Below are 57671 nucleotides of genomic sequence, written 5' to 3'. Positions count from 1 at the left end.
ATCGCCCGTTTTCCTTCCTTTCTCCTCTTCAACCCGCCGATGCTCGCCCCTCAGGTTGACTCTTTCCTTCGCCGTTGTCGCCCCTTCGGGGCTTCCAATTCGGCTCTTTCAGTCGTCAATTCCCTCCGGGGCTTCGCACTTCGGCTTAAATATTACAAAAAAGCTGCGTTTTTCACTCTTTTTCGTCGTTTTGCCCCCCTTTTCTCCTCTAATTTCGTCCCATGTTTGGTCTTAATTTTTATATAACTTGAACTGCTACGCAGTCCAAAAAGCCCTCTGGGCTTAATAAAAAAAAAATAATAATGATTTAAGCGTTTTTTCCTTTTCTTTTTTTGTCTGTGCTTTTTTGTATCCAAAGCACAGGTTTTAAGTATTAAATAGGGAAAATCCTTTAATTTTCCTTATTAAATGGGGCGAAAAGGTGATAAAATGAGGAAATTTTTTTTGCTACTTTTTTTTAAATGAGACAATAGACGGACAAATATTAAAAATATCTATATGAAAAACAATCATGATAATTTTTTAGTGAGTAGTGATTTTAATTCAAAAGAGATAAATAAATCTCCTTTAAAAAGAGTAAAAAGACCACTTTCTTTTTAGCAACCTGGCATTTAATTTCGAGAGAAAAAACCGATAAGCATGCGAACTTTAAAATTCGAACAACTTCTCCTACCCTAGATAGAGAGTAAAAACAAATATATATGACTGGACGACAAGTAAACATTTATCTCCAAGAAGAGATCTATTTAGCAGTAAGGCATTTAGTCGGTCCTCGAAAAATTAGCCGCTATATTAACGAAGCAATTGAAGCCCGATTAAGCCAAGAACAAAGCCAAAAGCAAACTGAACTGGAACGAAAACTAATCCGTGGTTATCAAGCCATGGCAAAAAACAAAAAACTTAAAACTGAATTAGCAGTCTGGGAAGAAACTTTAAAAGATGGTTGAAAATAAAGAAATCCCACAACAAGGCGAAATTTGGTTAATCGAATTTCCCAAAACCAAAGAAAGCCGCAAACCCGTCCGTCCTTGTCTAGTAATTAGCAATAATCTCCAAAATAAGCATGATGAAGAAATAATTGTGGCGGCTATCACCACCCAAGAAGTAATTCCCGGAGAAGTCCAATTTTTCGAGATCCCAATCATCGCTAATCAAGAAACCGGACTAAATGAAACTAGCCGGATATTGCTTAATCGAATTCACACCGTTGATAAAAAGTTGCGTTTACTCAAAAGACTAGGCAAAGTAAAGCCAGAAATTTGAGAAAGTGTGCTCAAATCTTTTTGGTTAGCTCTTACTAATAAGCAAGCTTAGTATGAAAAAAGTAGTAAAATTTACTAAATATCCTACTTGTCAGTGATGCAACTCACCAGAAATTAGATTGGTGCCAGTGAGTTCGTTGGTGAACTTGAAAGTGGAGCAAAGAGAACGCTATCAGAAACTTTGGCGAGAAAATGGTTGACCGACTAAACTGGAACTTTGCCGACTGTGTAAGAAGAATTGTGAGTTAGTTCACCAAGGAGTTAATGCTTGGTTGTGTCCGAGATGTCATAAATGTCTTGTTTACACCTTGGATAATAAACCGGGAAAAGAGACTTACGAACAATTGCCTGCTAATTGCTTTAAATGTGGGTGAAAGAAAAAACACTTAACTAAAAAACAGCAAAAGAAAATCACCGAACAAGTAATTAAAAGTGGGCTGAGTTATCAGCAAAGCAACAAAACTGCTGCTAAAAACTACTTTGCTTGGTGTAGTTTTTGTGCAAGAGTGATAGTTGGTAAACAAAAAGATAAAGGAGTTAAAAACCGCAACCAACTACGCTTTTGAACCGACAAGACTGGTGAGGAAAGGCTAATTTGTAATAAATGCTTGTGGGAAAATGGGGAATTTCAGAAGTTATTGTTAGGAAAGTATAGGGGGAGGTGAAGAAAGTATAAGAGCAGGAGACAGATTTAAAGTAAAAACTCTATAAATGATAGAAAAACAATATCTTTACGGCAAAGTTGACTACACCGCACTAATTAAAGCTCGCAACTTCCTTGCGGACATTATTCAAAATGCTCGTAATGATTACGAGAAAACAGGAACCATCAAAGCTTTTGAATTCTGCTATGAACTAGCTTGGAGAGTGATGAAAAAAGTATTAACTTTTCACGGCATAGATACTGACAATGTGCGAGATACTTTTCGGGAAACGGCTAAATTAAAACTTATTACTAGTGCCGAAGTTTGGTTTTCTTATTTAGATAAGAGAAATATCACTGTTCACACTTACCGCAAAGAAATCTTGGATAGTTTGTTTTTCTCCATCACCCAAGAATTCTTAAAAGATTTAGACTACTTATTAGCAAAGTTAGAAAAGGAGGCACCCAAATATGCTCCAAATGGAAACTAGACACCAAGAAATTATTCGTTCAATCTTGGCTAAATATCCTTATAAGTTTTACGCTTACGGTTCCCGAGTGAAAAATCAAGCCAAAAAATACTCTGATTTAGATGTTTGCTATTATGAAGAAATGCCTTGAAACACTTTTAGTCATCTCAAAGAGGATTTAGAAAAGTCTTATTTACCTTTTAAAGTAGATTTAGTGTATTGAGAATGGATGACTCCGGAATTTCAAAAGATGATTAAAGGAAATTTAGTTCCGATTAGTCAATAGGAAAAAATTAATATGGCCAAACTAGAAATCAGAAAAAACTGAGAAAAACAAGCCCAAAATAAGCATGATTACGCAGAACTAATTAAACTTTATAACCGTTTGGATAACAGTCAAAAATAGAATTTCAGCAAAAATTAACTAGTTTGTTGGAAAAGCCAATTTTAACTCCGCAAATTGAAGAACACTTGTTCTCTTTAAGCCAAGAACACTACGAGCGAATGTTTGCTTATACGCAACTGCTTTTAATTTGTTAATTTAATTATGACACAAGCAAAATTTCCCCCGTTCTCGCCCTGGCAAAACAGTATGGAGAAAGTTTTTTGAACCATTGAATTTAAGTGTGGAAGAATCTGCTAATGCTTTAAAAATTCCTCCTTATCAATTCCAAGATTTAGTGGATGGCAAAAGCAAAATTGATTTAGAAATGGCTTATCGCTTGGGACGCTATTTTCAAATTGAGCCGGAAATGTTTTTAAATTTACAGCAAAGATATGACTTGGAAGTTTGGAAAGATAGACAAGAAAGTTTGGTTAAAAGACAAGTTAAACCACGCTCAGAAATAGGAAAAAGGCAAATTCAGCCTTAATTTATTTATTCTTTATTTTCCCTTAGGCTTTTATTCAGGCTTGAAAAAAGAAATCGGCTTGCTCTTGAACAATCCTTTTAGTTTCGTTCTTTTCTTTAAGAGAGACATAACCTTCAATTTGCTTGATTTTCACTGTGTATTTAGACTTTTCAGCACCTTTTTCAATTCAAAAACCAACACCACCACGAGAAGTTTCGGCGTGGATATGAATACCTTTGTGTTCTTCTAAAACTTCGCCAATTTTGAAGTAAAACCAATAGCTTTTGATTTTCCAAGTCGGCATATTATTCGCACGGAGCGGCAAAACCGTTCAGAAACTTCTCAATGCCTAATACTTCGTCAAGGTCAGGAAAATAAATGTTTTTGCCTCGTCAAATTTCGTAATTTTTTAACTTATCAGCCGTGGCATTTTCTACTCCTCATTTAGCAAATCAATCAAGGGGGATGCTTAATTCTCGTCCGTCGTTTAGTTTAGCAATTAATTTCTGGGCTTGAACTTCACAAGCAAGAATTTGCGGTGGCGTTAGTTTTTTGGCTATTGCTTTGGGCGGTCTTTTAGATGGTGAGACTTCTTGGAGATGTTTCATATAGAGATTTTTATTTATTCCTTGCTTGGTATCATTTATTTTCTAGTGCTTTTTCGGCTTCGCTGTGGGGAATTGTCATCAAGCACAGCAACAACAAAAAAAAGTGGGCTGTGACTGATAAGCAATTAAATAAAGTGGATTGTTTTCTACGCCGCAAAAGGCACATTTTCCTTTGCTGACAGAAAGCAGGTTTTTTAGGTTTTGACAATAAAAGCAAGTTAAGGTTTTTTTCATGGCGGAGGGTGAATTATCTTTGCCTCCATTTTGGTTTGTTGTTCTAATTGCTGGTAATAATTAATCTTTTGTCATTGCTGTAATTGTTGAGCGGCTTTTTTGATTTCAGTGAAGAGGTGATTTAATTGCTTTTGGATTAACTCTTTAACTTTCAGTGCGATTTGATAAGCATTTTGGAGATTGGTGAGGTTTTGTTCGTTGATCTGATTTTTTTGCGTTAAGTTAGTGTTAGTTTCTTGGAGAGATTGGTTGATTTGCTTTTCGTGGGCTAAATTGTTTTGAGTGGTAATTAAATTTTGTTCTAGTTGGCTAATGGTTTCCTTAGCAGTAGTTAATTCTTGGTGTAATTGCTTTTTCTCAGTGGTTTCTTGGGCTTTTTGTTGGCTTAAATTGCTTAAATCTTGCTGTAAATCAGTGTTCTTTTCCTTTTCTTGGGCTAATTCTGATTTTAGGCTATTGTTTTTGCTTTGGATTTGGCTTAATTGGTTTTCTAGTTGGTTGATTTTGCTTAAATGCTCTGCTGGTGCTGGTCTGAATGTCGGTAAACTTGGCGTAAATAGAATAGGTGGTTGGTCTAAATTCACTTTAATAGGTTCCTCGGGTTCAGGTTGCGACGGTTTGGATTTTTCTAATCATTGTTTTCCTGCTAGAATGCTTCCAGTGCCGTCATTGTCGTCTTCGGCATAAATATTCATTCAATATAAAGCGGTAGTTCTAATGCTTTTATGTCCTAAAAGTTTTTGGAGTAATGGTAAAGGTAAACCATTTTCAGCATGGTGGGTGGCAAAACTTCGGCGTAAAGTATGGGGAGTTAGTTCAGTATTAGCGGGGATTTCTAAACCTTTTTTAATGCTTTTTAGGAAATGGTAAAAGTTGAAGCGATTAGTTTGCTGGGGTTTTCATTCACATTTTTTAAGTTCACTGATTACTCTTTTAGGAACATAGACATAACGTTTTTTCTTGCCTTTGGTTTTGATATGGTAAAGACCTTTTTTTGTTCTTTGATTTAGATTGAAATTTACTGCCTCTGATACTCGCAAGCCTGCTTTATAACATAACAAAAATAGTCCGTGGTGCTCTTTACGCTTAAATTCTCCGTGTTGATTTGGGATAGTTTGAATTCTTTGGCGAATTTGCTTTAAAAGTGTCAAATTAGGAAGCATATATTTAAAAATAAAAATATACTTTCCCAGTATTTATTTAATCATTTTTCTCCTTATTAGTTAATTCTCGTAAACTCTTAACTAACTCTTTTTTAACCCTTTAACTTGGAAGCAGGGCGTAGCCCTTACAGAATGGTTTTTTGGTTAAAAGATTATACTAATATTTTACTCAGTAAAAGAGTTTTTTGCGGCATTTTTTCTTTTTCCTAGCCAGTAGCCAATTCCTAAAACAGCCAAGCCAAAAATAATTAAACCACCAACTAATAGATAAATGCTATTATTAGAAGTTTGGTTATTGCTTTGGCTGTTTTTGGTTGATGCTTCTGTTTTGATTTCTGTTTTTTGTGGCTGACTAACTATTTTTTGTAGGTAAGCCATATGGGCTTGGGTTTGCTGATTAGCATTGCCCCTAGAAACTAATTCTTTGGCATGAACCAATAAATCCATTAGCACAGTGCCTTTTAAGCAGTTAAGTTGGATTTTTTTCTCTTTTATGCCTTCAATGATTTTACTAAACTGTTCGCTGGTTAGGTTATTAAGGTTTTTCGCACTAGCCGGATTTTTGCTGATATTAATGCGTTTTAGGTTAGGAAAATCAGTAAATAACTTGGCAAAATCTATTTCTTTAATTTGGTTGCCAAAAAGGTTAATACTTTGTAATTTCTCTTTATTTGGCAAACTATTTAAGAAATCCAGGTTTTCAAACTGATTATTAGCGGCATTAAAGTTTTGGAGAGTAGTAAAATCGCTTAAATCTGCGTTGCCTGCTAGGTCTCTATTGCTGATATCTAGGTAATAAATTCTTCCTTTGCGGGTGATTTGGTTTATATGTTGTTGAGCGTCATTATTCATATAAATAATTTTATTTAAAGTCGCCAATTTTTAGTTTCAAAAGTTTAAATAAAATTTGGTTAATCTTTTCCAATTGCTCCTCATTTAAGCGTTTAATTGCTCGTCCAAGCAGTCTTGTTTTATCAATACCTTTTATTTGATCGACCATAATTTTTCCATTTCTCTCATTATTGGCTAAATTTTCCACAAAAACTTCAAAAGGATAAATAGGCTTTAAAGTAGTAGAGCAAGGCATAACAATCACTCTATTTCCCTCCTCATTATATCAATTATCAGAGATAATTACGCCTGGATGGTCGCCTTTTAATTCGGTTCCTACTGTTTCCTCATCAAATTTCACTCAATAAATTTCTCCGTAGCGATATAGTTTTTCGGTCATTACTTATCTTTAACTTTGCTGGCAATTTTATCCCAAGCGGCAATTTCTTTATTTCTTTGCTCGTCTTGACTAGCAGCACGGACAGCTTGGCGTCAATATTCTTCTTCGTTTTCGCCTTGGTGATAAGTCTGATAATTTATTTGTTCCTGTTCGAGAAAAGTCCTAACTTTTTGGCTGTTTTCAACTTCAATAATTATTATTTCTTTCATAATAGTTATTTTTGTTTATTTTTAGTATGTTTGATGGGTTTTTTAGCCTTTTTCTTATATTTACCAGTGCTTTTTTGCCAACTTCTATTTTTCAAGCGACTAGGAGAAAAGTTTTTGGTAATTATATACCACTTTAAACTACTTTTTTCCTTTTCTTATTTTCCTAGGTGGAGAGTTTAACAAGGCTTTTATTGCTCTGTCAAATTCCTCATGGCTTACTGGTATATTATCTTGTTCTTTATGAGACATTTTATTTATTTTTTTTGTCATATAAGCAATTTTAGCAATTACGGATAATTTTGCTTATATAGAAAGTTATATAGTTTAAATTATCAGTAAAAATATAAGTATATGTTAATCAATATTTTTGTTGGCTGTTTGAAACAGCAGAGAGAGAGAGAGAGAGAGAGAGAGTAAAAATCCTCTGAAAGGAGGAAGTAAGTAATGAACCAAGATTACTACCTTAACCAAAAACTATCTGACTTAAAATCTCAATTGAGAATAAAAGAATATGAGCGAGGTAAAATATGAGGCGGTGCTTGGTGATTGTCAATAATCATCATTCCACTTTTTGCTATTCTTGTTATAGTTAAATTTAGTAAAGCCAGAAGTTTAGATAAAGATATTGAAAATTTACATAATCAAATAAGAGATATTGAAAGAGAAATGAGAAATAAAAATAGTTAAAGTGTGGAAAATGGCTCAATTACTAGCAAAGATATTATTGGTTGAATAGTTGCCATAGTAATTAGTTTGGTTCCCTCGTTAATCAAAATAAAACAGGTAGAAAATATGTTATACAAAGAAATAATAGCTCGCAAAGATTTAGAAATCAAAATGTTAAAGCGAGAAAACAAAGAATTAAAGAAAAAATTAGAGGAAAAAGAGGAAAGAAAAAGCTAGGAGGAAATTAATCGCTCATAACCTAAATTTTTACCTACCATTGAGGAAATAACCAAATTAAATCTGTCCTGTTCGCTGTCCTTTCTTGTGTTAAACCTTAAAACAAATTCATCTATATATTTCTGTGTGTGCTTTTTGCTTATTCAATGATAAGTGTTATTGATACCCTTTTTAAGATGAGACCAAAAGCCCTCAATAGAGTTAGTAGAAGCATTTTTGTTTACATATTGCTTAATGCTATGATTAACTATTTCATGGTTATATCATTGGCATAAGTCTTTGTAAGCATGTCATTCATCAGTATAAACATTAGAATTTTGCTTGATATTAGCCTTAATTATTGGCTCAATTGTTTCCTGCCTAGTATTCTGAACCACTTGGGCGATTAGGTTGCCATTTCTTTCAATCATGCCTAACACTGGCACTTTATCTTTTCAACTGCGACCCTGTGAATTAGGAACTTTTTTATTTCAATGGCGGTTCTTATTCTTGCCACCAATAAAAGTCTCATCAATTTCAACAAGACCTTTTAGCATGTCTTTAATAAAGTTAGTTTGTTTAAGATTCTCGCGTAAATCATCTAATAAGTTTCAGGCTGATTTTTGTGTAATATTAAGGTCTCTTTTTAATTGGCATGATGAAACACCTTTTTTATGAGAAGTAAAAAGATAAGTGGCTATGAACCACTTTCTTAATGGTAGTTTAGTATTAGCAAAAGCAGTCCCAGTTTTTACATTAAAGAATTTGCCCGTGTTTTTACATTTATATCGGTTAATACTAGGACAAAAATAAACTTTTGAGGTTGGGTCATAGGGAGAAACTACTTTTCCATTCCACCTATGCTTTTCTAAAAAGTTAATGATGGTTTGTTCATTGGGAAAGAATGTTAATAAATCTGATATACTTTTAAACTCTGGCATATGTAGATTTTTGCTTTTTAGTTTAAAATTGTATATAATTACCAAGTTTTTAATATGGGCTAGGGTCTTTTTTACTCATTCTTGCTTTTGTTTTTGTTGCTGGATTTGCTTTTTACCAAAGAATTTTCAATAAATAACTCACCCAAGCAAAAACGCCAGCAAAAATAGTAAAAGTAAAATAATTAGGAGAAATCTAGTGTTTGACATGAAAAAAACACCAACTATTTCTTTTGCCCCACTGTTTCTTTAAATAACTCTTGAGAAATTTCTAAGCAATATTTTTTGTTTTTGTCGTTTTTAACATAATCAGCCTTATTGACAATAGTATCCAAGGCATAAGCCACTCTAACTGCTAAACGAAAAACTTCTTCGGGGTCTTTGCTTTCTCAGGCTCTTTGAGAACAACGAATAATTTGTTTTAGAGTTTTTGATTGAGGATTGGTTTCTAAGCAAGCAATGATTTTAGGCATTTCAATTTTAGTTAGAATTTGTTTAATTTGGGAAGATTTATCCATAAAAAAATTTTTTACTTTCACCACCAAAAACACTTAGCGTTCCACTTCAAAATACCCTCTCCAAGTCTCGCATTTTACGAGACCCACGAAGTCTTGTTAATTAATGCGACACGATAGGTATATAAGTAAAAAGCAGTATTAAGAGCCTTCAACAAGCCTAGAAAGAAGAAAATGACTGACTGATAAATTATAAATGTAGTGATAATGCTTAAGTATATAAGCAAGCATTAAAAATATGTATTATGTCCGGACACAATGTTAATATTTATTTTTCTGAAAAAACTTATCAGAAAATCAAACCTTTAATTGAAAAAAGAAAAGTTAGTGAATTTGTTAATAAAATAGTTGAAAAAGAGTTAGAAAAGGAACAAAAGCAAGAAAAAGAACAATTAAGAAAACAACTAATCGCAGCTCATAAAAGAATAGCCAAAAACCAGAAATTAAAGAAAGAACTGGCTCTTTGAGACGAAACAGTTGACGACTACATTAATAATGAAAAAAACTAAAAAAATACCCAAAAAAGGCGAAATTTGGTTGGTAAAATTCAAAAGAGCCAAGGAAACCCCAAAAACCTTTCGCCCTTGTCTAGTAATTAGCAACGACACTCAGAATGAGTTTAATGACTTAATAGTGGTAGCACCAATCACTACTGAGAACATTGAGAATATTGAACCCTTTGAAGTTTATATTGAAAATACCCCTGAAACTGGCTTAGACCATCCCAGTAAAGTTCTATTTATTTTTCCCATGACCATTGATAAGGAATTGCGTTTAGTTGGTCAACAAAGGCTCGGGTTAGCCAACAAAAAAGTCATGCAAAAAACCAAAATAGCATGAAAAATTGCTTTTGAATGAGAATAAAACCTTAAAATTTATTTTATAAACAAATATTATGACAAAAACAAATTCTGAATAGAAGAAATAAGATATCACATAGAGGATTTAAAATTTGGAAATGATTCTTTACCAGACCAATGACAATTAGATTTTGAAGACAAAACTAACGAACAAACAAAATCCCAAGCAATATTTTTTTTAAATAAAATGTGAAATGATTGCCATAATAACCAAACTTTTTTTACCCTTAAAAGAAATAAGAAAAGACCTAGTGATTTTACCAATAGGAGAAAAAAAGAATACTATTCTGCTATTGAAACCGAACTGTTTAAGGAAGAGAGAGAGAGAGAGAGAGAGAGAGAGAGAGAACACAACCAATTCCATCTAAACCAACTGAACCCAAAAAATTAGATAATACAAACAAAGAAAATCAAACCCAATCTTTAACTAATTGAGGATGAAATAAGGCTCAACAATTAGGAGAAATTGCTGATAATGGTTTTCGGGTCTTCAAAAAAGCAGTCAGACACCCGCTTGAAGCCACTATGATAGTGCTAGGACTAACTGGGGCAGGATATACGGCTGGCTACCGGGACGGACAAAATTCCAATAATTCTTTGGCTCTTTATCAAGGTTCATCAGTTCCAGACTGTCCAGTTAATTTTAATCCCCAAGAATTCCACCAACTCCAAACTAATTTTAACCAAGCCCAAGCTGAAAATCAAAGGCTGTCCCAAGCAATTAACGCTCTCTACCAAGCCAATTTTAATAAAGACCATAAAGACATAGAATTAGTGGCTCAAATTAAACAAATAGAGAATGAATTAGCCACTGTTAAGAGACAAAAAGAAGAAACCGAGGAAAATAACCAAAATGATTTAGTAATAGAGGATTTGGAAGATAAATTAAACCAAACCCAGCAAAAAGTAGTCAATTTAGAAGAGCAATTAACCAACCAAGAAGAAACTCACCAGCAAAAAATTAAAGATTTGAAAGACCAACTGGCAACTAGTCAAAATAATGCTAACCAAACTTTCCAAGATACCGAAAAGAAATTAAGCAAGCAAATCCAAGATAAAGAACAGATTATTAGTCAACTTCAAAGTAATCTTACTCAAAGCAAAAACAATTTAAACCAAGTCAAAACTGATAAAGAACGCTTACTTAAAGGAGTTAATGAACTTAATACAGAAAGACAAAAGAATTATGACAAAATCAAAAAACTCAATAATAAAATCTCCGACTATGAAAAGGCAGAAGCCCAGCAAGAGCAAAGTATCAAAAATTTAACAACCGAGTTAAATACCGCCAAAATAAAAGCCCAAAAAGAGCAAGCAAACTTAGCTACACAATTAAACATTTGAAAAGAAAAAGCCGAGACCAATCAACTTGCTTTTCAAAAAAAAACTGATGAATTAACTAATACTTTAAAATCCCTTGCTGATTTACAGCAAGAAAACCGTAACCTCAATCAATCTGTTACTGACTATCAAAACCAAGTAAAAGATAAAGAGAAAGACTTTGCTAATTTAAATGCTAAACTAGAAACCAGCCAAAAAGAAAATCAAGAGCAATTTAACCAACTAAAAAAACACCAGCAAGCCAAAACTCAACTGGAGGACCAACTAACAGATTTAGGAAAAGATAATCAACAATTAAACCAAACTATTAGCGAACTACAAGGCAAAATTACTCTAACCGCCCTAGAAAACAACCGAAAAGCTAAAGATTTAGAAACCAAATTAGCCAATCAAGCCTCAGATTATAAGGATAAAAAACAAAAATTAGCAAATAAAATTATCAACTTAAAAGCCGACTATGAAAAAGCAAATCGTCAGCAAGAAGATAAGATTATTGATTTAGAAACTTCCTTGGAAGAAAATAAATGAGAAAAGGAAAACCTTAATTCCGCCATAGTTAACTTACAAAAAGATTTAAAAAACCGTGAGCAAAAACTTACGAAAACTTACCAAGAATTAAATGAAAAGCAAAGAATATTAGAAGAAACTGATAACAAACTCCAAAACCAAACTGCCATTAACCAGCAAAAAGAGCAAGCTATTCAGCAATTAGAAACTAGTCTCACTGACACGAAAAATACTTTGGATAATACCCAAGCACAATTAACTCAAAGCCAAGAACAAAATACTCAACTAACTGAACTTAAAACCGAACAGGAAAAAAATATTGCTGATTTAGAGGAAAAGCTGGGAGACTTACAATTTGATAAAGAAGAATTAGAAATGACTATTGGATTTTTACAGCAAGAAGCAAAAGACCAAAAACAAACTTTAACTTCTCAAATAAAGATATTAGATAATAAATACCGCCAAACTAGAAATAATTATCAGAATAGCCAGTTAGAGTTAGCAAAAAAAAGCCAGTTAATTAAAGATAATGCTGAAACTATTGAAAAATTAGAAAAAGAAAATAGCGACCTTCATCAATTTGCTACTAAAAAAAGAGAACAAGCGACCCAAAACAAAGCAAAAATACATCAATTGGCTAATAAACTAAAAACCCAAAAACCAAAAGGGCAAGATTGACAAGACACTAAGGCTAGTTTATTAAGATTAGCCTTTGAAATAGGAGGGATAGGATTACAGTATCTAGCCAACAAAGGCACTACTAAAATTTTAGAGGAAAAATTACAAGATGAACAAAATCACAGCAATAACTTACAAACTCAAATTAATAATCATGTTTGTCTTGTTGGAAATGCCCCTGATTGTCCTTATCCTCATGATGATTATAGCCAAATTATAGAACAAAGAGATAAGGCTTACCAAGAAAAGGAAAGTCTTAGCCAAGAATTAAACCAACTTAAAGCCGAAAAAGACCAAGCAATTAAAGATAAAGAAAGCCAAATCATTAATCAACTTAATCAAGACTTAAAATTAGGCTTAAAAGAACCAACTTTAAAAGAAACTATTAGCAAAATTCAAGAGTTAATTAATAAGCCTCCAACTTATTGAGCAGACGATAGCAAAACAGAAGAATTAGAAAAAAGTTTAGAGCAAAGTCAAGCAACTATTACTAAACTAGAAAGAGAATTAGCCAGCCAAGAATTTAAAGATACTCCTTTTGAAGAAAGTTTAGATATTACTAAAAATGACACTGTTAAAAATATTGAGTTAGCAAGTTTAGAAAAACAACTAGGTATTAGTTTAAGTAAAGAAATAAGAGAGCAAATTCAACAAGCCACTAGTTATCAGCAAATGGTTAAGTTAAGAAATAATGCTATACAAAAGCATTTGGAGAAAAATATTAATCTTAATCAAAGCGTTAATAAAGAAACAACTGAATTGGCTCCACCACCAACAACAACAGCAAATAAAGAAAGAATTATTTTGATTAGTTTATTAGTAGTGAGTTTAGTAAGTATTGGGGGATTGCTGACAAAAATCGCTAAAAGTAAAAGCAAAAATACTTAAAAAGACTAATTTAATCTCTCAATAACTTTAATTCTTTCCTCAATATCTTTCAGCAAATAATAGAGGTCAATTTTAGCTAAATCAACATAAATATTCTTTAAATGATTAAGAGCAGGATTACTATCTAAAACTACTTGATTTTTAGCAAAATTGCTGATTAAAAATCTTAAATGCGGCTTTTTCGAGCATTCTAGATAAATAGAAAAAGGTTGAGAATCAATGCGAAAGGTTCAATTCTTTCCAGTCTCTTTTGCAAGCAAGCTAGTAAGTATTTGCACTTTTTCCGGAAGTTCTTTTTTTAACTTTTCCTGATTTTGGATAGTTTCTTTTTTGTTTGCTTTGCCAGCAGTTTCTACTCACGAGGTAACTTCTTCATTGTTATCTAAAAATTCTATGGCTTGGCAAGAGAATCCAAAACTAGTCTTTTTACATTTTAAAAAGCAGATTTTATTTTCTGAGGAATAATCTCGCAAATATTTTTCCCCAAAAGAGCAGACAAACCTACCTTCTTTATTCTCTAAAGTGGCTTTGTATAATTTCATGAATTGAACTTCGTGGTAAATTGGTTTGCTGATGAAGCGAGCTATTGTTTTTCACATGGTTTATTTAAGTTTTTGTTATAGTTGATTTTATCCATTAAATTGGCTTAAACTTTAATAAATTCTCTAAATTGCTCCCTTTCACGTACAAAGCGGTAGTTCTCACATTAGCATGTCCTAAAACTTTTTGGAGTACTGGCAAAGGCATGCCACCAATGGCATTATAAGTAGCAAAACACCTCCTTAAAGTATGGGGGGCAAACTCTACATTTTTCGGAATATTTAAACTCTCTTTTGCTTCCCTTAAAAACTCAAAAAAATTAAATCTATTAGTCTGATTTGGTTTTCAATTATGACTCTTCAAAACCTTAATAATCTCTGGAGCCACGTAAACGTATCTTTCTTTACTTCCCTTGCCTCTCAATAAATATAAACCCTTATATTCCAGGGCAGGATGTTCTAAATTGTAGTCAAAACTCAAAGCTTCACTGACTCTTAATCCTGCCTTTCAGCATAAAAGAAACAAGCAATAATGGATTCATTTTTTGCTTTCATGTCTTTTGTTTTTGCGATTAACTAAATAATCATGAACTTGGTTAAGTAATTGTTGACTAGGGAGTTGTTTAAGGGGTTTTTTATTTTTCATAATTTTCTTCTAATTCACAAATAAGATGGAGTAATTTGCTTACCTCTTTCATTATTTCTGGTGAAACTGCTCCTAATTTGCCTCACTCTCATTTTACTCTTTTCTTACTAATTAAACGAATTTGTTCCGGTAAAATAGTTGATTGCTTACCGGCAAAGTTTACTTCTAAGTGAAAAGGAATGAAAGAAACCGGCTTAGAAGTCATGGGAACAATGATTATTCCACTGTGAAACGTATTTAGCCAATTATTAGTAATTGCAATNTTCACAGCACGGTTAGCCAAACTTTAGAGCCAGAAACCATTACTCACACTAGCACGGTCACTCCAGCACCAGTTCACAGCACGGTTAGCCAAACTTTAGAGCCAGAAACCATTACTCACACTAGCACGGTCAATCCAGCACCAGTTCACAGCACGGTTAGCCGAACTTTAGAGCCAGAAACCATTACTCACACTAGCACGGTCACTCCAGCACCAGTTCACAGCACGGTTAGCCAAACTTTAGAGCCAGAAACCATTACTCACATTAGCACGGTCACTCCAGCACCAGTTCACAGCACGGTTAGCCAAACTTTAGAGCCAGAAACCATTACTCACACTAGCACGGTCACTCCAGCACCAGTTCACAGCACGGTTAGCCAAACTTTAGAGCCAGAAACCATTACTCACACTAGCACGGTCACTCCAGCACCAGTTCACAGCACGGTTAGCCAAACTTTAGAGCCAGAAACCATTACTCACACTAGCACGGTCACTCCAGCACCAGTTCACAGCACGGTTAGCCAAACTTTAGAGCCAGAAACCATTACTCACACTAGCACGGTCACTCCAGCACCAGTTCACAACACGGTTAGCCAAACTTTAGAGCCAGAAACCATTACTCACACTAGCACGGTCACTCCAGCACCAGTTCACAGCACGGTTAGCCAAACTTTAGAGCCAGAAAACAGCAATACAAATAAAATCAAACAATTAGAAAATATTCTTAAAACTGAACAAAAAACTAACCGTGATTATCAGATATTTAATTGAATAAGAACTGCCGGAGAAATTGGAGCAGCATGATATTTAATTAAACTGGGTGATAAAAAAGAAAAATTAGGAAAAATTGATACTATTGATGAAATTGAAGAACAATTAAAAAACGAACAACAAACCCATCAGCAAACTAAACAAGAACGAAATAATTACCGAGACCAAGCCGAACAAGCAAAAACTCAATTAAATAATCATACTTGTCCTATTTCTGTTTGTCTCCACCATGATTACCAAGAAATTAAACAAAAAAATCAAGAACTAAAAATAATTGTTTCTTCCTTGGAAAAAGATATTCACAATAAAGAGCAGCAAATTATTCAAAAGTTAATTACTGATTTAGAATTAATTAATTTAGATGAAAATGCTAACGTAGAGCAAGTAATTGAAACTATTCGACATTTAATTAATAAACCACCACTTACTAATATTGAGTATAAAGGAAATTGAGAAAATGAATTAGAAATAGCCAATCAAACCATCACTAAATTAGAAAAAGAATTAAAAGAAGAGCAAACTCCTTTTGGAGAAGACTTACAAGTTATTAAAAACCTTGAATTAACCAGTTTAACAGAGTTATTTGTTCAAGTAAATAATTACTATCAAGAGCAAATTCAACAAGCCGCTAATTACCAACAAGTAGTAAATGCCCGACAAGCCTTTATTCAAGAGCAATTAAGCCAAAAACAAAATACTTTATCAGTAGTTAATCAGCCTAAGCAAGAATTAATTCAATCACCAAAAAATGAAGACATAATTTTAAAAGTTGCTTTAATTGGAAGTTTAATAACTATTGGAGGATTAATTGTTAGAATGCAAAATGTAAAAAGAAACAAACAAATAAAAAACTAAGGAAACCGAAAGAAGCGATTTTGTTTAGAGCGAAGCAACTAGCAGACGAGCAGAGAAAAGAGAAAAAATTTAAAACTTACTCCGTCATTTCCCACTAACGGGGTCTTTTATTCATTCATCACTTTCCGAGAAAGAAAAGTTAAGCAAAGTGTCAGTGTTCTCTGTTCGCAATAAACGCCGATAGAAAGTTATTTGCCCGTCTCTAACGCATTTATAAAAGGCTTCTCGGGTATTAAGGCGATATTTATCTTGGCGAAAAGAAATCCAGTGATTAGTTAAATGATTAACTTGGAATCAAGTGCCATTAACTTCGCCATTGCGTTCCGTAGCACCTTTTATGGTAAGTTCACGGATAGATTTTCCTTGTCAAACAAAGCACATATCTCCTTTGGTATCCATAGATAAAGGTGATATCAACAAGATTATTCATGCTTTACCTCCTTAACACAGTTAACGCAATAATAATCACTAGCAATTTTTTTCATGGTGATAGTTAAATGTTTTTCATAACAATTTTGACAAGTTTCCGTTTCGGGACATTCTTGATGTTCTACGGATTTTAATCAAAAGGACAGGCTATAACGAGTTAAATTCCTCTCCACTCTATCCGCCGAATTCAGACTTCTCTACTTCATTAGCGTAATCACTAACTCATAATTGATAATTCTTTTCAGTGATATCTTGCTCGGTGATGGGCTGTCTACATTGCGGACATTGGAAATCTTTTAAATAATGGTTTTTTTCAAAAGTTCCCGTGAATTTCAGCAATTCGGCTCTCATTTTAGTAGGAACCTCCTTTCAATTGGTTATTCTCACTCACCGAGTAGTTGACTTGACAATTCTGACACTGATACTCACCAAAACAACCAATACTCTTGCGATATTCACACTCCAAAAGCACTTTTCCTTGTCGTCTAGCTTCTAAACGAGCGAATTTTCTTTCTTCATATTGGAGTTGGCTTTGAATATGGTCTAATTCAAGTTGTAAAATTCGGTGTTGTCTTTCCACACTCTCGCTGACCAATTTAGCAAAGGTTTCAATTCCAATCGCAAATTTAAAAGCAAATTCAACTTTGTTTTTGAGAAGATACTCTAACCAATTATTATCGGGTTGCTTTTTGGCTTTTTCTCTTTCTGCCAAATCGGCTAAGAATTGTTTGCCAAATTTATCCGCTGTTTCTAAACAATTGGCTAAATTGTTCGCTTTTTTGGCTTTGATTTGACAAGTTTTTAACTGCTTTTGGGTTTGCTGTTCTTGCTGCTGTAACTCAGCAATTTGGATTTCCAATTGGGTTTTTTTCTCCTGAGGGAGAGAAGCCCCGTTATTTTGATTTTTTTTATCGTTCATATCTATTTTCATGAGTGAATTTCAGGCGTCGCCGTATGAGACTTGGCGTTGGCCCCAAGGGTGGGGCGAACTGGAAAAAATATGAACTTGCTGAGGATTTTTTTCACTTTTTTATTCATAAAAAACCAACAGGGGTTCGCAAAATTTTCTTATTAAAATTGATATGAAATTAGACGATAAAGAAAATCCTTGAAAAAGGGAAAATTACCCGTAGGGAATAATTTGGGGTATCGGGGAAACTGGCACACTGGGACAGTTTGGGCGATGGAGTTTAAAACTAACGCAATAAAACCAAAGAAAAGAAAGTAAAAACTTCTATTATGTTAGGAATTACCCAAATTAATAAAGAAGTAAACAAAAAAAGTAAAATCGGCAATGAGGATACTACGAAAAAAGTATTAACGGCTTTCTTAGAAACTATTCAGCAAAAGTTAGTTCAGGGTGAGAATATTAACTTTAAAGGTTATTTCACTTTAAAAAGAAACACAACCCAGCCCAAAGGTAATAAAAATTGTGATGAACACCAAAGAGAATTAGAGAAGTTTAAACAGGCTAATAAAGGAAAAGGAGTTGGATTTTACTCTAAATCAAACACTTTTCGTAATTTGGTAGCTAAAACAAGAAATTGTGCTAAATGTAAAGGGAAAAAGCAACAATTAATTAAAAGTGCTAAACCAACTAATAGAGTTAGTTTTAAGGTTAGCAAGGGGTTTTGAAAAGTAAGTAAAAAGAGATAAAACAACTTCTCATATCTAATATGGATGTTCTACCACTAACCTTGTTAATAATAATCATTGTTCTATTAATTATTGGTCTAGTATGGCTATTCTTCTTCCTGCTGCCTAAAAAACAGGAAAAACAATTCAAACTTTATCTTGATTCTCTTAACAAACAAAAAGAAACTAGCAAATTCGAAGAAAACAATGAAGAAACCAAAAAGACCATCTTTGAGTTAAAAGAAAAAATAGAACAACTTTCCCAAAAATTAGAAACTAGCAAGGAAGTAAATAAAACTTTATTGGAAAATGTTGACAAAAGCATTAAAGGAGAAATTGCCAATCAACAAAAGCTATTCCATGAAAAAAATAAAGAGTTAACAGAGAAAATTAATAAGGATTTAGAAACTCGCCTTAATAGTAATCAACAACTAATAAAAACCCATTTAGAAAATTTAAACAAGGGAATATCACAACCTTTGGAAAGACTTAATAATGTTCTTTTACAATCCGATGAACGAGGAAGATGAGGAAATACCCAATTAGACCAATTGCTATCTTTATATCTACAGAAAAATGACAGGATTTACCAAACAGAATTTAAATTAAAGAAAAAAAGAACCAACGGAGAAGGCTTAAGAGTAGATGCTATTGTATTTAGTGCAGATAATAGAAATAATATTGCTATTGATAGTAAATTCCCGCTCAAAAATTATCTCACTTCAACAGATAGCAATTTAACAGAAAAAGAACAAAAAGAATTTGAGAAGAAGTTTGAAAATGATGTAAAAGAACACATTAACAAAGTAGCTGAGTATGTTTCCGATGAAGATGGAACCAAATATGCTATTATGTTTGTTCCTTCAGAGGTCATTTTTAGCAAAATTAATGAACAAAGATATTATAATATTGTTGAAGTGGCTTTAAAAAAAAGAGTTTCCATCTGTTCTCCAGCAATTTTACTAGTTATCATTGACCAATTACAGTTATGAAATAAAATTTGGGAACAGTATAAAGATTTGGATAAAATTACTTCCGAAATTACCAAATTCTGAGATAATCTTAAACTTTTTAAGGAAAGATGAGACAAAATTGTTAAGGCAATTGAGACTAACAACGAAGCCATAAGAAAACTAAATATTAGTACCAGAAAATTAATTGAGGGCGGAGAAAGAATTAAAAATAGAGAAAGTGCTTCATTAGAATTAATAACTGATATTGCCACAGAAGAAACAAAAAAAACTTCTGAAGACTTACCAGAACCTGATTAATTTCTCGAATAAAGCTAAAAATTTAATAATGGTTAAAACTAAAAAACAAGTCAAAAAAACTACTTCAAAATCAACTTCTACCAAGTTAAACATTTATCGAAAACTAGGATTAATTCAAGCCAAAGTTAGTCAGATATTTAAGAATAAGTTTAATAAATTTCAAAACTATGAATATTTTACAGAATATCAAGCTCTAAGCATCTTAAAGCCTTTACTCGAAAACCAAAAACTAACCTTAACTTTTAGCGATGACCCAACCCAAATCACTACAGAAAAACTTGAAAAAGAATGAATAATTAAATACTTGAAAAAAGCTACTATCACTAACAGCGAAGAACCAGAAGAAAATCTCACTTTCCACTTGTGAGCCTTAGGACAAAATATAGATATCGCCAAAGCCAAAGGTTCCGCCGAAACTTATGCGATTAAGTATTTTTTGACTAAATTCTTTTTAATTCCAGTAGTTGATAATTTAGACCCTGATAACAGAAATATACTAACAAAAAATAAACAATTAAGTTAAATAAAAGATAAAATTTCATTATGCCTAAAAAAATTTCCTCTGAGCCCCAAGCTTGTGCTAAATGCCTTAAAAAATACGGTCCTAACCTGATTGATTGAGAACCTTGTAAAAATTGTTCCTGAGTAACCAAAGAGATCAAAACTGAAAACGATGAACTATTTCAGCAAAAAAAAACTAATGAAAAATGTTGTATAGAATGTCAGGAAACTCTTAATTTTCTGGAACTAGAGAAAGGGAAATACCTCTGTGGCAAAAATAAATGCTTACGAACCTACATTGAAAAGAAAAGCGAAAAAAAATAAAAATTTGGTTTTATTAATTACTAGACAATTCAAAATATTGACCTATAAACCATTTTTAGCTTTCTCATAACACTTTTTTACTTTTTCTTGAATTGACTTGATTTTTTTAAAGCTAGGTTTTACTCCTAATTTCATTCATCGCCAACTAGGGTAAATGTCAGGGTGAATACTTAATCATGGTTGCCTTATTTGTTTGCTTCGGTGGTGAGTAAATTTAGATAACAAACGCTCTTTACTTCTTGCTTTTTGTTTTAACTCATCAAAATACTCAAAGCAATGGCGAAAGTAAGGAGTTAAGTCTTGTTTTTGAAGATTTGCTATTTCTCTATCAATTGCTGATTTTAATTCTTCATAGGTTCAGGAACGAGATTTTTCAATATTGTTCCGAATATTGTTAAAGCACAATTCGACTGGGTTCAGTTGCGGAGTATAAGAGGGCAAATAAATTGACTCAATGTTCCCTTTTGTCAGGAAAAGAATAAAATTAAGCAAGTTGTTTTAGAAAAGTGGAAAGATTTTAATTCTTTTTACTAGAACTTGGAATACCAAAAGGTTCTTTGTGGAGAATTTGAGCATTTTGTATCTGTTCAAGAACCAGTTTATTTTCTCCTAGTAGTTTCTTGCCACTTAACAATTCTCCTCATAAATCATTATAAAAAGTTACTTGGTTATTTTCAGAAGTTAAGTTACCACCTTCAACTAAACTTATTTTTGCTGGCTCTCCTGATAATAAATTTTTGTTGTTAAGTTTTTCTTCTAATTCTAGTTCTCAATCAATTAACTTTTCACAATCACCCAAAACTATTTCTACTCTTTTCATTGGCTCTTCATCTCACTTTTCTTCTAGTTCTTCATAAAGTTGATTAAATTCTTTACGAAGTTTTCGCGTAGCAGGAAGATTTTGCTTTTTGGCTTTGCTAAATTCTAAATGAGTTTTGATTAATTCTTGTAGTAAGTCTTTTTCTGGGAAGAAGTTGAGAAAAGCGTCAATAATTTTCTCTTTTTGCATTTTAATTGAGTTGGTCAGTTCCTGAACTCTATTTTCTAAGTCTCTAATTTTTTGCTCTTGATTTTGTAACTGGATTTCTTGTTTTTTAGTAAATAACTTTTCTCTTGGCTCTTCATAATCAGAGAGAGAATTAGCAGCCAGAGCAATTAATTCAGCATTATCTTGCCTTCAACGTGGTCAGTCATAATTCATGAGAGGATTATTTTCAACTTTATAGTCTTTTAATTGCTCAGCCAGTTTTCCTGAACAGTAAAAAATTTTTTTAAAATAGCCTCCGGTCAAACCTAATCTAGAAGCAGTAATATTGACTTTAAAAAATTCTTCGGGTAAATATTCTAAGCCGTTCTCAACATTAGTGCCAACTATGCTTAATTCTTTTAATATTCCTTTTCCTCCTCAATCACTTCTTTACAATCAACACAATAAGTAGGATACTGGTTTAACTGGTCTAAATCAGGAGCAGGAGAATAAACTCTGTCTCTGATGAACTTTCTTTGACAGTTATCACAAATAAAGTTTACTTTTCAGAATTGATTCAGGAGTGGTTTTTTGGTTTCTCTTTTCTTACTTTCAGAAAGCAAAGTTTTTTTATATATTTCCATGGCTCTTTCCAAAATCTCAATCTGATAACAATTTTTTTCAAAGGCCAGTCTTCTTAATTCCTCCGCAAATTCCGGACGACAAGTAAAAGCAATGCGCTTATTTCTGCCCGTAAATCTTTTATCACTGGGGGCTAATTCTGGGGCTTGAATATTTTCACTGGCTTCGACTGGTGCTTCTCCTAATGATTTTAAATCTTTTTTTTTAATTTTATCTCACTTACTCATAATTACAACAATATAACAACATATAGTTATGTTTTAGCATTAATCTAAATAATCNCAGCCAGAGCAATTAATTCAGCATTATCTTGCCTTCAACGTGGTCAGTCATAATTCATGAGAGGATTATTTTCAACTTTATAGTCTTTTAATTGCTCAGCCAGTTTTCCTGAACAGTAAAAAATTTTTTTAAAATAGCCTCCGGTCAAACCTAATCTAGAAGCAGTAATATTGACTTTAAAAAATTCTTCGGGTAAATATTCTAAGCCGTTCTCAACATTAGTGCCAACTATGCTTAATTCTTTTAATATTCCTTTTCCTCCTCAATCACTTCTTTACAATCAACACAATAAGTAGGATACTGGTTTAACTGGTCTAAATCAGGAGCAGGAGAATAAACTCTGTCTCTGATGAACTTTCTTTGACAGTTATCACAAATAAAGTTTACTTTTCAGAATTGATTCAGGAGTGGTTTTTTGGTTTCTCTTTTCTTACTTTCAGAAAGCAAAGTTTTTTTATATATTTCCATGGCTCTTTCCAAAATCTCAATCTGATAACAATTTTTTTCAAAGGCCAGTCTTCTTAATTCCTCCGCAAATTCCGGACGACAAGTAAAAGCAATGCGCTTATTTCTGCCCGTAAATCTTTTATCACTGGGGGCTAATTCTGGGGCTTGAATATTTTCACTGGCTTCGACTGGTGCTTCTCCTAATGATTTTAAATCTTTTTTTTTAATTTTATCTCACTTACTCATAATTACAACAATATAACAACATATAGTTATGTTTTAGCATTAATCTAAATAATCCAACAAACTAGTAATTAGTTGCTTGGCTTGGTTGGTTAATCCAGGATATTTAGTTTCAGTAATACTTTTGCCTTCGTTTTGGGCTTGCTTGTAACTGGTTTTTTCCATAAGGTAAAAAGACGAATAATGATAACCAGCATTTTTTAAGTAGTTTTGGATTGCTTTGGCTTCAGCGGGGGTAGATAAGCGAGTTAAAACAAACAATAGTTTCTTCTTACTAACTTCGGCTTTAACCAAAGCATTAAATTCTTTTACTGCCGGTATTAAATCATCCCTACTGGCTCCGGTAGGTTGAATTACTAAATTTGCTTTTTGGGCTATTTCTAAGGTGGCATGGCTAGTTCTAGCAGGTCCATCAATAATAGTTAAATCATATTTGTTGGCTTCTCTTAATGCTTGTTGAGCAGTAGGAAAAATCTCTACTTTAAATTTACTTTTTTTTCGCAATTGTAATCACTGATAACTAGTGGCTTGTTGTTGGTCACAGTCAGCCAGCAAAACGCTTAATTTTTGCTTTTGGGCTTCGACAGCTAACGCTCGGGCAAGAGTGCTTTTTCCCACTCCTCCTTTTTGGCTGATAAAGGCAATGATAGTCATTATTCTTTTATCTCCTTATGTTCCTCATTGTTTTGTTCTTTTTCTTGCGTTTCATTTTCTTTTAATTCTGATTTGGTTTGCTTGGTTTTAAGTTTTTTTGCTTTCTCTTCTTGCTTGGCTTGATATTCTTCTAAAATATCTTCGGTAAGAATATCATCAATTAAGTTCCTAATACTTAACAATTGCCTTTTAATTACTTGGTTTTCTATTTTTAATTCAGTGTTTTCTTGGATTAGGGATTTTTTGCTGGTTTGGTATTTGTCTCGGTATTTTTTAATGGTCATAGTTATTTACTTTTCTTTCCATATATATAATTTTACACCTAACAAAAATACAGCAATATAAAAACATGTTGTTATATAGTTATATTATTCTACTAAAAAAGTTATGCTTTCAGCCAAACCGCAACAAAATACTTATAGCCCCTCCAATTTTTAAATTAGATAAGTATTTAGTAAGAAATAACTCTTTTTCTCTTGCTGATTTAAATAATTTAAGATAATGCTTTTTATCATTTTAGGCAATAATATAGAATTTTACACCAACAATTAAACTCAAACATTTTTCCTAAATTAAATAATTCTCGGTAGTCAATACATATGGCTAATATTCCGTTCTTTTTTAACATTTCTCTCATAATTATCAAACCAGGCAACATAAACTTCATTCACTTTTTATGCCTTGAAGGGTCATCAGCTTTCACATAATCTCCTAATCTAGGGTCATTGGGGTCTTGGTCTTATAACGAAAATCTTTGCCAGTGTTATATGGTGGGTCAGCAATAATTAAGTCAATTTTGCCGTGATCCTGCTCGAGGAATTATCTTTTTGGTCTCTTGGAGTTTTATTTTACCACTATGGAAAGAAAAATTTGATAACAGTTGAGACAATTATTAAGGACAGTACTACTCTGTGCATAATTAATTACCACTTTCATGGTTAGTTTTTACTAATTGGCTTAGTGTGGGTTGGGCTTGCCTCTGTCTTCTCACTCATGAGCATCAGCATATAAGAACTATGGAAAAAACTAACTCTCTAAAACTCCGCTCCAACATTTCTCGTCGGCTGATTTGGGTAAGAAATTCTTCTTGGGAAAAACTTTTTTTCTGTTGGGATACACAAAATTACGCATAAATTAGTCAATCAAATTTGTCCTAATGACAAATTAGACATAACTCTAATTCTACTCTATTTTGGGTTCACTCCCAACAAAGAAGATTTTAACAAAAAAATATTGGCAAATCGTCGAAAATGTTGACGGAATTTGGTTTGGTAGCAATTTTTAAATTCAGGGATTTTTTGAAAAAAAGTTGGTTTTTTTGAACAAAAGACTGTTTTTTGGGTTCGCATTTTTTATTAGCTGTTTTAAATTGTTATTTGGCATAATATTACCCTACAAAAAATTAATTTCCGCTTTATAACTCCATTTTTATTCCTAGAAATTCCTGCTAATACTGAATTAACCCCACATACTCTCCGCCGTTCATTTGCCATCCACCATGCCGAAGCAGGATTACCTTTACCATTACTCCAAAAAATTTTAGGTCACCAAAGCATTAGAACTACCGCTTTATATTGAATGAATATTTATAATGATGATGACGACACCACCGATATTCTAACTGGTAAACACTGACTAGAAAAGCCCAAACCGCCACAACCTGAACCCGAAATTAAAGTAAGTTTAGAAGAGTTTTCCGAGTTTCCAAACATCCCGCCAAATTTACCACCATTTAGTCCAATCCCAGCAGAGCATTTAACCAAAATTCACCAACTAGAAAACCAATTAAGCCAAATCCAAAAAGAAAATAACAATTTAAAGTCCGAAAACACCGATTTACAAAGTGATTTATCAGAATTGAGCGAGCAAAACACAAATTTACGCCAACAAAAAGCCCAAGAAACCACTGAGAAAAAGCAATTACATCAAGATTTAGTTGCTACTAAGGAAACCATTAGCCAACTAGAACAGGAATTAGCTGGTGAAAGGGAGAAAAGAACCACCGTCGAGAATAATTTACTCACTTAAAAACAAATCAACCAATCTCTCCAAAAAATCAACACTAATTTAACAGCCAAATTAAGCCACAGTGAACAAAACCTCACCAACCTCCAAAATGCTTATCAGCAAGCCCTAAAAGTTAAAGAAAACGCCCAAAAACAGTTAAATCATTTTATCCAGGACATAAAAACCTTTGCTAAAATGCTTAACCAATGACAAAAGATTAATTATTATCAGAAACTAGCCAAAGAACAAAACCAAACGCAAGCCAAGATAGTCCAGTTAGTTAAACCCCCACCCATTAAAATTTAAACAATGAACGAACCAAAAAATAAAGAAATAATAATCAGAGGCTTTGAAGAATTATATGATGTAATTTTCACTACCGATGACTTTAAACATATTAAACTAGAATGACGAGATTCCGATAAATATATAGAAGCCCCAATCGAAGCAATGGATTCTGATATCAACATGACTTTTAATGATGTAATAGAAACTAAATATTTTATGACCTCAAATCGAGAAATAAGAATTTGAGTACACACCCAAGAAAGCGTTAAAACCAATGAAACTTATGACCGAGTTTTTTTGTGATGTGGTTATGACCAAACAGCTTACAAAGGCTTTTTAAATAAAAAAAAAGATGGTAGTGGCTGGGTTTCTTATTTAAAAGTTAAACCGCAAATGAGTTCAAGTCAACAATAAACCCATCTCAAATTTTTCGTTAATAGCAGACAAATTAACAAGGATAACCACTTTGTAAAAATTAAATAAAATCTTAACATGCCTACTCTTTCAGAAAACCAATTAGTAAACATCTCTGAAAAGATTAGACTAGGTTGCTTTTACACTATCCAAAATATATTCAGTTATCCCCATTTCCAAGAATGATTTAATCAAGCCTTAAAAGAAAGCAATAATCTAGTTTTGGAACCCTTTGCCGGTTCCAATAATCTAATTAAAATGCTCCAAGACGAAGGCTATAATTTTGACTTTGTGGCTTATGATGTAAATCCTGCTTGTTTTGAAGTGAAAAAGCGAGATACAATTAAAGACTTTCCCCGTGGCTACAAATTAATCATTACTAATCCTCCTTACCTTGCTAAAAACTCCGCTTGTCGCAAAAAAATTGACTTCTTAGCCACCAAATATGATGATTTATATAAATTATGCCTAGAAATAATGCTAAAAAACTGTGCTTATGTGGGAGCAATTATCCCTGCTTCTTTTATTAATGCTGATTTATTTTTAGATAGATTACACTCTTATACTTTACTGAGTAGCCAAATGTTTAATGATACCGAAAATCCGGTATGTTTGGCTTTATTTTCTCCGCAAAAGTCCAGTTCTGTTTATCTTTATGAAAATGACAAATATGTTGGTGAATTATATTCTCTTAAAAAACAATTAGCCAAAATTCTTACTTTTACCCCAAGGAATTTAGAGATTAAATTCAACGACCAAAACGGCAACATTGGTTTATGTGCCATTGATAACACAAGAGTTCCTTCTATTGCTTTTATTGACGCTCAATTAGTTCCTAAAAAAAAAATAAAAGTTAGTTCTCGCCATTTAACCCGAATATCCGTTAAAGAGAAAGTAAGTTTAGACTTATTGAATAGTAAATTAGCCCAAATCAGAAAAATTACTAACGATTTTTTGCTTACTCCTTTTCGGGGTTTAAGAAAAGATGGTAAATTCCGTCGTCGTTTAGATTTTCAACTAGCGAGGAAAATTATTGAAGCCTGTATATAACATGATAGATTGAGAAAAAGCCCTCCAAGAGCAAGTTAAAAAAAACCTGCTAGAATGTGAAAAGAAGTTAGATAACAAAGAGTATCGCACTAAAATTGAAAAATGATGTCGCAAGTTTGGTTTTGATTTTGCCACTATTTTTGCCAAAGCCAAAGGCTACCAATATTTTCGGGCTTTCTTTGCCAAAGACCCGAAAAAGCAGAACATTTATGAAAAAATTCTTACCGAGCATATTACTTCATTCCCTTTTGTTTCTAACTTTCAAAAATTAAGTAGCGGTGGGAAAAATGCTCTCTATATTGACCGCGGAGTTTTGCGAAAAGGCAGTGAATATCCCCACAATAAACCGGCTAAATCAGTTGACTTTTCTTGAACTATTAAGAATGACAAAGGAGAAGTTATTAATCTTTATGCTTTTCATAAATACATTGAGGAAAGTGGCGGAGCCCAAGATAATCAATTCAAAGAAATTAAACATTGTATCGAAGTGGGAAGAAATGGCAGCCAAGAAGTAAATAGGAGAGTTATTTTTATCTGTGATGGCGCTTATTTCACTGACAAGAAAGTAAAAGAATTGAAAAACTTAATTAGCAATTGAAATTGTGTTGTTTTAAGTAGTAAAGATTTAGAAAAGTATCTAAGAAAAGTTTTGAAAAAATAACTTATTATATAAGCATGCTAATAAATAACAATAAATAAAATACTTTATTTTCTTATACTTCGTGTAATCAACATAATAATTAAAGGCAAGAAAAGTAAAATCAAAAGAAAAACTATATAACCTATAATTCAGGATTTTTGCTGCTGTTGTCGTATAATAGAACACTTTTTACACACGGTTTCACTTCCCATTCACCAGAAGAAGAAACCATCCGACCTTTGAACTTCTTCGCCAGGTGTGATTGGTTTATGACAACGAGAACAAATCATATAAGATTTTTAAGCAGCATTGTTTTTTTATAGGAATAAAAATCATTATATAATAACTCTAAATATGCTCAATAATAATGATACCTTTTGAATAGAACTAATTGAAACTACTAACCAGTTAGAGAAATTAAGCACTAAAATAGATGGTAAGCATTATGTCGGTTTCCTAGACTGACGGGAAAAAAAAGAGCCTGACGGAACAGTAAGAAAATGAAAAAGTGCTAATATGAGAGTGTGTAACTGAGAAAAATGTCAAACTTGTAATCCGCAAATAGAAGAAAAGGAGATATTTTAAATAATGCTGGTATTTGTCATTATTAATAAACAAATTTTTTCTTTGCTCCTAAAAATTAAATATATGTGGTGCTAAAACTACATATATAAATGAAGCAAAAGCGGTATTTGGTTTATTCTATCAGTGAAACATTTATTACTGATAAAGGTTATGAAATCTGTTTATGTATGAAACTTTGGCAATACATTGATAAAGTTTGACCTGAGTTTCCCGAAGGCTACAAAATGGAATGAATTGCTTTTAATTTAACTGAACCAAATAAAGAATTTGTTTTATTGGATAATCATCCTGGTAAGTCGCCACATTATCATATCGACGATAAGAAAAAGCAAAAATTCTTTGCTTGAATTTCTTGTCCTGAAACCGAAAAAATGTTTTTAACTTTGGTGCGACAACACTTTGGTGATTTTGATTTTGAATTATAGTTATGAAAAAGTTTATTTTTAAATATGACCCACAAGCTTCCCCTCGTAGGATGTTTCAAGGTTTTTGAGAAGCAGTGGATACCGGCAAAAAACACATTCAACCAAAAAATTTAATGATTGCTAACCGTTTGGAAACCATTTATCGAGTAGCTAGTCAAGCCCGAATGGACTTATTAGCCTGTTTAGTAACAAAGCAGCCCGCTAATATTCAAGAATTAGCCCAATTGCTTAATCGTGATTATGCTAATGTATGAAGAGATTGCCAAGCCCTAAACAGTTTAGGGATTATCAGATTAAAGAAAATCACCAAAGAGGATAAAAAAACCCAGATTCAACCACTTGCTCTTTATGAAAAGATTGTGATTGAATTTCCGATTAAAATGGCAAGAGGAAAAAGTGTTTCGGTTCCTTTGGGAGCATAATTACCTAAATCAACCCCCTACTCTTATACTTTCTTCACCTTCCCCTATACTTACCTAATAATAACTGCTGAAACTCCCCATTTTTCCGCAAGCATTTGTTACAAATCAACCTTTCCTCACCAACTTTATCATTCCAGAACCTTAATTGATTGCGGTTTTTAACTCCTTTATCTTTTTGCTTGCCAACTATCACTCCTTCACAAAAACTACACCAAGCAAAGTAGTTTTTAGCAGCAGTTTTATTGCTTTGCTGATAAGTCAGCCCACTCTTAATTACTTGGTCGGCTATTTTCTTTTGCTGTTTTTTAGTTAAGCGTTTTTTCTTTCACCCACATTTAAAGCAATTCACGGGCAACTTTTCATAAGCTGCCACTTCCAGCTTATTTTCCAAGCGGTAAATTAAGCATTTGTGGCATTGTGGACACAGCCACAAGTTAACTTCTCTGTGTGCTAACTCGCAGTTCTGTTTACAATAAATAGCATAAGTTCAGTTTCGTTGGTCAGCCGCGTTCTTGCCAGAGTTTTTGATAACGAGGGGTTTCTTGGGGTTTTAGGTTCCAAAGTGAACTCACTGGCACCAATCTAATTTCCGGTGAGCTGCATCACTGACAAGCAGGAGTTTTGAAATGTTTCTTTCTTACACTTTTTAAAGGAGATTTATTTATCTCTTTTGAATTAAAAATACTCCTAAATTATCACCTTTGCTTTTCATAGAGATATTTTTAATATCTGTCCGTCTATTGTCTAATTTAAAAAAAAGTAGCAAAAAAAATTTTGTGAAAAAGCGAGATTTTGCCTTAAATTGAAAGGATTTTCACTCTTTTTCTCACACTTTTCCCAGCAATTCACCCTTAGCAAGCAAAGGATTTTGGCCGGACAATTTGTTTCATTCACTTTTATAAAAAAAATAAATTATTTATTTAATTAATTGAACGGCGAAAGTTGAAAGGATTTGCCGACTAAAAGGAGACAAAAACGAGAAAAAACGAGGAGAAAAGAATGGTTTTTTTGTAATATTTTGGAAATGAGCCGACTTGGAACAAAGCGACAAAGGCGAGGAAAGGAGTCAACCCGAGGGGCGAGCATCGGCGGGTTGGGAAAGGAGGAAGAGAAGATTTTTGCTTAAAAATGGGTAAAAATGAAAGGTTTTGGTGGAAAAATGGGGGGTCTGGGGGGTTTAAGCCCAAAATAAAAGTTTAGTATAAGCAATTAATTGACGATAATGTTGTTCCGAAAGAGTGTTTAATTCTTGAACCATTTTGGCTTCTTGGAAATCTCGTTTTGTTAACTCTTGCCAATAGTTTTGCCACTTGTTTCTTTGGTTAGCATCTAAACGATTGTAAAAAGCTAATAGCTCTTGTCTTTCAGATCGTAATTGCTGATTGATTATTGGTTCGTTTCTCATCATGATATAAGTAATTTTACTAATTGTTGGTGACTATATTTCTTTTGGCAATATTGTCATAGATAAGCCGTTAATTCACTATGAGGAGAAGAATGACCTCAATAGATATCTAAATTATGTAAGACAGCATGAGCAATCTCGTGACAAAGCAAATAACTTAAATCTCCTTGAAGAAGTGGCTGGCAATAGGCAGGATTGAAAGTAATTCAGCTTTCATTAGTTAAGGCTCAAGTTAGACCGGCAAATTCTTTTGGCACTCGCTGAAGCAATTCAGCAAATTCTTGTTTTTGCTGCGGATCATTAAGGCTTAAACGAAGAGATTGAGCAATTTGCTGATTATTAGAAATTTCAGTAAACAGTTTTTCGCTATAAAATCCCTTGAAAACTACTTGCTTATAAGGAATAATGTTGAGATAATGACAACCAATTTGATAACAATCTTGGATAAGGTCAAAGAGAGACAATTGGTTTGGGGAGCTCATAGGTAGATTTTAAGTATTTTTGGCGAAATTCACTTAAAAATGGGAGTAAATAGGGCGAAAAGAGGGGATTTTGTATTATTAAAGAGCAGAGCAATGCGACTGGATTTTTTTTTTGCTACTTTTTTTTAAATTGTAAATCATTTACCAGTTTTTACCCCATGCCAATTCAATAAGCGAAAAGAGCAACTACCAAAGAAGAGCAAGGTTTTTCTCCCTTTCCAACCTCTGGTTTTATCAGCTCACCTTTGGAAAAAATTCCTTTTGAAAATTTATTTCTTACTCGAACCCGGAATTCCATAAACTTCTTTTTGAATTATTTGAGCTTGCATCATATCAACTTTATGATTTTCCGGCTTTTTATTATCATTGGTTTTCACTTCATTTTTTCCATAATAAGAAGCTTTACGATACTCAACTATTGCATTTTCTAGTGATTTTAGGTCATTGACAATTCCTCATAGTTCACTACCTTCTTTGCCTTTGTCTAAGTCTTGAACAAGCTTTTCTCGTTCGCTGACTAATTCATCAACATCTATTTCATGGTTATCATCTTTGTCGTATTCCTTTAAAAACTTTTCAATTCTTCTACTTAAATCTTTTATCGATTTGTTTACCGAACCTTCTTCTTTCAACTCATCAATTTCAATCGGAGCAAGTATTCCCAGCAACTCGTGATAATTATCTAAAAAACCATCAGCATCTGCCAAAAAGTCATTTCATTTTTTTCCTTTGGTCTCAAGTTTTCCTCCTATACTGGAAATTGCTAATTCGGTAAAGGGATAAATGGCTAAAATTCCTCCACCAATAGCACCGTAATCCTGAAAGGTTAGGATAGCACCTACTACTGCGGAACCACGACCAATGAATTGAATACCATAAGTTACTCAACGTTCTTTTCGTAGTTCGCCAGGAGATTGTAGTTTGCTTAGTTCACTTGAATTATTTTTTTTCTCACTTGTCAACAAGTCTCTGAGGTTATCGTATCAGTCATTTTCGAATGACTTTTCCCATTTATTAATAAATTGCTTAACATTACCCCGAATGACAAATAATCTTTCCAAAGGAATAATAGAAGCAATCATGTTGTTTTGTTTGTCTACTCGTCATTTATCAAGATCATAATATTTATCATCTTCTTTTCTTTCTTCTATTAGACACCTACTTTTATCTAATTCTTCCATAATTTTGGTTGATTGATGAGGATAATTACTATTACAATAAACTTTTTTACAACTTTCTGGCAAGTACTCCAATCCTTCTCTCAGGTTGGTATTGCTAATGTTTAATTGCTCCAATTTATTCAAACTTTCAAGAGGCTTTAAGCTTCCTTCAAAAGGGCAATTGTTAATATCTAAGTGGGTTAATTCTTTAAAAGAAGTGAATATTCTTAAATCTTGCGAAAGGTTGGGATTATTTTGAATTCGCAATACTTCTAACTTATCAACTGATTGAAGAAGGTTTAAATCACGTAGTGCATTCTGGTCACATCTAAGTCCGATTAACCTTGGACAATCACTTAAATCAAGATTAGTTAATTGATTACTTGAACAATCAAGTTTTTCTAAACTACTAAAACCTTTTAATCTNCATCAGCATCTGCCAAAAAGTCATTTCATTTTTTTCCTTTGGTCTCAAGTTTTCCTCCTATACTGGAAATTGCTAATTCGGTAAAGGGATAAATGGCTAAAATTCCTCCACCAATAGCACCGTAATCCTGAAAGGTTAGGATAGCACCTACTACTGCGGAACCACGACCAATGAATTGAATACCATAAGTTACTCAACGTTCTTTTCGTAGTTCGCCAGGAGATTGTAGTTTGCTTAGTTCACTTGAATTATTTTTTTTCTCACTTGTCAACAAGTCTCTGAGGTTATCGTATCAGTCATTTTCGAGTGACTTTTCCCATTTATTAATAAATTGCTTAACATTACCCCGAATGACAAATAATCTTTCCAAAGGAATGATAGAAGCAATCATGTTGTTTTGTTTGTCTACTCGTCATTTATCAAGATCATAATATTTATCATCTTCTTTTCTTTCTTCTACTAGACACCTACTTTTATCTAATTCTTCCATAATTTTGGTTGATTGATGAGGATAATTACTATTACAATAAACTTTTTTACAACTTTCTGGCAAGTACTCCAATCCTTCTCTCAGGTTGGTATTGCTAATGTTTAATTGTTCCAATTTATTCAAACTTTCAAGAGGCTTTAAGCTTCCTTCAAAAGGGCAATTGTTAATATCTAAGTGGGTTAATTCTTTAAAAGAAGTGAATATTCTTAAATCTTGCGAAAGGTTGGGATTATTTTGAATTCGCAATACTTCTAACTTATCAACTGATTGAAGAAGGTTTAAATCACGTAGTGCATTCTGGTCACATCTAAGTCCGATTAACCTTGGACAATCACTTAAATCAAGATTAGTTAATTGATTACTTGAACAATCAAGTTTTTCTAAACTACTAAAACCTTTTAATCTTAATCCTCCTTTTAAGTTTTGTTGGCTAATATCTAGTTTGGTGATTTCTCCCCTTTCTTTGCACCCATTGTATCATCCATAACTGCCATCTCAACCCTCATCAGTGGTCATTCTTTGACATTCATCTTCTTCCGGATATTCTTTATCCAGCCACTGTTGAGCCGAACTATTAACAAATTCTTCTTGTCAAGTTCTCCAAGACTTTAAAAGATTAGCAAAATCATAATTATTTGGTTCTCCAAATTTTCTTAGTTCTTGTTCAATAGCTTTTACTTTAGCGTCTTTTATTAGATTAGTTGAGCAATGAAATTCTTTTAAACTACTTGGCAAATACTCTATTCCACTATCAATATCAGTATTGTAAATATATAATATTTCCAACTTATTCATATTCTTTAAAGGTTCTAAACTGCCATAAAAACGATTGTAAATATCTTGTGGGGGTTCTCCTTCACCCCAGTTTCCTAAATCTAAATCTTTTAAATTAATTAAGTGGCTTAAAAAAGACAAATTCTGTTGAGGAAAATTATTGTTGCTAATTCATAATTCTTCTAACTGAAAATGATTGGTTAAATCTAAACTAGTTAGTAGATTATTTCAAAAAATAAGCACTTTTAAATTATCACAATTAGTTAGATTAAGTTGAATTATTTGATTATCTCGGCAATCAAGAGAAACTAACTGCTTACAATTGCTAACATTTAAATCAGTTAGGGGAGTTTTCAAACGTCACCCTTCAATTTTTACTTTCTCTAAATTGGAATATTTGGATAAATTTAGTGAACTTCCTTCCAACTTGTAGTCAGTGAGACCTTGGTCTTTTCTTTCTTGATTAATTTTTTTAATGTCAATTACTTTTATTTTCTCTTCTTGGGTGAAATACTTTTGGTTTAAGTATTCTTGGATGTTGACCACGATAATTTAATTTTAGTGCGGGATGCATGAAAAACCAATTAATTTCTCTCAAAAAACTAATGTTGAATCTGATTGCGTGATTAGAAAGATTAAAACTGATATCACCTAAATAATATCCCAATTTAACCTAATTTACATTGTGGACACTACTAACCAAACTGAAAATAATCGAAAATTGTTAAGAAGTAGAAAAACCAGAATTATTAAAAGAAATCCAACTCCATCTAAAAGAGGAAAAATGCAATATTATTCCTCCTTGCCCTTCTTTTTCATTACTTGATTAACAATTACTCCAATTAAAATAATTCCCGTTAGTGGACCAGCAATAATCGCTACTTTGAATAAAGTTGATTTCTTTTGTCATCAATTTTCTTGTTTTTGGTCTTGGGTTTGCAGTTTTTTCTCTTTTAGATTTTCTAAATGCTTAACAGCAATTTTTACTTGTTGATTAAGAGATGCTACTTGAGCTACTAATTTCTCAGTTTGAATTTGTTTTAACTCATTATATAAATATCCTATTTCTTTATTATACTCTCTCTTGCTTAATGCCTGGTCGATTTTTTTTAATATTTGCTTGGCTTTATCCAAGTTAACTTTTTTCTCTTCTTCATTAGTAGTAGTAGTAGTAGTAGTAGTAGTAGTAGTAGTAGTAGTAGTAGTAGTANCGCTATCAATATCAGTATTGTAAATATACAATATTTCCAACTTATTCATATTCTTTAAAGGTTCTAAACTGCCATAAAAACGATTGTAAATATCTTGTGGAGGTTCTCCTTCACCCCAGTTTCCTAAATCTAAATCTTTTAAATTAATTAAGTGGCTTAAAAAAGACAAATTCTGTTGAGGAAAATTATTGTTGCTAATTCATAATTCTTCTAACTGAAAATGATTGGTTAAATCTAAACTAGTTAGTAGATTATTTCAAAAAATAAGCACTTTTAAATTATCACAATTGGTTAGATTGAGTTGAATTATTTGATTATCTCGGCAATCAAGAGAAACTAACTGCTTACAATTGCTAACATTTAAATCAGTTAAGGGAGTTTTCAAACGTCACCCTTCAATTTTTACTTTCTCTAAATTGGGATATTTAGATAAATTTAGTGAACTTCCTTCCAACTTGTAGTCAGTGAGACCTTGGTCTTTTCTTTCTTGATTAATTTTTTTAATGTCAATTACTTTTATTTTCTCTTCTTGGGTGAAATACTTTTGGTTTAAGTATTCTTGGATGTTGACCACGATAATTTAATTTTAGTGCGGGATGCATGAAAAAACCAATTAATTTCTCTCAAAAAACTAATGTTGAATCTGATTGCGTGATTAGAAAGATTAAAACTGATATCACCTAAATATATCCCAATTTAACCTAATTTACACCAATTGTGGACACTACTAACCAAACTGAAAATAATCGAAAATTGTTAAGAAGTAGAAAAACCAGAATTATTAAAAGAAATCCAACTCCATCTAAAAGAGGAAAAATGCAATATTATTCCTCCTTGCCCTTCTTTTTCATTACTTGATTAACAATTAACCCAATTAAAATAATTCCTGTTAGTGGACCAGCAATAATCGCTACTTTGAATAAAGTTGATTTCTTTTGTCATCAATTTTCTTGTTTTTGGTCTCGGATTTGTAGTTTTTTCTCTTTTAGATTTTCTAGATGCTTAACAGCAATTTTTACTTGTTGATTAAGAGATGCTACTTGAGCTACTAATTTCTCAGTTTGAATTTGTTTTAACTCATTATATAAATATCCTATTTCTTTATTATACTCTCTCTTGCTTAATGCTTGGTCGATTTTTTTTAATATTTGTTTGGCTTTATCTAAGTTAACTTTTTTCTCTTCTTCATTAGTAGTAGTAGTAGTAGTAGAAATTTCCGTGAAAATATTATCTACTATGCTTGAATCTATATTTTGTATATCTAATTCTTGAACAATTTGTTCTCCTTGGGAAATAGATGGAGTATCTTCTGGTTTCTTTGGATAGTCGGTTGGAACAGGAGGTTTTTGGTCTTTATCTTTACCATCAGTAGGAGAATAATAAGGAGATGGGGTTGGAGATGGGGTTGGAGATGGGGTTGGAGATGGGGTTGGAGATGGGGTTGGAGATGGGGTTGGAGATGGGGTCGGAGATGGGGTCGGAGATGGGGTCGGACCACCACCCACAACAATGTGTTCAGCAAGAGCAATATTTCGACTCTTAACAAAGGGATAGTGCTGACGAGTTATCCCATTATGAACAAGGGTAACAAAACGTGGATTAGAGGAATCATAAGCATTCAACTCATTTGGATAAACCCAACCATTATTGTAAATTAAACACAATTCATCCACATCAAATGCTTTGCCGTGGAAACCCACAGTAGTAACAAAGTCCAAATTAAGAGGATTAGCAAAATTAACATAAATATCTTTGAGAATAAATTGCGGATCGAATATATTTCCAGCATCAGATTCTACCATTCCGTTATCAGCATCATCTTTGTCCTTTACATCTTCTAGGTCTCAACCGTTATCATAGGCACTTCTCGCATTGTTAGGCTCCATATGTTTTTCACGCAATCAAGGAACAGCTTTTTGTTTTTTTTTCTCCTCCCTTTCTGTGTAAAAACCAAGTTCAAAAAATTTATCGTCAACTCAGTCATGATTAGAACCTAAAACACCACTTCGGGCTACGAAAAACTCCTCTGCGTATAAACTTTCAAATCTATTGAAAACATTTGTCGCTACATTGTTTAAGTGATTGTTTATTACGGTTCAGGCTTTTCCTTTATCACTATTAGCATTATTGTTATGTTCTTCTCAAAAACTATCAATTTTTTTATAATTATCTAGTTGAAAAATTCTAATCTCTTTTTTTATTATATCAAAATTATTCCAATAAATTAAAGGTACTCGACCACCATTTCTCGTTTCGTTTCTGATAGTGCGAAGATGACTTAGTAATGTCGCTGCTTCTTCAATAGAATTAACAGTGTTTAGGTTAACATCATTAATTATATTTATTTCATTAATAGTTAAAGCCAATTGTCCTTTTAAAGTATTATCAGTTGGATGAGACCATTGAGTATTGGTTAAAGGGTCTATTTCTAAGAATTTATTTTCAAAAGAATGACGAATATTAAGAATAGTTGTGGCATCAGCATTGCCTTCTTTAACTCTAACTGTTCCGCCGTAAACTCATCCTTTTACTCATTTTACTTGCTCCGGAGTTCAGTAGTTATCAGCAGCTTTACGGGCTTTTTCAGCAGGAATACCAGTGGCTTTTCACTCATCAATTAAGTCATTAGTTGCTGCGTTGTTAATGGCAGGTGGGGCAGCTCCAGGGACATCACTGTGGTTAGTTTGGTTACGAAAAACTGGGTGGTAAGTGGCAAAACCGCTTCGGGTATTAATAGCATTCCGTAAAACAGTATTGAGTGCGTCTTGTTGTAAGCCAACTGGTAATTCAGCATCAGCCAAAGCCCCAATTCTTTGGGCAATGCTTCCGTCAACTGTGTTTACTCTTCGTAATTGTTCTAGTGTTGTGGTTGGATTAGCAATAAGAACTAACAGAGCATTAGCATTGTCAATTTGGGTTTTGCTGTGTGTTAACGGATTAATGTTATCTTGGGCTGCTTGACCGTGAGAAGCATAAGTAAAGGTGTGAGTAGCAGCATTTAAAGCGGTAATTCGTCCGTTCGCTGTGGCAGCGTCTCCGTTATTATCTCTTAAATCTCGTCACCCTTTACGATGAGCGTTATCAGCTTCGCTGTTGTGAGTTCCCACCCCTCGGATTGGATTTAAACCGCTTGCTTTTCATCCGCCTTGGATATCGTTACCTCTAATAATATTTCCGCCGTTTCCTTCTGGATTGGCAAAGAAAGCATTTCAAATGTCATCGCTTCGGGTATTAATAGCATTCCGTAAAACAGTATTGAGTGCGTCTTGTTGTAAGCCAACTGGTAATTCAGCATCAGCCAAAGCCCCAATTCTTTGGGCAATGCTTCCGTCAACTGTGTTTACTCTTCGTAATTGTTCTAGTGTTGTGGTTGGATTAGCAATAAGAACTAACAGAGCATTAGCATTGTCAATTTGGGTTTTGCTGTGTGTTAACGGATTAATGTTATCTTGGGCTGCTTGACCGTGAGAAGCATAAGTAAAGGTGTGAGTAGCAGCATTTAAAGCGGTAATTCGTCCGTTCGCTGTGGCAGCGTCTCCGTTATTATCTCTTAAATCTCGTCACCCTTTACGATGAGCGTTATCAGCTTCGCTGTTGTGAGTTCCCACCCCTCGGATTGGATTTAAACCGCTTGCTTTTCATCCGCCTTGGATATCGTTACCTCTAATAATATTTCCGCCGTTTCCTTCTGGATTGGCAAAGAAAGCATTTCAAATGTCATCGCTTCGGGTATTAAGAATAGTTGTAGCATCAGCATTGCCTTCTTTAACTCTAACTGTTCCACCTCAAATTAATCCTCTTACTCATTTTACTTGTTCTGGGGTTCAGTAGTTATCAGCAGCTTTACGGGCTTTTTCAGCAGGAATACCAGTGGCTTTTCACTTATTAATTAAGTCATTAGTTGCTGCGTTGTTAATGGCAGGTGGGGCAGCTCCAGGGACATTGCTGTGGTTAGTTTGGTTACGAAAAGCTGGGTGGTAATTAGAACTAATTACTTCTTCTTTTATTCATTCTCTTATACTTTCAGCATATGAAAATAATTCTCCTCCTTCATAATTTTCAAGATTTAAGGTAAATCTATCATCGTATTTCTTGAATCTTTTAAAATCATTAATAACTTCTTCTCATGCTTCATCATCTTTTCCTTTTCGTCGCTCAGGCTTTTCATTTAATCAGATTTTAAATTGCTCTCAATCAAAAGTTATTTTTCCCTCTAACTTTTTCTTTCTCGCTTTTAAAATTCTTAAATTATTACCTAAATTTCCGCTGTGATGAATGTTGTAACACCAAGTATTTCAGGCTCAACTTTTAATTTTATTATTTCCATCTTGATAATTTTCTAAAAATTTAATATACTGGTTGATTTTTATTAGGTCATCTGAAGAACTTATCCTTTGTTCCTCAATTTCTCTTTTTATATTTTCTAATTCTTCTACTTCTCGGGTTCATTCATTTCCTCCTCCAAGTTCAATATCTCTAAAAGCATCTTCAAGATTAATTTTTAAAATCGGTTTTCTCTTATCAACGTAAAACGGCATATCCTGAACTGCTTCAGCCTCTTCTTTTATAGTCCAGTTTATTGAACCTCTACTCTCTAATTTCCTAAAATTTTCTAAAAATTCAATTCTGCTTTGCCTACCTACTTCTTCACGAGTAAGAGGATTATTAATTCTTTTTTCATTTCAATTCAATCCCTTAATAGTAATTTCTCTACCTCAATTAAGAGCCGAAAAAATTCCCGGTTCTACTCTTCCTCCCGGACTTTCAGTTTGTTGAGATAAAAGCAGTTCGTTTCAGGACGAATTTTTCAATTTTTCTACTACTGGTTTTTCCAAAAGCAAATAATCAACTTTTTTTTCTAGATATTTACTAAATAATTCTTCTCCTTGTTTTTCTATTTCAAACAATAACCTTCCTCCTTTTTTGTCTTCAATAACTTTCAATAGAATAAAGGATATATCTACTTCTAATTGCGGCGGACCTTCAACACACAAAACGTCTCTTCCTAAATCTTTTAAAAGAACTTCGTCTATTTCTAATCTAACTTCTTCGCCTTTTCTACCTTCTTGATTTTCTATTAATTTTCTTTCTGTAATAAATTCTTTCGGAATTAATAAAGTATTATATTTTTTTCCTCCTTGAAAAGGTGTTCCATTTTTATAATTAAAAACAATGCCACCTCGTGAATTAGGACCACCTGAATCGGATTTTAGTGAAATATTTCAATTTTTTCCTCCNTTATTATCTCTTAAATCTCGTCACCCTTTACGATGAGCGTTATCAGCTTCGCTGTTGTGAGTTCCCACCCCTCGGATTGGATTTAAACCGCTTGCTTTTCATCCGCCTTGGATATCGTTACCTCTAATAATATTTCCGCCGTTTCCTTCTGGATTGGCAAAGAAAGCATTTCAAATGTCATCGCTTCGGGTATTAAGAATAGTTGTAGCATCAGCATTGCCTTCTTTAACTCTAACTGTTCCACCTCAAATTAATCCTCTTACTCATTTTACTTGTTCTGGGGTTCAGTAGTTATCAGCAGCTTTACGAGCTTTTTCAGCAGGAATACCAGTGGCTTTTCACTCATTAATTAAGTCATTAGTTGCTGCGTTGTTAATGGCAGGTGGGGCAGCTCCAGGGACATTGCTGTGGTTAGTTTGGTTACGAAAAGCTGGGTGGTAATTAGAACTAATTACTTCTTCTTTTATTCATTCTCTTATACTTTCAGCATATGAAAATAATTCTCCTCCTTCATAATTTTCAAGATTTAAGGTAAATCTATCATCGTATTTCTTGAATCTTTTAAAATCATTAATAACTTCTTCTCATGCTTCATCATCTTTTCCTTTTCGTCGCTCAGGCTTTTCATTTAATCAGATTTTAAATTGCTCTCAATCAAAAGTTATTTTTCCCTCTAACTTTTTCTTTCTCGCTTTTAAAATTCTTAAATTATTACCTAAATTTCCGCTGTGATGAATGTTGTAACACCAAGTATTTCAGGCTCAACTTTTAATTTTATTATTTCCATCTTGATAATTTTCTAAAAATTTAATATACTGGTTGATTTTTATTAGGTCATCTGAAGAACTTATCCTTTGTTCCTCAATTTCTCTTTTTATATTTTCTAATTCTTCTACTTCTCGGGTTCATTCATTTCCTCCTCCAAGTTCAATATCTCTAAAAGCATCTTCAAGATTAATTTTTAAAATCGGTTTTCTCTTATCAACGTAAAACGGCATATCCTGAACTGCTTCAGCCTCTTCTTTTATAGTCCAGTTTATTGAACCTCTACTCTCTAATTTCCTAAAATTTTCTAAAAATTCAATTCTGCTTTGCCTACCTACTTCTTCACGAGTAAGAGGATTATTAATTCTTTTTTCATTTCAATTCAATCCCTTAATAGTAATTTCTCTACCTCAATTAAGAGCCGAAAAAATTCCCGGTTCTACTCTTCCTCCCGGACTTTCAGTTTGTTGAGATAAAAGCAGTTCGTTTCAGGACGAATTTTTCAATTTTTCTACTACTGGTTTTTCCAAAAGCAAATAATCAACTTTTTTTTCTAGATATTTACTAAATAATTCTTCTCCTTGTTTTTCTATTTCAAACAATAACCTTCCTCCTTTTTTGTCTTCAATAACTTTCAATAGAATAAAGGATATATCTACTTCTAATTGCGGCGGACCTTCAACACACAAAACGTCTCTTCCTAAATCTTTTAAAAGAACTTCGTCTATTTCTAATCTAACTTCTTCGCCTTTTCTACCTTCTTGATTTTCTATTAATTTTCTTTCTGTAATAAATTCTTTCGGAATTAATAAAGTATTATATTTTTTTCCTCCTTGAAAAGGTGTTCCATTTTTATAATTAAAAACAATGCCACCTCGTGAATTAGGACCACCTGAATCGGATTTTAGTGAAATATTTCAATTTTTTCCTCCTAATTCCCCCCCTCCTGCAAAACTTCTTACTGTAAAATTTAAAACTACTTTCATATTACTATAATTTATTTTTATAGTAGAGAGAGAGAGAGAGAGAGAGAGAGAGAGAGAGAAATTTGGAAAAAGATAAAGTTTAAGGTTTATTCTTTAATTTCTAACAAAGTATCAAGTAGTAGTTTCTAATAACCAACAGAATGCTAAAAAAAATGTGATTGTTATTGTTCCCTTAACTAGCAAAATCAAAAAAATTTATCCTTTCCAAGTTAGCACTTTTTTTCAAGGCAAACCAGGCAAAGCCAAATGCGAACAAGTGCGAGCAATTACTATTGAACGATTTAGGAAAAAATTGGGACAATTGAGCGAAAAAGAAATAAATGAAATTGAGGAAAAGTTAGTTTTTGTTTTGAATCTGGAACGCTTAATTAAAAGGAAAGTTCAAATGATAGTTCAAAAGTATTTAAAGTTGAGTGGATTGTAAGCTAAATGAGTAATAGCAAAGGACAAAGTCTTGCGATTGTTCGGTAAAATTACTATTATGAATAAAAAAGAAATAGTTACTCCTATTATGTGTGATACTTGTAAAAGTAAAAAAACAGAGCCGTTAGATTTATTTGGAAATAAATTTTGCGAACACTTTCCAAGTGAAAGTTTTAAGAGAGCAGTATCAGAATATAAATAAAAATGCCTTTCTAACCCTTCCCCAACCTCTCCAAATAAACCCGTAAACTCTCCTCAATAATGGCGGTTCTCTGACCTTCCGGTAAAGAATAATAAAAATTAAGCAAACTAGGATTTAAAGAAAATCGCACGGTGATTTCTCTCTTGGGAACAAATTTGTCTCTTTCAGTAAGGTTAAGGTCTATTTCTCCTTGCTGATAAGCCATTAAACTTTGCCGAATTAGTTCTGATAAAGAGCGATAAGTATAATTGTTTCTCGTCCATTGAGATTTAAGCATATTCTCCGCTTGCTGGCATAAATGAGCGTTTAAAGCAAAGGTGATACGAATGGAGCGGTTAAGCTGTTTTACTTCCTCAACGTTAATTCGTTTAGTGATTTTTCTCATAATGGTTAAATAGAAATTGAAAAGTTTCTTGGGCTTGCTGGCTCTCTTTTTGCGTAAAAAAGTTTGTTGGACTGCCATTTAAGAGAGAGCCATACAAAGCCGGACGTTGGGATAGAGGAGACAATACTGTTCCTGCTTTCATGTCTCGTCTCGTCTCGTTTAATTGTTTAAGACCTTCGCGTTGTTCTTTGGTTTTTTGGTAGCGGTTGGGGAGAAAGTAAACTTTTTTTTGTTGCTCTTTTGGTAAAGACTGAAATCAAGGAATAATTACTTGTAAATCAACATAGTGGGGAACAAAAGGAACTAATATTATGTTGGCTTGTTTAATATGAGTTAAATAGCCGCCACTTACTCCGGCGGTATCAGTGATTTGGTAATCTACTGGCGGGGGAGACGAGACGGGACGTTTTTCTTGTAAGCAGTTATTAACCCAGGCTTGGAGGGCTTGGTTAGGGTCAGTATCAATTAATTGGACTTTTTTGTTTTGGTGATTTAAATATTCGGCTAGTAAAGCGGCAATGGTAGTTTTACCTGTGCCACCTTTATTACCAGTGATTACTATTTTAGTTAGAGGCATGACGAGACGAGACATTATTATATAATTATAGTTTTAATGATAGATAACTTTACTAATAATTATTTTAATCTTCCAATTCTTCCCAAGTTGCTAAGGGTTTATACATAGTAAAAAAATGCTTATCTAATGTTTTTTTGATATTTTTATAAGTTGTAGACTCATACATTTTTCTTTTTAGAGAATACAACAATTCATTATTTATTGTGCCTTCGGAAGTTGCCTTTTTGGCTTCTCCTTTTTGTTTGTAGTATTCAGTCATTAATAATGCCTCTAACTCTCTTTTAATTCTTTTTTATCTGAGCGAAAAAGATTTATCTCAGGACAATTTGGATAAGTGTCGTCTTTATCTTGTCTTAGATAAGAAGCATACTCCTCATTAATAAAATCTCTAACTTCTTGTAAACAAATTTGAACTTCGGGGATTTCCTCATTCATAGCTATTTTTTACTGGTTTGCTTGGAAAATTACCTATTTCTTTTTACTAACCTTAGCAGGCTTTCAAAACCCCTTACTAACCTTAAAACTAACTTTATTAGTAGGTTTAGCACTTTTGGCTAATTGCTGTTTTTTGCTTTGGCAATCTTTGCAATTTCTAGTGTCTCGCACTAAATTCTTAAACTTGTCTGATTTAGCAAAAAAGGTAATACCTTTACCTTTATTGGCTTGTTTGAAATCATTAATGGCTTTTTCATGTTTGCCGCAATTCTTACTACCTTTGGGTTTGGCAAGGCTTCTCTTAATGGAAAAATAATTTTTAAAGTTAATATTCTCACCCTGAATTAGTTTTTGCTTGGCGACTTCTAAGAAAGCATTTAATACTTTTTTGGTGGTATCCTCACTGTTGATTTTACTTTTTTTGTTTACTTCTTTACTTATTTGTTGAATTCCTAACATAATAAGAGTTTTTACTTTCTTTTCTTTGGTTTTATTGCGTTAGTTTTGGAGTAGTTAAAATTCATCATCGCCCAAACAATCCTTTTCGTCTTGTTTCCCCGATACCTAAATTAATCCCTACGGGTAATTCTCCTTCTACGGACAGAAGTCTTTTAAATAATTTGTCTAATCAAAAGTCGCAGTTTTTGGTCTTCTCCATTTTTAACAACTTCTTAACTTAAACTCACCACTAATTAATGCTAATTATGATAATCTAGCAACCAATTTTTATATTCACAAAAGCATTTTTGCCTATGATTTTTGACGGAAATTTTTCCTTGGTTAGTTTTTGCTTTGTTGGCTGGAATCTTGCCCACATTATTTTGCTTTCTATTTAATTAATCGCAAAACTTTTTTTACCCACTTAATTTTAAGCAAATTCTCTTTATTTTTTTCTTTTTCGCAAATTATAACTGCCTTGCCTTTTTCCTTTCTTTGGCATTAAGAATTAAGCCATTTCTCGCTTTTCTAAAATTGCTTTTTTTGGTTGTTTTTTTAGAAAGTTAAGTTAAAGTTGATTTACAAGAATAGGAAAATAAATAATGACTGAAAATTGAGAAAGTATTCACAAGGATTTTAAATATGAATATTACCAGAAATTATGAATAGAACAAGGCTTTAACTACCAATTTACTCAAGAATGAAAAGAAACTTTAGGAAAAGGATTTAAACCTGAAAGCGATTGAGCTTTTTGTGTTTGATTAAGGGACGAAAAACACTTGTCTTCTCATGAAGTTCAACAACAAGGAAATTTAGAAATTTTAAAAACAGAATACCAGAAGGTTTGGACTGATACCCATCCTGATTTTGCTGAAAAAGAATATTCTGGTAGTAAAACCAACCAGCAACACTGAGAAGAAGCGGGCTTGACTTATCAAGATGCACAAGCATGAATTTTAATTAACTTTGGGCCAAATGATCATTGAGTAGTTAAAGATTGAAAATACCATAGTTTTACTCCTCAGCAAGTTCAAGACTGAAAAGATATTGGCTTAGATGAAGATAACTATGAATTTGCTGTTTATTTAAGATATAAAGGCCATCAACCTAGTCCAGATTTAAATTTAGAAAAATTAGAAAAAGAATTTCACATTGTTCAAAATTATTTAGATACTATTTTTCCTAAAAAAAAAAGAGAAGAAATAGCAAAATTAGATATTAGCAGAAAAAATCTCACCGGGAGCTTAGATTTAAATGATTTTGTTAATTTAGAGAGGTTAAATTGTTCAGATAATCAACTTTCTCACTTATATCTAACTAATTATAATAAACTTATTGAGATTAAATGTTCTAGCAATAAATTGAAAGCTATAAACTTTCCTGAGCAAGTTGAAAAATTAACCATCTTAGACATTAGGAATAATAACTTTCCTAAACAAGATCTATCTTTATTTAGTCATTTGGTTAATTTAAAAGAACTAAAAATTGGTAATGACCATCGAGCCAAAACCAAACAGGGCATTTATAATCGTTTTAGTGGTTCTTTGAAGCCTTTGCAGAATTTGAGTCAATTATATGAACTTGATATTAGCAATACCGATATCGATAGTGGTTTAGAATATTTACCTGATGGTGTTGAAGATTTTTGATGTTCAACAAAAAAAATGCCAGATGCTAAAGTAAAAGCTATTAAAGAAGAATGAGAATATTTCAACAAAGATCTAAAAAAATGTAAAGAATTTAATGGTTCTGCTCGAAAATGATTAGATGAAAAGTATTCTGAAAAAAAAAGAAAAGAACAAAATGAATTAAACATCAGTTATGAAGAAATTAACAAATATGAAAAAGAAGAAAACAAAAAAATAAAACTAAAGGGTGGATTAAGACTAAAAGGATTTACTAATTTAAAAAGATTAAATTGTTCAAATCATCAATTAACTGACCTTGATTTAAGTGATTGTTATAGCTTAATTAAGTTTAAGTGTGAGGGCAACGAGCTTAAAGATTTAAATTTTCTCAAGCCTCTTGCCAAATTAGAAGAACTTCGAGTCCAAAATAACCAAAAACTTTCTGACAAAAACCTGAATTTCTCAATTCCTCTCATTAACTTAGAAGAATTAGACCTTAGTGATTGTTCTCTAAAGGGAAGTTTAAAACCTCTTGAAAATCTAACTAAACTGGAACTATTAAATATCAGTAACACTGATATTAAAGAAGGATTAGAATATTTACCGGAAAGTGTTAAAAACTTCTACTGTGAACTTGATTATCAATACGGTTCAGTAGAGATTGCTAAGGAACTCAGTAAGTTTTCTGAAGGAACTAATGAAGAATCAGGTCATACTAAATATAATCTCGACAAATGAAGAACAGACAAAGCCAATCACCTTACTGCTTCCGCCGCTCCCTTAGAAAGATTATTTGTAATCAGAGGCAATTTTAAACAATTCATCAATAAATGAAGAAAACCAGCTAATGATGATTGATTTGATAAACTAGAAAAGTTCATTACTAAGCAAAAAGACCAATCAACAGACCCTGAACTAAATAACGAACTAAGTCAGCTCCAGTCTCCCAAAGAACTCTGAAGAAACCGTTGAGCCATCTACGGCACCCAATTCGTTGGTCGCGGTGCTGCAGCAGTTGGTGCATTTTTAACTTTTCAAGATCAAGGCACTATTGGAGGAGGTATTTTAGCTGTTTATCCTTTTGCCGAACTAATAGTTTCCAATCTTGATGAAAGATTGAGAGGCAAAGAGAATAAATGAAATGAATTTTTGACTGATATTGATGTTTTTTTAGATAATTATCATGAATTGCTAGCTGTAACTAAATCCATTAAAATTGGTGAATTAGGGAAAATAAATAAAGCTTTTAAAAATTTACAGGAAAAAGTTGATGTCTTTTTAGAAGAACACGATCAATCAGATGAAAATGGAATAAAGAACGGAGAAATAGATCTAGAAGAATTAGTTGTCAAAAGAATAGAATTAGCCCAAAGCTTAGATAATAAAGAAAGTAAACTTTGAGAAATAGTAAATGCTATGCAGAGTTTAGAAAGTCAAGTAATTGCTTATCGACAAGGAGTAGATATTGAAGAAGTAGTTCTTGATAAACAAAAATCTCAACTAATCCAAAAAACTAAAACAGACGAATACTCTAAACAACCAAACGTCTTTCACAACTGAAAAGACAAAATCAAACAAACTACAACTAATTGGGGGAACTGAATTAATTCTAAAACCAAGGGTCCAAAAGCAAAAGACGCAGAAGAGATTTCAGAAGCAACTCAAGAATGATTTATAATTTTCCCGAACTTGAATCCGCAAGAAGACTTAGGTTTTATTCTTTGACTAAGAGATAAAAAAAGCCAAGAAATTGAAAACTTTGCTAATCCCCGATGAATAAAAGAAAAAATTGCCACTGAAGAACTAGAACTCAATGAACTAAGGAAAGAATATCAAGAAGAACTAACAAGCAAAGCAAGAATTATTATTAACATTGATAACGAGCAAGGAAGTAGCACTGCTTCTTTGATTTCTTCCCGAGCCGACCTTTTAAATAGATTTCAGCAAGAAGAAATAGAATTACAAAATCAACAACAAGCCCAAATCATCCAACTCCAACCTTTTGGTATCCCTGGATCCTCTAAAAAATAATCGCCGTGCCTACTCAACCAACTGAATTCCAACAACTAAACACCAACCTTGTATTCTTATGGTCGCAAATTAAACATCCCTACTACTTAATTTAGCAAAAAGAATTACATATTTTTCACCTAATCGCAATTTTGTGGCAAACTAGATTAAAATATTTAGTTATTAACAACCAAAGTTAAAAAATTAGTGGCAAGAAAAAAGAAAAGAGTGTAAAAAATAATATTATGACTGAATTAAGACAAATTGATAACGAAAAATTGCTTCAAGAATTAAGATACCGAGTAGAACACCACGAAATTGATGAAAGAGAATTAGAAAAAGCTTTAGAAGAAATAAAATGACGCATTAGTTGTCGTTTAGCTAATCAGGATAAAGAGCGAGATAAAGAATTGGCCGCTTGGGACGCCGTAGAAACAGAAATTGATGACGAGTAAAAAGCGAACATTTAAGCGAGGAGAAATTTACTGAGTAGATTTTAGCAAATTAAAAGGTGATGATGCTTCTTCAGGAAGTGAAATAAACGGTAAAAAAAGACCTGCTCTCATTATCTCTAACAATTGGTATAATGTAAGAATATAAAAGAGTAAGTGTTTTAGTGATGTCTTCTAAAATAAAAAATATTCGTCATTTTGAGATACATTTAGGGAAAGTAGTTGACAATGATCCTAAGAAAAAAGAGAGCAAAGTCATGTGTGACCAAATTCGTAGTATTGATAAAAGAAAGTTAAAGGAAAAAGGCGGGAAATTAACAAAAGAGCAAATGGAAGAAATCGAAACAATGTTAAAAAGATTTTTAGTTTTGGAGGAATTTAATTATGAATAAATGCGGTGATTTCGCTCCTTGCTCTGAATGCCAAGAGAAAGGTCATTTAGAATGTTGTGATGAATGTCAAAGGAGTTTGTGCATGAATTGCTTAGGGCTTTATCATGGCAGTGAATATTTGTTTTGTCAAAGTTGTTTCGATAAGAAAAACAACGAAGAAAAAGCAATCATGATGGGCGAGAAGAAAGGAGAAATTATACTTCACAGGTTGAAAGGAGTAAATAAGTAAACAATATGAAAACTAAAAAACCTCTCACCATCCTTCCTACTAATCAACTCCTTAACCAAATTTGAGATTATTTACTAACTAGACCTAATAAAAAAGGTGAAACCAAAAAAGCGGAGCATGAATGCTTGTTTTTACTTTGCTGAAAAGCCGGACTAAGAATTAGCGAAGCCATTAGTTTTGACTTAAATCTAGAACACGGAGAAACAGAATACAAAGGCTTATATTTACTTCGCGGCAAAAGACAAAAAGAGAGATGAGTATATATTTCACCCGAAATAGTTAAAGAATTAAAAAAAAGAGGATGGAAATCCCAACAAGTTAATCGGGTTAGTTTTTTTGATTTCTTGCAGCAAGTTAAGAAAGAACTAAACATCCCTGAACGCACAGAACTGGTTCCTCATACTCTCCGGCGTTGTTTTGCTACTTATAATGCTTTAAATGGAATGCCTTTACCAGTAACAATGAAGAAGTTACCTCGTGAGTAGAAACTGCTGGCAAAGCAAACAAAAAAGAAACTATCCAAAATCAGGAAAAGTTAAAAAAAGAACTTCCGGAAAAAGTGCAAATACTTACTAGCTTGCTTGCAAAAGAGACTGGAAAGAATTGAACCTTTCGCATTGATTCTCAACCTTTTTCTATTTATCTAGAATGCTCGAAAAAGCCGCATTTAAGATTTTTAATCAGCAATTTTGCTAAAAATCAAGTAGTTTTAGATAGTAATCCTGCTCTTAATCATTTAAAGAATATTTATGTTGATTTAGCTAAAATTGACCTCTATTATTTGCTGAAAGATATTGAGGAAAGAATTAAAGTTATTGAGAGATTAAATTAGTCTTTTTAAGTATTTTTGCTTTTACTTTTAGCGATATTTAGAGAGGGAGAGCTAATTCATTTTAGGTAACTGACCATTTTGTTTCTTACTTATCCTCTGAATATCTCCTATACTTCTTTTGAAAACTATTTCATTGTTTTTCATTAAATTGGTTTTTGTGCATGGCTATTCACTGTTCAGTTAAAGATTGAATCTGCTGTAAATTCTCTTGAATAGTTTGGCTAAGTTCGGCTGAATAGCCAAGATTTTGAAGTTTTTTTAAATTAGTGAAAAATTGATTAATCAAGGCTTTAATTTGTTGAGGAGGTGAAACAATTTGGGTTTTGCTGATCTGACTTGTCTTGCCATTTAATCAATAATATAAAGCCCCAATTCCGACTGCGGTGCCAGCCACTCCCAAAGTGACAGGGAGAACGGTTTTTCATTCGCTAGTTTTTTGTTGCGTAGTAAAAGAAGTATTATTTAAATTAGCCTTTTTAAGAGTTTTTTTCTCGGCAATATGAGCCGCTACTTGTTGTTGATAAGTTGCTAACTCGGTCAGAGGTTTTTGGTGAACTTCCTTGGCAAAATGGGAAAATGAACTATCTAAATCATAAACTTTTAATTCAGAGCCAAGTAAACTATTCAAATTATTAATCACCGCTCTTCTAGTTTGCCATAAAATGTCATTTTGGATTTCTTTTTTAAGTTCAGGAATTTTCTCAATAGGAGTATTTTCAATCACTTCTTTTCACTCTTGACCCTGAATTTTTTGCGGTTCAATATTTTCTTCAATTTGTCGGGCAATATCTAAGTGATTAAGTTGGATTTCTTGGATAGTTTTAGTTTGAATAACTTGGGTTAGTTTTTCCTCTAATTGAGTTTGATATTCGTAATAAACTTGCTTTTTGGCTGGGTCTTTTTCTTCAAAAAGGGCAGTGATTTTCTTTTCAGCAGTTTCTAATGGAGGAATTTGTTGGCTTTCAATGGCTTTTTGGGCTTGATTTAAAATGTTTTTAATAATTTCTACTGGAGATTTGGGAGCCATAAAGTTTTCGGCTATAACTGTTCCTCCACCGGAATAATCACCACCACCGGGAGCCGAAAAAGTAGCAGTGGTAGTTTCGGCTGTAAAACTGGAACTGCTTTGACTGGTATTTTCAGTTTGATTAGTGGTTTTTTCTTCGGTAGTGTGAGAAGAGTAAGAATTTGTTGACTCAGAAGAAGCAGAGAAGTTGCTATTTGGAGTATATTCATTTTGTCTGCTCCTTTCTCGTTCAGTTCTTTCTCGGGCCAAACGTTCGGCTTCTTGCTCTTGTCTTTCTTGTTCTCTTCTTTCACTTTCAGTTTGTTCTTGCCTTTGCCTTTCTTGTTCGGTTTGCTCTTGTCGTTGATTATCTTCTTCGGCTTCATGGTTAGAACTTTCTTGTTGAGTTGCTGCTTCGGCGACTTTGGCTTGGTCGATTAAAGTTTTTAACTCTTCAATAATTTTAGCAATTTCTTTTCCGGTAGTTTGGCTTTTAATTTGTTCTTTTCAGTCGGCTCCTAAAATTTCTTCACAACTCTTTTCATTAATTTTTCCCTCAGAATTGGCTTTAAGTTCTCAATATTGCTCGATATGAGAAATGGCTATCAATTGTTTCTCGGTAATTTCTAACTCATCGCTANTGTCATTTTGGATTTCTTTTTTAAGTTCAGGAATTTTCTCAATAGGAGTATTTTCAATCACTTCTTTTCACTCTTGACCCTGAATTTTTTGCGGTTCAATATTTTCTTCAATTTGTCGGGCAATATCTAAGTGATTAAGTTGGATTTCTTGGATAGTTTTAGTTTGAATAACTTGGGTTAGTTTTTCCTCTAATTGAGTTTGATATTCGTAATAAACTTGCTTTTTGGCTGGGTCTTTTTCTTCAAAAAGGGCAGTGATTTTCTTTTCAGCAGTTTCTAATGGAGGAATTTGTTGGCTTTCAATGGCTTTTTGGGCTTGATTTAAAATGTTTTTAATAATTTCTACTGGAGATTTGGGAGCCATAAAGTTTTCGGCTATAACTGTTCCTCCACCGGAATAATCACCACCACCGGGAGCCGAAAAAGTAGCAGTGGTAGTTTCGGCTGTAAAACTGGAACTGCTTTGACTGGTATTTTCAGTTTGATTAGTGGTTTTTTCTTCGGTAGTGTGAGAAGAGTAAGAATTTGTTGACTCAGAAGAAGCAGAGAAGTTGCTATTTGGAGTATATTCATTTTGTCTGCTCCTTTCTCGTTCAGTTCTTTCTCGGGCCAAACGTTCGGCTTCTTGCTCTTGTCTTTCTTGTTCTCTTCTTTCACTTTCAGTTTGTTCTTGCCTTTGCCTTTCTTGTTCGGTTTGCTCTTGTCGTTGATTATCTTCTTCGGCTTCATGGTTAGAACTTTCTTGTTGAGTTGCTGCTTCGGCGACTTTGGCTTGGTCGATTAAAGTTTTTAACTCTTCAATAATTTTAGCAATTTCTTTTCCGGTAGTTTGGCTTTTAATTTGTTCTTTTCAGTCGGCTCCTAAAATTTCTTCACAACTCTTTTCATTAATTTTTCCCTCAGAATTGGCTTTAAGTTCTCAATATTGCTCGATATGAGAAATGGCTATCAATTGTTTCTCGGTAATTTCTAACTCATCGCTAAATAGTACTTTGTCTATCATTAGGAACGTAGCGAAGAGTTTTAAATATTGAAAAAAAGCGGCTTGTTGGCTTTTTTCCGAGTTTCCTTCATAATGGTAATCATTGGGAGTTAATCCTCCTCTTTCTTCTCCTTGTGATTTAGTTGGATGTTTTCACTCTTCATAGTTGGTATTTCGTCCACGATATTGTGGCTTTTTCTTGGGTTCTGAATGAGGTTGTTGATTTTGGTCATTAGTTAAGCCTATTTTTCTTAATTTTTCTAGTATTTCAGTGCTGTTGGAGTTTAATAAACTAGCCAAACGTTCCACGAGGGCGTTATTTAACTTAAATTGCGGGTATTTTTCTATTCTTAATTTGTACTCTTCATAATAGTTAGCAATTATTTTAAATATCTCTTCTGCTTGGGCGTCATTATTTTTATCAGGGTGTCATTGTAGAGTTAGATTACGTCAAACTTTGCTTATTTTTTTTAGGTCATTACCAGGCTGTTTAGGATTAATTGGTGGGTTGTTTATAATTAACGGTTCTTGTGGTTCATCATTAACAGTTTCGAGAGTGGTTAAAATATTCTTGGGGTTTGCTTTTTCCGGTTGAGGAGTAGGATAATTTTGCTCTGGTGGTCAATCATTAGCCCCGCATTGGTTTATGAAAGGATTAGAGAAATTAGGCAGACAAATATCAGAATTTAAGCCCTTTGTTTCAGGTAAAGCAGGTTGGTTTACTGGATTTTGTTGATATTGATTAACTAAATAATAAGTTCCAAGTAAAAAGAAAGTAGTGGCTGTTTTTGGATTTCTTCCCGCTCATTTTGCTGTTTTTAAAGCATAATTGAGGGGAGTGCTGACTAGTTTTTTTCCTTTATTAATTGCTTGTGATAAATAACTAGGTTGGGGTTTGGAATTTTCATTATTTTCTTCTGGTTGGATATTTATAATTACTTCTTCGGGTCGGATTTGTTGGCTTTCTTGGTTATTTTGTTTTTCCAAAGCATCATAAAATATTTCTTGTGGCTCTTCTGTTTCTTCTTGGGCGTCTTCTCACACTTCATTTCCGTTATCAGAAAAGTCTTCTTCATTCTGGCTTTCTAAGCATTGTTGTTCATTTCTTAACTGTGATAAAGGGATATAAATTTCACTTTCGGAATCACTGGTTTCGTCCTCACTATAAATTTCTTCTCTTTCGTTACTTTTTTTGTCAATATCAATGAAAACAGAATTAGTAGGAGTATCAACGTCTCAACCTGAAAAATAACCAGAATCTTCTCTCAAAACAATGTTTTCATCGTTTTCTGTTTCTGAGCCTGATAAAATTTCTTCATCTGATTCGAACTCCCTAATATTAATCGCACTTTCTTCACTTTCAGAATAATCTGCTGAACTTTCCTCAATTTCGTCTTCAACTTCTAAAATTGTTTCTTGTGCTATTAATTCTATTTCATGACCCTCATCTTCATCAAAATCAATTTTTAAGGTTTTTGGTAAATCATCATAAATTAATGAACTTTTATCTACTTTTAATTTATAAACAAAATCTTTTTGTAAGTTCCTTATGCTCAACTTTTCCCCAAAACTAGGTAATTCATTAATTATATTAAATTGAAGATGGTTAACTTCTAAATCTTGGTCTTGGCTAGGATAAACTTCATAAGTAAAAGTATTTTCTCCTTCAAAAGGGTCTATTTTTACTGATTTTACTTGAAATTCAATAGTGATTGGTTGGTTTTCTTCTAATTCTGCTTCTGAATTATGTTGGTTTTTGTTTTTAGTTTTGCCATTTAGATAATACATTAACAAAGCTCCTGGAACTATTTCAACAAATTTTTGGGCAACAGAAGTCTCCTGCTTTTGTTGAATATGCTGCTCGTGAAATTCCCGAACAATTTTAAATATTTTGGTGGCTCGGGCTTCACCTAATCCATTAATTTTAGATTTATCAGGATGAATATCTAATCAAAGTTTTTTTAAATCTTTCCTGCTACCTTTGGTTAAAATGCTAATTATGTCATTAATTTTATCTAATGAAAGTCCATTATTAATCAAAGATTTTTTAACTTCTCTTAGGGCTTGTTTTCCGGTCTTATTAAACGATAGAGTTTGTTGATTACTAATTTTATCTTGACGAACTTCTTCTATTGCTCGGAAAATTTTTCCTATTTTTTGGCTTTTTGTCAATGAATAATCACTATCCTTTACTCAGTCTTGTCAAGTTTGATTTTCGTTGATGATTGTTCCTAATTCTTTTTCCAAATTAGTTTTTATTTCCAAGTCGCTAACTTGTTGAGTAATATCTTGGCTAGTTAAATTTTGAGTGGTAATGATTTCATTTATGATTTTATTTTCTGCTTTTTCTTTTTCGTCGGTGTATTTCTTTCAAGTTAGTCCTTTTTTGTAATCCTCTTGGGCTTTTTGGTCGCTTAAATGAGGAGATATTAAAGTTTCAAGGAAATGCTTGCTTTGGTCTTTTGGGGGAAGATTAGAAGTTAGAGTTTCAAGCGAATATTCACCAACGGCAACACTTGCGGGAATTAGCCATTCTTTCGGGCTTGGTGAAAAACTATTGCTTATTGGGTCGACAAATTGAGCAGCAGCCTCCATAATGCTAGGAACTATGTTTTGGGAATGGCTAGCGATAACTTGGGAAGTATCTAATCCTTGACGAAAAGAATTTAGATATCCCAAAAGACCTGGAACCTCTTTAAAGGCTATACTCATGGAGCGAGTTATAATTGGCTCTCGGCTATTAGAATGCATAAATTGCCAAAGCGACGGGCAAAGTTCCATGGCTTGACGCATGCCCCGAGTTTGAACTCGACTGTCAGTTGAATTAATGGCATTCTGAATAACTAAAATTCTAAGAATTCATTTTGCTAAATTATTTTTTAAGTGATAATTAGGATTAGGGATTTTAGATATTGATTTTTCGTTTCTTTCCTCTTGTTGAGAGTTGTCAATTTCTTCTATTTTTGCTTTTTCTGCTTGGTCTGAATCTTCGTTAATCAGTCTTTCTCATGTCTTTTTTCAGTTTCCAATTAAACCATTAATTTCCTCTAATCTGTCATTTATTTTCTTCTTATATTCTTCGCTAATGCTTGGTTTTTCTTGTCAATCTTTCAAATTGTCAGTTATAAGTTGTCATGCTTCAATAATGTCTTCGCTTGACATTTCTGAATCTTCTGGCTTGTAATTTAGCAAATTATCTAATTCGTCCCTTTGCTTTTCTTGTCGAGTTTCTTCCTTATCAATTTTCTTTATTAAATTATCACAAATAAGGTTAATTTCGTCTTTTATTGATTGAGAAATATTGTTAAATCGTTTTGTTTCTTTAGCGATTTTCTTAATAAACTTGTCTTTGGTAAACTTACCTAACTTTTTTTCTCAATTATTTCCTAAAATTTGTTCTTGGCTAGTCTGGTAAAATCAATAAATATTTTCTCATCTTTCTTCAATTTTTTTGATGGCGTTGTTAACAATTGTTTTTATTTGTTTTTTTATTTTTTGTTCGTTAGTTGTTGAATTTTCATTATACCCATAATAATTACCATAGCCATAGTTGCTTTTAGGCTTGATTTTAGGAAAGTAATTATCTTGGCGACTGGAACCAAAATTATTTTGATGAGGAGGGGCAGAAAAGGTAGAATTAGGTAAACCTATACCCTCCTCATTTTTATTTTTACTTAAATTCCTCTCTCTCTCTCTCTCTCTGCTTATGTCAAATTTAGTTGCTTTTGGTTTGGTATGTTCGGGCATAAATTATTGTTTGTTGTTCTCCTTAATAGTTTTGTGTGTGTGTGTGTGTGTGTGTGTGTGTGTTTTTTTTTTTACACCCATATAATCACTTAAAACTCTTTCTACTAATTCCACTACTTCGCATCTTTCTTCTAAGGCAGTTTGTTTGACTTTTCAGAAAAAGTTTTCATGGACTTTAAGCCCTCAGGGTTTGGTTCTTTTATGATTAGTTTTCGTCATTACTTTTATTATGAAATATTACACTTAAATCTAGGAGGAACTTCTACTACTCTCGCTTCTGTTTCTGAATTAACAATCACTTCGCTTTCACTTACTTCTTCACCGGGCAATATGAGTTCAATCGGTGAACTAAATCGAACAGTAAATAAATCAGGATAATTGTTGACTTTCACCTTATAACTTTCTAATTGTGAACACCCTGAAAGGTCTAGTTTAATTAATCCAGGACTTTTTGCCACTAGCAACAAACGTAGTTCAGGATTATTACTTAAAACTAACTCGGTTAAAGAGCTTTTTAAATGACTAGAATTAATCCTTAATTGTTCTAAATGAGAATAAGCACTCAAATCTAATCTTCCACCTTCTATATCTTTTAATTCATTAAATAAACTTTCTGTTTCTGGCTTCTTTGCTAATTGAACACTAATATCAATTTTCTTAGCAGTATCTTGGTCATAATTTTTTTCTATAAATTTTTGCAATGTCATATATATATTTTTAGACATATAGATGAAAATATTATTAAATAATTATTTCTTCCAAAGCTTGCTAAAAA

General features: G+C 32.8%; 67 protein-coding genes and 2 pseudogenes. 35 read left to right on the top strand and 34 right to left on the bottom strand.

The window, feature by feature from the left end; translation table 4 throughout:
* Positions 1-701: 701 nt before the first annotated feature.
* From GvMRE_RS08300 to GvMRE_RS08275, 6 genes are all read left to right on the top strand, one after another.
* On the top strand, positions 702-953 hold the full coding sequence (locus GvMRE_RS08300; protein WP_147410743.1) for a hypothetical protein: 252 nt from the start codon (positions 702-704) through the stop codon (positions 951-953).
* The gene (locus GvMRE_RS08295) at positions 940-1314 is read left to right on the top strand and encodes a type II toxin-antitoxin system PemK/MazF family toxin (RefSeq protein WP_147410742.1); all 375 of its coding nucleotides are present in this window, start codon (positions 940-942) and stop codon (positions 1312-1314) included. The genes GvMRE_RS08300 and GvMRE_RS08295 overlap by 14 nt, the downstream gene beginning before the upstream one ends.
* A 1-nt stretch (position 1315) precedes the next feature.
* A complete protein-coding gene (locus GvMRE_RS08290; RefSeq protein WP_147410741.1) occupies positions 1316-1957 on the top strand; it encodes a hypothetical protein in 642 nt (213 codons plus the stop codon).
* Positions 1958-1973: 16 nt separating this feature from the next.
* A complete protein-coding gene (locus GvMRE_RS08285; protein ID WP_147410740.1) occupies positions 1974-2396 on the top strand; it encodes an HI0074 family nucleotidyltransferase substrate-binding subunit in 423 nt (140 codons plus the stop codon).
* Positions 2377-2661: a nucleotidyltransferase family protein gene (locus tag GvMRE_RS08280; protein WP_147410739.1), complete on the top strand. Its 285-nt coding sequence runs from the start codon at positions 2377-2379 to the stop codon at positions 2659-2661. Before GvMRE_RS08285 ends, GvMRE_RS08280 begins: the two co-directional genes overlap by 20 nt.
* A gap of 259 nt (positions 2662-2920) precedes the next feature.
* Complete coding sequence (locus GvMRE_RS08275; RefSeq protein ID WP_147410738.1) at positions 2921-3247, top strand: HigA family addiction module antitoxin; 327 nt, start codon at positions 2921-2923, stop codon at positions 3245-3247.
* Positions 3248-3269: 22 nt separating this feature from the next.
* Here GvMRE_RS08275 and GvMRE_RS08270 read toward each other — a convergent pair whose 3' ends face one another.
* From GvMRE_RS08270 to GvMRE_RS14400, 8 genes are all read right to left on the bottom strand, one after another.
* Entirely contained in the window at positions 3270-3530 is a 261-nt protein-coding gene (locus GvMRE_RS08270) for a DUF4160 domain-containing protein (RefSeq protein ID WP_147410737.1), read from the bottom strand.
* 1 nt (position 3531) lies between these two features.
* Positions 3532-3834, bottom strand: a complete 303-nt coding sequence (locus tag GvMRE_RS08265; RefSeq protein ID WP_147410736.1) for a DUF2442 domain-containing protein — start codon at positions 3832-3834, stop codon at positions 3532-3534.
* A gap of 42 nt (positions 3835-3876) precedes the next feature.
* A complete protein-coding gene (locus GvMRE_RS08260; RefSeq protein WP_216361636.1) occupies positions 3877-4068 on the bottom strand; it encodes a hypothetical protein in 192 nt (63 codons plus the stop codon).
* Positions 4053-5231 (bottom strand): tyrosine-type recombinase/integrase, encoded by a 1179-nt coding sequence (locus tag GvMRE_RS08255; protein WP_147410734.1) that lies wholly within the window; start codon positions 5229-5231, stop codon positions 4053-4055. Before GvMRE_RS08255 ends, GvMRE_RS08260 begins: the two co-directional genes overlap by 16 nt.
* A 165-nt stretch (positions 5232-5396) precedes the next feature.
* Positions 5397-6083, bottom strand: a complete 687-nt coding sequence (locus GvMRE_RS08250; RefSeq protein WP_147410733.1) for a leucine-rich repeat domain-containing protein — start codon at positions 6081-6083, stop codon at positions 5397-5399.
* A gap of 10 nt (positions 6084-6093) precedes the next feature.
* Positions 6094-6462, bottom strand: a complete 369-nt coding sequence (locus GvMRE_RS08245) for a type II toxin-antitoxin system PemK/MazF family toxin (RefSeq protein WP_147410732.1) — start codon at positions 6460-6462, stop codon at positions 6094-6096.
* The gene (locus GvMRE_RS08240; RefSeq protein ID WP_147410731.1) at positions 6462-6671 is read right to left on the bottom strand and encodes a hypothetical protein; all 210 of its coding nucleotides are present in this window, start codon (positions 6669-6671) and stop codon (positions 6462-6464) included. Before GvMRE_RS08240 ends, GvMRE_RS08245 begins: the two co-directional genes overlap by 1 nt.
* Before the next feature lie 138 nt (positions 6672-6809).
* Entirely contained in the window at positions 6810-6941 is a 132-nt protein-coding gene (locus GvMRE_RS14400) for a hypothetical protein (RefSeq protein ID WP_281267967.1), read from the bottom strand.
* Between the two features lie 174 nt (positions 6942-7115).
* On the opposite strand from GvMRE_RS14400, the gene GvMRE_RS08235 reads away from it, so the two are divergent.
* Complete coding sequence (locus tag GvMRE_RS08235; protein WP_147410730.1) at positions 7116-7358, top strand: hypothetical protein; 243 nt, start codon at positions 7116-7118, stop codon at positions 7356-7358.
* Positions 7359-7361: 3 nt separating this feature from the next.
* The gene (locus GvMRE_RS08230) at positions 7362-7574 is read left to right on the top strand and encodes a hypothetical protein (protein ID WP_147410729.1); all 213 of its coding nucleotides are present in this window, start codon (positions 7362-7364) and stop codon (positions 7572-7574) included.
* Here GvMRE_RS08230 and GvMRE_RS08225 read toward each other — a convergent pair.
* On the bottom strand, positions 7571-8494 hold the full coding sequence (locus GvMRE_RS08225; protein ID WP_147410788.1) for an IS1595 family transposase: 924 nt from the start codon (positions 8492-8494) through the stop codon (positions 7571-7573). The genes GvMRE_RS08230 and GvMRE_RS08225 overlap by 4 nt on opposite strands.
* 221 nt (positions 8495-8715) lie before the next feature.
* Entirely contained in the window at positions 8716-9009 is a 294-nt protein-coding gene (locus GvMRE_RS08220; RefSeq protein ID WP_147410728.1) for a hypothetical protein, read from the bottom strand.
* A gap of 242 nt (positions 9010-9251) precedes the next feature.
* On the opposite strand from GvMRE_RS08220, the gene GvMRE_RS08215 reads away from it, so the two are divergent.
* The 4 genes from GvMRE_RS08215 (at position 9252) to GvMRE_RS08200 (ending at position 13280) form a co-directional block, all read left to right on the top strand.
* Complete coding sequence (locus tag GvMRE_RS08215; RefSeq protein ID WP_147410727.1) at positions 9252-9515, top strand: hypothetical protein; 264 nt, start codon at positions 9252-9254, stop codon at positions 9513-9515.
* On the top strand, positions 9502-9870 hold the full coding sequence (locus GvMRE_RS08210) for a type II toxin-antitoxin system PemK/MazF family toxin (protein WP_147410726.1): 369 nt from the start codon (positions 9502-9504) through the stop codon (positions 9868-9870). The genes GvMRE_RS08215 and GvMRE_RS08210 overlap by 14 nt, the downstream gene beginning before the upstream one ends.
* 183 nt (positions 9871-10053) lie before the next feature.
* The gene (locus GvMRE_RS08205) at positions 10054-10257 is read left to right on the top strand and encodes a hypothetical protein (protein WP_147410725.1); all 204 of its coding nucleotides are present in this window, start codon (positions 10054-10056) and stop codon (positions 10255-10257) included.
* Between the two features lie 134 nt (positions 10258-10391).
* The gene (locus tag GvMRE_RS08200; protein ID WP_216361635.1) at positions 10392-13280 is read left to right on the top strand and encodes a coiled-coil domain-containing protein; all 2889 of its coding nucleotides are present in this window, start codon (positions 10392-10394) and stop codon (positions 13278-13280) included.
* A gap of 5 nt (positions 13281-13285) precedes the next feature.
* Here GvMRE_RS08200 and GvMRE_RS08195 read toward each other — a convergent pair whose 3' ends face one another.
* From GvMRE_RS08195 to GvMRE_RS08185, 3 genes are read right to left on the bottom strand one after another with little or no spacing between them, the layout of a single operon-like run.
* On the bottom strand, positions 13286-13879 hold the full coding sequence (locus GvMRE_RS08195) for a hypothetical protein (protein WP_147410723.1): 594 nt from the start codon (positions 13877-13879) through the stop codon (positions 13286-13288).
* Between the two features lie 37 nt (positions 13880-13916).
* Positions 13917-14465, bottom strand: a complete 549-nt coding sequence (locus tag GvMRE_RS08190; RefSeq protein WP_147410722.1) for a tyrosine-type recombinase/integrase — start codon at positions 14463-14465, stop codon at positions 13917-13919.
* Positions 14455-14733, bottom strand: coding sequence for a type II toxin-antitoxin system PemK/MazF family toxin (locus tag GvMRE_RS08185; RefSeq protein ID WP_172575332.1), 279 nt, complete (start codon positions 14731-14733; stop codon positions 14455-14457). Before GvMRE_RS08185 ends, GvMRE_RS08190 begins: the two co-directional genes overlap by 11 nt.
* A gap of 1050 nt (positions 14734-15783) precedes the next feature.
* Here GvMRE_RS08185 and GvMRE_RS08180 point away from each other — a divergent pair.
* A complete protein-coding gene (locus tag GvMRE_RS08180; RefSeq protein ID WP_147410720.1) occupies positions 15784-16353 on the top strand; it encodes a hypothetical protein in 570 nt (189 codons plus the stop codon).
* A gap of 69 nt (positions 16354-16422) precedes the next feature.
* Here GvMRE_RS08180 and GvMRE_RS08175 read toward each other — a convergent pair whose 3' ends face one another.
* The 4 genes from GvMRE_RS08175 to GvMRE_RS08160 are packed head-to-tail and all read right to left on the bottom strand — an operon-like array spanning position 16423 to position 17701.
* Positions 16423-16752 carry a hypothetical protein gene (locus GvMRE_RS08175; protein ID WP_147410719.1) on the bottom strand — a complete coding sequence of 110 codons (330 nt, stop codon included), beginning with the start codon at positions 16750-16752 and terminating at the stop codon, positions 16423-16425.
* 23 nt (positions 16753-16775) lie between these two features.
* On the bottom strand, positions 16776-16955 hold the full coding sequence (locus GvMRE_RS08170; protein WP_147410718.1) for a hypothetical protein: 180 nt from the start codon (positions 16953-16955) through the stop codon (positions 16776-16778).
* A 1-nt stretch (position 16956) separates the two neighbouring features.
* Positions 16957-17133: a hypothetical protein gene (locus GvMRE_RS08165; RefSeq protein WP_216361634.1), complete on the bottom strand. Its 177-nt coding sequence runs from the start codon at positions 17131-17133 to the stop codon at positions 16957-16959.
* A 1-nt stretch (position 17134) separates the two neighbouring features.
* Positions 17135-17701, bottom strand: coding sequence for a hypothetical protein (locus GvMRE_RS08160; RefSeq protein ID WP_147410716.1), 567 nt, complete (start codon positions 17699-17701; stop codon positions 17135-17137).
* 320 nt (positions 17702-18021) lie between these two features.
* On the opposite strand from GvMRE_RS08160, the gene GvMRE_RS08155 reads away from it, so the two are divergent.
* Genes GvMRE_RS08155 through GvMRE_RS08140 form a run of 4 tightly spaced genes read left to right on the top strand, consistent with a single transcriptional unit; the run spans position 18022 to position 20513 of the window.
* The gene (locus GvMRE_RS08155; protein WP_147410715.1) at positions 18022-18438 is read left to right on the top strand and encodes an HU family DNA-binding protein; all 417 of its coding nucleotides are present in this window, start codon (positions 18022-18024) and stop codon (positions 18436-18438) included.
* A gap of 20 nt (positions 18439-18458) precedes the next feature.
* Positions 18459-19688 (top strand): DNA recombination protein RmuC, encoded by a 1230-nt coding sequence (rmuC, locus tag GvMRE_RS08150; RefSeq protein ID WP_147410714.1) that lies wholly within the window; start codon positions 18459-18461, stop codon positions 19686-19688.
* Positions 19689-19716: 28 nt separating this feature from the next.
* Positions 19717-20211 (top strand): ERF family protein, encoded by a 495-nt coding sequence (locus tag GvMRE_RS08145; RefSeq protein WP_147410713.1) that lies wholly within the window; start codon positions 19717-19719, stop codon positions 20209-20211.
* Between the two features lie 20 nt (positions 20212-20231).
* Entirely contained in the window at positions 20232-20513 is a 282-nt protein-coding gene (locus GvMRE_RS08140; RefSeq protein ID WP_147410712.1) for a hypothetical protein, read from the top strand.
* A gap of 42 nt (positions 20514-20555) precedes the next feature.
* Here GvMRE_RS08140 and GvMRE_RS08135 read toward each other — a convergent pair whose 3' ends face one another.
* The 6 genes from GvMRE_RS08135 to GvMRE_RS08110 all read right to left on the bottom strand — a co-directional run bounded on the left by GvMRE_RS08135 (position 20556) and on the right by GvMRE_RS08110 (position 24032).
* On the bottom strand, positions 20556-21005 hold the full coding sequence (locus tag GvMRE_RS08135; protein ID WP_147410711.1) for a transposase: 450 nt from the start codon (positions 21003-21005) through the stop codon (positions 20556-20558).
* Positions 21006-21030: 25 nt separating this feature from the next.
* A complete protein-coding gene (locus GvMRE_RS08130) occupies positions 21031-21714 on the bottom strand; it encodes a hypothetical protein (RefSeq protein ID WP_147410710.1) in 684 nt (227 codons plus the stop codon).
* A 185-nt stretch (positions 21715-21899) separates the two neighbouring features.
* Positions 21900-22349 carry a hypothetical protein gene (locus tag GvMRE_RS08125; protein ID WP_147410709.1) on the bottom strand — a complete coding sequence of 150 codons (450 nt, stop codon included), beginning with the start codon at positions 22347-22349 and terminating at the stop codon, positions 21900-21902.
* Positions 22350-22647: 298 nt separating this feature from the next.
* Positions 22648-23097 (bottom strand): hypothetical protein, encoded by a 450-nt coding sequence (locus GvMRE_RS08120; RefSeq protein WP_147410709.1) that lies wholly within the window; start codon positions 23095-23097, stop codon positions 22648-22650.
* A gap of 39 nt (positions 23098-23136) precedes the next feature.
* A complete protein-coding gene (locus GvMRE_RS08115; protein ID WP_216361633.1) occupies positions 23137-23748 on the bottom strand; it encodes a ParA family protein in 612 nt (203 codons plus the stop codon).
* Positions 23748-24032, bottom strand: a complete 285-nt coding sequence (locus GvMRE_RS08110) for a hypothetical protein (protein WP_147410707.1) — start codon at positions 24030-24032, stop codon at positions 23748-23750. Before GvMRE_RS08110 ends, GvMRE_RS08115 begins: the two co-directional genes overlap by 1 nt.
* A 1084-nt stretch (positions 24033-25116) precedes the next feature.
* Between GvMRE_RS08110 and GvMRE_RS14475 the strand changes: the two are divergent.
* The 8 genes and pseudogenes from GvMRE_RS14475 to GvMRE_RS08070 all read left to right on the top strand — a co-directional run.
* Positions 25117-25311 (top strand): annotated as a pseudogene (locus GvMRE_RS14475) (tyrosine-type recombinase/integrase); the annotation flags it as partial.
* A 15-nt stretch (positions 25312-25326) separates the two neighbouring features.
* Entirely contained in the window at positions 25327-25776 is a 450-nt protein-coding gene (locus GvMRE_RS08100) for a hypothetical protein (RefSeq protein WP_147410706.1), read from the top strand.
* 288 nt (positions 25777-26064) lie between these two features.
* Entirely contained in the window at positions 26065-26457 is a 393-nt protein-coding gene (locus GvMRE_RS08095) for a hypothetical protein (RefSeq protein ID WP_147410705.1), read from the top strand.
* Between the two features lie 78 nt (positions 26458-26535).
* Positions 26536-27507, top strand: coding sequence for an Eco57I restriction-modification methylase domain-containing protein (locus GvMRE_RS08090; protein ID WP_147410704.1), 972 nt, complete (start codon positions 26536-26538; stop codon positions 27505-27507).
* A gap of 1 nt (position 27508) precedes the next feature.
* Entirely contained in the window at positions 27509-28168 is a 660-nt protein-coding gene (locus GvMRE_RS08085) for a hypothetical protein (RefSeq protein WP_147410703.1), read from the top strand.
* Between the two features lie 333 nt (positions 28169-28501).
* Positions 28502-28732 carry a hypothetical protein gene (locus tag GvMRE_RS08080; RefSeq protein ID WP_147410702.1) on the top strand — a complete coding sequence of 77 codons (231 nt, stop codon included), beginning with the start codon at positions 28502-28504 and terminating at the stop codon, positions 28730-28732.
* An 89-nt stretch (positions 28733-28821) separates the two neighbouring features.
* A complete protein-coding gene (locus GvMRE_RS08075) occupies positions 28822-29157 on the top strand; it encodes a hypothetical protein (protein ID WP_147410701.1) in 336 nt (111 codons plus the stop codon).
* A gap of 2 nt (positions 29158-29159) precedes the next feature.
* On the top strand, positions 29160-29579 hold the full coding sequence (locus GvMRE_RS08070) for an HVO_A0114 family putative DNA-binding protein (protein ID WP_147410700.1): 420 nt from the start codon (positions 29160-29162) through the stop codon (positions 29577-29579).
* A gap of 4 nt (positions 29580-29583) precedes the next feature.
* On the opposite strand, the gene GvMRE_RS08065 is transcribed toward GvMRE_RS08070, so the two are convergent.
* Positions 29584-29970, bottom strand: coding sequence for a hypothetical protein (locus GvMRE_RS08065; protein WP_147410699.1), 387 nt, complete (start codon positions 29968-29970; stop codon positions 29584-29586).
* A gap of 537 nt (positions 29971-30507) precedes the next feature.
* Here GvMRE_RS08065 and GvMRE_RS08060 point away from each other — a divergent pair.
* Complete coding sequence (locus GvMRE_RS08060) at positions 30508-30705, top strand: hypothetical protein (protein ID WP_147410698.1); 198 nt, start codon at positions 30508-30510, stop codon at positions 30703-30705.
* Positions 30706-30756: 51 nt separating this feature from the next.
* On the opposite strand, the gene GvMRE_RS08055 is transcribed toward GvMRE_RS08060, so the two are convergent.
* Both GvMRE_RS08055 and GvMRE_RS08050 read right to left on the bottom strand, forming a co-directional pair.
* On the bottom strand, positions 30757-30987 hold the full coding sequence (locus GvMRE_RS08055) for a hypothetical protein (RefSeq protein WP_147410697.1): 231 nt from the start codon (positions 30985-30987) through the stop codon (positions 30757-30759).
* Positions 30966-31466: a SprT family zinc-dependent metalloprotease gene (locus GvMRE_RS08050; protein WP_147410696.1), complete on the bottom strand. Its 501-nt coding sequence runs from the start codon at positions 31464-31466 to the stop codon at positions 30966-30968. The genes GvMRE_RS08055 and GvMRE_RS08050 overlap by 22 nt, the downstream gene beginning before the upstream one ends.
* Before the next feature lie 11178 nt (positions 31467-42644).
* On the opposite strand from GvMRE_RS08050, the pseudogene GvMRE_RS08025 reads away from it, so the two are divergent.
* Together GvMRE_RS08025 and GvMRE_RS13760 are read left to right on the top strand one after the other, a co-directional pair.
* Positions 42645-42941 (top strand): annotated as a pseudogene (locus tag GvMRE_RS08025) (type II toxin-antitoxin system PemK/MazF family toxin); the annotation flags it as partial.
* Positions 42942-42998: 57 nt separating this feature from the next.
* The gene (locus GvMRE_RS13760) at positions 42999-43142 is read left to right on the top strand and encodes a hypothetical protein (RefSeq protein WP_172575330.1); all 144 of its coding nucleotides are present in this window, start codon (positions 42999-43001) and stop codon (positions 43140-43142) included.
* A 10-nt stretch (positions 43143-43152) separates the two neighbouring features.
* On the opposite strand, the gene GvMRE_RS08020 is transcribed toward GvMRE_RS13760, so the two are convergent.
* The 6 genes from GvMRE_RS08020 to GvMRE_RS13750 are packed head-to-tail and all read right to left on the bottom strand — an operon-like array spanning position 43153 to position 45197.
* The gene (locus GvMRE_RS08020) at positions 43153-43527 is read right to left on the bottom strand and encodes a hypothetical protein (RefSeq protein WP_147410690.1); all 375 of its coding nucleotides are present in this window, start codon (positions 43525-43527) and stop codon (positions 43153-43155) included.
* Entirely contained in the window at positions 43511-44119 is a 609-nt protein-coding gene (locus tag GvMRE_RS08015; protein WP_147410689.1) for a ParA family protein, read from the bottom strand. The genes GvMRE_RS08020 and GvMRE_RS08015 overlap by 17 nt, the downstream gene beginning before the upstream one ends.
* 49 nt (positions 44120-44168) lie before the next feature.
* Positions 44169-44363, bottom strand: a complete 195-nt coding sequence (locus GvMRE_RS08010) for a hypothetical protein (RefSeq protein WP_147410688.1) — start codon at positions 44361-44363, stop codon at positions 44169-44171.
* An 11-nt stretch (positions 44364-44374) separates the two neighbouring features.
* A complete protein-coding gene (locus GvMRE_RS13755) occupies positions 44375-44539 on the bottom strand; it encodes a hypothetical protein (RefSeq protein ID WP_172575329.1) in 165 nt (54 codons plus the stop codon).
* A 33-nt stretch (positions 44540-44572) separates the two neighbouring features.
* A complete protein-coding gene (locus GvMRE_RS08005) occupies positions 44573-44998 on the bottom strand; it encodes an HU family DNA-binding protein (RefSeq protein ID WP_147410687.1) in 426 nt (141 codons plus the stop codon).
* Between the two features lie 31 nt (positions 44999-45029).
* Entirely contained in the window at positions 45030-45197 is a 168-nt protein-coding gene (locus tag GvMRE_RS13750) for a hypothetical protein (protein ID WP_172575328.1), read from the bottom strand.
* 382 nt (positions 45198-45579) lie between these two features.
* Here GvMRE_RS13750 and GvMRE_RS08000 point away from each other — a divergent pair, with 382 nt between their 5' ends.
* The 7 genes from GvMRE_RS08000 (at position 45580) to GvMRE_RS07970 (ending at position 50520) form a co-directional block, all read left to right on the top strand.
* On the top strand, positions 45580-48636 hold the full coding sequence (locus GvMRE_RS08000; RefSeq protein ID WP_147410686.1) for a leucine-rich repeat domain-containing protein: 3057 nt from the start codon (positions 45580-45582) through the stop codon (positions 48634-48636).
* A 224-nt stretch (positions 48637-48860) separates the two neighbouring features.
* Positions 48861-49070, top strand: coding sequence for a hypothetical protein (locus GvMRE_RS07995; protein WP_147409586.1), 210 nt, complete (start codon positions 48861-48863; stop codon positions 49068-49070).
* Complete coding sequence (locus GvMRE_RS07990) at positions 49060-49215, top strand: type II toxin-antitoxin system PemK/MazF family toxin (protein WP_147409585.1); 156 nt, start codon at positions 49060-49062, stop codon at positions 49213-49215. The genes GvMRE_RS07995 and GvMRE_RS07990 overlap by 11 nt, the downstream gene beginning before the upstream one ends.
* A gap of 13 nt (positions 49216-49228) precedes the next feature.
* Positions 49229-49459, top strand: a complete 231-nt coding sequence (locus GvMRE_RS07985) for a type II toxin-antitoxin system PemK/MazF family toxin (RefSeq protein WP_425451138.1) — start codon at positions 49229-49231, stop codon at positions 49457-49459.
* Complete coding sequence (locus tag GvMRE_RS07980; RefSeq protein ID WP_147409583.1) at positions 49452-49688, top strand: hypothetical protein; 237 nt, start codon at positions 49452-49454, stop codon at positions 49686-49688. The genes GvMRE_RS07985 and GvMRE_RS07980 overlap by 8 nt, the downstream gene beginning before the upstream one ends.
* A 5-nt stretch (positions 49689-49693) precedes the next feature.
* The gene (locus GvMRE_RS07975; protein WP_147410685.1) at positions 49694-50173 is read left to right on the top strand and encodes a tyrosine-type recombinase/integrase; all 480 of its coding nucleotides are present in this window, start codon (positions 49694-49696) and stop codon (positions 50171-50173) included.
* 92 nt (positions 50174-50265) lie between these two features.
* The gene (locus GvMRE_RS07970) at positions 50266-50520 is read left to right on the top strand and encodes a hypothetical protein (protein ID WP_147410684.1); all 255 of its coding nucleotides are present in this window, start codon (positions 50266-50268) and stop codon (positions 50518-50520) included.
* 6379 nt (positions 50521-56899) lie between these two features.
* Here the strand turns inward: GvMRE_RS07970 and GvMRE_RS07960 are convergent.
* Together GvMRE_RS07960 and GvMRE_RS07955 are read right to left on the bottom strand one after the other, a co-directional pair.
* Complete coding sequence (locus tag GvMRE_RS07960; protein ID WP_147410682.1) at positions 56900-57115, bottom strand: hypothetical protein; 216 nt, start codon at positions 57113-57115, stop codon at positions 56900-56902.
* A gap of 8 nt (positions 57116-57123) precedes the next feature.
* A complete protein-coding gene (locus GvMRE_RS07955; RefSeq protein WP_147410681.1) occupies positions 57124-57603 on the bottom strand; it encodes a hypothetical protein in 480 nt (159 codons plus the stop codon).
* Between the last annotated feature and the right edge of the window lie 68 nt (positions 57604-57671).

The organism is endosymbiont GvMRE of Glomus versiforme, assembly GCF_003546845.1.
The sequence above is the reverse complement of the archived record's forward strand: the minus strand, read 5'-3'. Positions and strand labels throughout refer to the sequence as shown.